Below are 57671 nucleotides of genomic sequence, written 5' to 3'. Positions count from 1 at the left end.
GCGAAGGCCGCCGGCGAAACCCAAAAGCAGCATGGCGCGGTCGCGCAGACCACGCAGCGTGCCGCGGTCGAGGGTCTCGAGCATGGCGATCAGATCCTCGGGCAGGATCGCTTCCTTCTGCCGGGGAGGGGAGGCGTGGGTGTTGCGAACGCCAGCCATCACCGTGGCGATATGCCGATCCTTGCGGTCCAGCGGCTGGCCGCGCTGGGCACAATTCCAGGAGAGCGACGAAAGCCGGCGCTCGATGGTTGAAACGGTGTTGGGCTTTCTGTCGCCAGTGGCCGTACCTGACGCGCAGGCGGCGATATAGAGCCCGACGACCTGAGGATCGGGCGGGAACATCTCGATGCCTTGGCGCCGGCACCAGCTCGAAAAATGCTTCCAGTCGGCTGCGTAGGCGCGGCGCGTGTTGGCCGAACTCGCCGCCTCGATATAATCGCGCGCGCGGCCGGCGAGCGCCTCAAGCTGCGCAGGCAGGCTGGGATTGGCAATGGCTGGAAGGGGAGGGGACGAGGCTAGGTCGGCATCGCCCATCTGCATGACGATATCGATGATATCGGGCAAAGCCGCGGCGCTTTGTGTGTGAAGCTTGTCCGAAATTCGTAGCATATTTCGGACATCTTGACAGTCACTTCGTCCGAAATCGGACCACAGATTTCGGACAAAGCCCCGGCATCAACCCGCCAATATCTCGATCTGCCGTCGCCGCTGCAAACGTCGCCTGTGAGAGGCGAGCCGCCTCTAAACTGGTCGTATATCCCGATTTATAATAAGAATGTAGTCAACTTCCATATTTTAGAGGGCACGCATGCTGCCACTCAACCGGCCTGATCACCACACAAAGTGAGGAAGAACCTGGTTAGGTGCAAAGCGACAATTGCCTCGACAGCGGGTCCCGGAAGGTTTATGCTGCCCAACCTTACCGCAATCCGAAATGGCGTCCGAAATGGCGATTGAGTACCTTCACGAGTGAAGGGATTCCCGCGGTCTTAGAGATGAGTTGTCGAATGGCGCGAAGTCGCACAGAATCGCGAAGTCGCACAGAATCGTGTGTTTGATACCGATCAGGATCGCGAGCTATTTCAGGCGCAGAGAGGTCTTGCGCCCGATGCACGAGTTGCTCCCGGTCCAACGGAAGTGAATGGGGTGGAACTGCTTTGTCGACCAAATTGTTGACGGAACGTCCGGCGCCCATTGTTGCTACATGTCTGGATTCTTGGGGCGTTTTGGATGATGCAATCCACCATCTCACTCCAAAGGGCAGTGGAATCTGGAACAATGTCGCTTTTGTACGCAGGACATCCTTCGCGCCCGATTGGCATATTGTCTTTAACTCTGCTTCTATTTTTGGGCTCCCTGTTGATATCGAGGCGAGTCCAAACAGGACAATTTTTGCAATCGGCGAACCGCCGACGAAAGCTCATCGCGCATTTCATGAAGGGCAGGGGAAAAATACCATCGTCCTGACGTCTGACGCAGAGCTGGCTGCTCGGCAGAATGCAGAGCGCCGATTCGTTTTGTCTCCACCTATCACTCGGTCTTGGTCTGTAACAAAGACATATGACCAACTTCTGGTCAGCGAAGTCGTGGACAAGCCGCTTCGGCTCTCATGGATTACCAGTAACATCGCCCTGCTTAAAGGGCATCGATATCGGCTGGCGTTTCTGGAACGGCTGAGAGAGGAGCTCGATTTTGACCTGTTCGGCCGAGGTTTTCGGCTGATTGGAGATAAATGGGACGCACTCGCACCGTACCGTTACAGTATAGCTTTCGAGAATACTCGTGCTGATTACTATTTTACAGAGAAGCTTATGGACTGCTTCGTTGCTGAAACAATGCCGATCTATTACGGCAGCCCGGCAATCACGAGGTTCTTCCCTTCCGACTCAATGGTTCTGATTGACCCAGAGGACAAGAACGTAATCCAAAAAATTCAAGAAATCATCGACTCGGACCTCTGGAAGGAGCGTCGCGGCGCAATACAAGAGGCGAAGCGGTTGGTTCTTGAGAAATACAATACGTTTGCTTATCTCGCGGGCTTCATCGAAAGCGTTCACGATAAACCCTTACCGCCGGAAGTTATACACATCGGTTCGCCTGCGGTCGATTTTGGGAGAGACGAATGAAGTACTCCAACGCTCGCTTCGCGTGCCCGGCGGTTGGTGGTCTGGCGAGATCGGTACGGAGCGCTCGGCGGAGAATGCCTACCTGCGCAGACGGGCCGGCACGGGCGCACGAGGTCATGCGCCCCCGGCTGCCGCTGATCAGACGAACTGGGGAAGGCCAGGAACGGAATTGAGGACCTCGTCCACGAGTTCGTCGCCGGCATGTTCCTTGGCGAAGGCGATCGTCTCGTTGGCGATGGCGGCGATCTTTAGAATGCTGAGACCCTCACTCATCAATTGCTGGCCGAGCCCCATGAGGCCGCCTCCGCCCTCTGGGTCGTTGCCATGATACTTCGCCACTAATTCCGAAGCTCCGGGAATGGCCGCGATCATGCGCGCAACGGGACCGTCGGCCGCGTGGCGTTGCAGGAAACCCAGCATTAACCCAACGGCCTTCTCTGCGAGAGCCGGGCCGATGCCGGCACCAGTGGCGATGCGCGATAAGAATTCTTCCATGGCAGGGTTCGTCTCTCTTTAATGAGGTTTACACGGGGCCGGTCCGGCGCCCAAAGCGCCCTTGGCCGAACCACAATTGAACTCCACAAAAATAGGCCGGCGGAAGTGCTATTGCAACTGCGCGTAAAACCGCCTCTGTCAACGCAAGCTGCGTCGGACGTGCGTATTTCGCAAAAACGGGACAGTCGTTCCGCTAAATCGCGGACAGCAGTTTCACTAATTCGCGGACAGCAGGATGGGGTCGGCGCTCGGTTGCCTGGTTGAAGTCATTTGCGATTGATTTCGCCGTTTTCGGCGCCGGTCAAGGGCGGCGGTGTTTTTTGCTTTCTCATGCTGTCGCCTTCGAGGGTGATGCGATGGGCGTTGTGGATGATCCGGTCGAGAATGGCGTCGGCTATTGTCGGCTCCGCGAATGCTTCTGATGCACCTTTCCTTGATCGCCTGGTCCGTTGCAGTCGGCGTTGAAGTTGATCGATCTGGTCGCTGGAAAGGTTTTCGCTTGGCCGCGGGCGTCACCATTTCTTTCCCACAAGATCCTTCAACGCGGCATTGTCGAGCATGGCGTCGGCCAGAAGCCGCTTCAGCCGCGTGTTCTCGTCCTCCAGAGCCTTCAGTCGCCGAGCCTCGCAGACATCCATCCCGCCGAAGCGGGCCTTCCAGTTGTAAATCGAGGCGTCGCTGACCCCGTGCTTGCGGCACAGATCGGCAACCGATACCCCGGCCTCATGTTCCTTCAAAATTCCGATGATCTGCTCTTCAGAGAAGCGGCTACGTTTCATGTCCTGGTCCTCTCGATGGGCCAGAACGAACTTCAAACCGGATTAGATAAGAGGGGCAAGGTCAAGGTCGATGACTCAACTGTTGTGTGGGGAGAGCTCTTACTTCTCATTCGCTCCAAATGCGGACGCGGCGCACGAGCTCGGAAGTTGAGATCCCATAGCGATCGTGAAGCGTCGGCAGCGCGCCAGCGTCGAGGAACTCGTCGGGCAGGGCGATCTGGCGAAAGACTGGGGTCACTCTCTCGCGCATCAGCAGCGCGGCAACGCCTTCGCCAAGGCCACCAATGATGGTGTGGTTCTCCGCCGCCACCACCAGCCGTCCCGAACGGCGCGCGGCAGCGAGTATCGCCTCCGTATCCAGAGGTTTGATCGTCGGAACGTGCAGAACGGCGCAGCCGATCCTGTCGGCTTCAAGCGCCTTCGCGGCCTCCAGCGCGCGCATGGTCATCAGGCCGCTGGAAATGAACAATACGTCCGCGCCCTCGCGCAGCATTCGCGCCTTGCCGATTTCAAATGTATAGTCGTCTTCGTCGAGCACGACAGGAACCTTACCGCGCGAAAGCCGCATGTAGACCGGCCCGTTGTAGTCCGCGATCGCCTCCGTGGCCTGTTCGATGTCGAGCGCGTCGCAAGGGTCGATGATCGTCAGGTTCGGCATCCCGCGGAAGATCGCGATGTCCTCCGTCGCCTGATGGCTGGGGCCGTAGCCGGTCGTCAGCCCCGGTAAGGCGCAGACGATCTTCACATTGAGTTTCTCCTCGGCGATCGCCATGCAGATGAAATCGTAGGCACGTCGCGATGCGAAGACGGCGTAGGTGGTGGCAAAGGGCGTAAAACCCTCCCGCGCCAAGCCGGCGGCGGCGCTCATCAGCACCTGCTCCGCCATGCCCATCTGATAGAAGCGGTCCGGATGCTCCTGTGCGAAGACATGGAGATCGGTGTATTTCGCGAGGTCCGCCGTCAGGCCAACTATCCCGGGCCGCTGGTGCGCCAGTCTGGCCAGTGTGTGCCCGAACGGCGCATTGCGTGTCGGTACGCCATCGGGCGCGATCGACGCGATCATCGCCGATGTGGTCTTGCGCTCACCGGCATTGGCGGCGTGGCGCGGCGCGAACTTTGACAACCTCAACGCGGACGTCCCTTTTCCAAAGCTTCGAGCGCTAACGTCCATTCGTGCGGTTCGACGCGGATGAAATGCGTGATGTCGCGGGTTTCCAGGAATGGCACACCCTTGGCCATGCGCGTATCGCAAACGATCACACGCGGACGAGGTTCCTTCAGGCCGCGCGCCATGTCGAAGGCCTTGCGGACCGCCTCGATGTCGTTGCCGTCGACGCGCTGCGCATGCCAGCCGAACGCCTCGAACTTGTCGGTCACCGGTTCGGAGGAGAGCATGGCCGTCGACGGACCATCGGCCTGCTGATTGTTGAAGTCGACAATGGCAATGAGATTGTCGAGCTTGTGGTGGGCGGCCGACATCGCGGCTTCCCAGGTCGAGCCCTCACCGAGCTCGCCGTCGGACAAAAGATTGTAGACGAAACTGTCGCTTCGCTTGCGCGTCAGCCCCATGCACATGCCAACGGCAATGCCAAGGCCGTGACCGAGCGAGCCGCCGGTGATCTCCATGCCGGGCGTGTATGGCGCCATGCCGGACATCGGCATACGGCTTTCATCGCTGCCATAGGTTTCGAGCTCTTCCTCCGGCAGCACGCCCGCTTCGATCAGAGCCGCGTAGAGCGCGATCGCATAGTGTCCGATCGACAGCAGGAAGCGGTCGCGTCCCTCCCACAACGTGTCCTCCGGCCGGTAACGAAGCGCATGGAAATAGGCGACGGCAAGCACGTCGGCGACACCCAGCGCCTGTCCGACATAACCTTGGCCCTGGACTTGACCCATCCGCACGGCGTGTCGGCGGATACGATAGGCTCGTTCGGCCAGGCTGACATTGCTGCCAGCGCGAGGCATCTCAAGCTCCGTTGTCCACTCAGCCATGGATTAGCATCCCACCGTTGACATCGATCACGGCGCCGGTGATGTAGCTGGCCAGATCGGAAGCCAGGAAGAGATAGGCGCCGGCTACGTCGCGCGCCTCGCCCAGCCGGCTGAGCGGGATTCCCTTGATGATGTCGGCGCGCATGGCGTTGGTCAGTTTGCCGCCGGTGATGTCGGTCTGGATCAGGCCCGGTGTGATGCAGTTGACGCGGATGCCTTCGGGACCGAATTCGCGCGCCATGGCCTTGGCAAGCCCCAGAACACCCGCCTTGGCAGCCGAATAGTGCGGGCCACCGAAGATGCCGCCGCCGCGCTGGGCCGAAACTGACGACATGCAGATGATCGAGCCGCCGCCATTTTCGCGCATGTTCGGGATGAATGCCTGGCTGAGATGGAGCACGCCGCGTAGGTTGACATCGAGGATGCGGTCCCAGTCAGCCGCGCTGATCTCCAGCGTCTTGACCGGCTGCGTGACGCCCGCATTGTTGCAGAGCACATCGATCCTGCCCAAGGTTTCTGTCACTTGCGCCGCCGCCCTCTTGCAGGCGTCGAGGTCCGCGACGTTGCACGCAAGGCCGATATGGTCGGGTCCAAGCGACGCAGCGGCGTCACGCGCTTGCCCGTCATCGAGGTCGAGTATTGCAACGCGAGCCCCGTGCTGTACCATCAGCGCTGCCGTGGAGCGGCCAATTCCCCGGGGGCCCGCGGCCCCCGAAATCACCACGGCCTTGCCCTTCAGCAACAAGTCGAACTCTCCTGCTATTTCTGTTTGCCGGCGATCTAAAGTCGGTAGAACCGGGCGGCGTTGTCATGGAACAGCGCGAGCCGCTCCTCGTGCGGGTGGGCGATCGTAATTTCCTTGAAGGCGTTCAAAATGGCGTCGAAGCTCGAGAACAGCTTGTCGACGGGGAAGTTCGTCGCGAACATCGAGCGGCCGACGCCGAAGGCTGCGATCGCCTCCTCGACATAAGGACGGATCGAGAACGTGGTCCAAGTCCAGTCGCCCATGCCGAGGCCCGAGATCCAGGCGACGTTCGGCGCTTGCGCTAACTGGTGCATGCCTTTTTTCCAGGCGCCAAAATGCTCGGCGCCGTCGACCTGCATGCCGATGTGATTGAGAATGATCTGCACGTCGGGAAAGTCGCGCGCCAGTTCGAGGAACTCGCTCATCTGCGGATAGTAGAGCTGCGGGTCGAAGCTCAGCCCGCGCTTCGCCAGCTCCCGGAAGCCGCGCCGCCATTCGGGCGTACGACTGACCTCCGGCCGCGCCAGATAGGTCTTGGCGGGGTCGGGATGATAATTCATCGGCTGCCGCATGCCGCGGAAGTTCGGATATTCCATGTGGCGGTCGAGGAGGTCGCCGACGTCGGGTTGGGACAGGTCGGCATAGCCGACGATGCCATGCGGAAAGCCTCGCTTGTTGGCGATCTCCTGCAGCCAGCGCGTTTCCCCAACCGGATCGCCGGGATCGAGAAGCAGCACTTCGGCTCCGGTGGAAAGGGCACGAGCGATCTGGACGATCTGGCCTTCGTGGAGGGACAATTTGCGGGCCGGCATTATCGATGATCGCTTCGCCGATCGCGGGGTCGATCAGCTGGAGCGCTCCGAGCGCAGTTTCGCGCGTGCGGCGACGGCTGATCTGCGACCAGCCCGACCTCGCATGCACAATGCCGATGTTTTCCGCGACCGGACAGCTCGGGCAACAGCGCCAGCTCCTGATGCACCACCGCGATGATCGCGCTGTTGTGGTCGGCCTTCGACGAGGCGAAGCCAATCTCGCCGGCTTCGCGTGAGGTCAGCCCTGTGACGATGCGGATGAGAGTGCTTTTGCCGGCGCCGTTGCCGCCCAGGAGCGCGTGGATTTCGTCGGCCCGGACCTGAAAACTCACACCCCGCAGGACACGGGTTGCGTCATAACTCTTCTCGATATTGGCAGCTTCGATCAGGGGCTTCTTGGTCAATACCTGTCCAACTCCCGGCACGTTGCCGGCGCTACCCAAGCTTTGGGTTGAACTCGGCTCCATCCTGTATCTCCTTCCGGGACCACTGTGCGACCGATTGACATTCGGCTCAATTTTCGTTTCTTAACATTCTGTGTAGCTGAGCTTAACCGACGAGGACGAGGTCAGACATCAAGTTCAATTCGATGACGCATTTCGAGGCAGTCGCGCGGCTCGGCGGCGTGGCAAAGGCCGCTCAGGAATTGCAGGTGACACCTTCGGCGGTTAGCCAGCAGCTGCGGCTGCTCGAACACCAACTCGGGGTGCGGCTTTTTCAGCGCGAAAAGCGCCATCTCTCGCTCACGATCGACGGTGAGTGGCTCTTCCAGACCACGACCCAGGCTTTCGAATCCATACGCGAGGTGCGTAATGCCATTGTGCGGCAGCGCGAAAGCTTCCAGCTTAGCCTGCGCGTCAGTCCTTCCTTCGGCGAGAAATGGCTGGCGCCGCGGTTGGCCGAGTTCAGCAAGGGCTATCCGAGCTGGAATTTGCGCGTCGACGCCACGCCCAATTTCTCGGATTTCGAAACGGAGGTCATCGATCTCGATCTTCGTTATGGCGACGGCGGCTGGGCCGGCCTTTATTCGGATTGCGTCGTCAACGATCTGATCCTGCCGATGTGCTCGCCTTCCTATCTTGCCGAACTGCGCGCGATCTCACCGGATCCGCGCGAGCAGCTTCGCCATGCGCGGTTGATCGACAGTGTGAAGGCCTATTTCCGGTGGGATTATTGGCTGCCGTGCAACGGTATCCAGGGCGCCCGCATGACGTATCCCTATCGTTTCGACCGTTCGTCAACGTCGGTTCAACTGGCGAAGGACGGTGCAGGTGTGGTCCTGGAAAGCACATCCATCGCATTCGAGGACCTGGTGTCGGGTTCTCTGGTTCCGGTCTCGATAGAGTTCGAGGTCATCGAGTTTCCGGGATACTGGCTGGTCTGTCCTTCGCGGCATATGAACCGGCGCGCGGTTCGCCTGTTTTCGGACTGGGTGTCACGCGTGGGTAAGCGCGACACCGATCTGGCTCGCCGGTTTCTGGCGGATAAGCAACTGCGCATATCGTTCGAGCGACGGCCTCATTTCGGGGCACGGGATGACAAAGCGGCGCCAATGGCGTGAACAGTTCGGCGTTCAAGACATGGCAAGACGAAGATTGACAGCACGTTGCGGTTGAGGAGCTGGCAAAACGCAGGCTGTGTGCAAGCGAATGGGTTGGCCCCGCTTTTCATTTTCCGCGTAGCCTGTGCCTGTGGCTGCCCGCGCCACAAGGCGTTGGTGCACAAATGTGGCATTAGGCACAATCAGCTCTTTGATGCCGCCTGCTATGTCGGCCTTGCCGGGCAGCGAACGGACTCCGGGCGTGCGCACGCCGTCATGCGGTTGAGAACGGCGCAGCCGATGGCGACCTCGGTCTGCTGAGCCGAAAAGGAGCGGGCTCGCAGGCGACGTACTTTTATCGCGATGCCCTCTTGTGGGCCGTGCCATAACACAGTTGATGATCATGCCTGACTACGAAGCGTCGGCCGCCGATAGTCTGGATACAGCGCTCGCTGTGCTCGATGAGGTATGTTATCGCCTGAGATCTGACCGCCTCATGCCAGCGGACAAAACGGGGCAGGGAGGGGGCTTTTCAGAGCCCGGACGCCTTGGTGAGATTGACGCGGAAACGATCGCGCCGGCGCTGATACTTTCGCGTCATCTCGGCCGAGGCGTGACCGAGCTGCTTTTGCACATAGCGTTCGTCGACCTCGGCCGAGGACGCGAGGCCGGCGCGCAGCGAATGGCCAGCAAACTTTTGACCGCGTTCGCCCTCCGACAGATCGCCACGCACGCCGGCGGCGAGCGCCGTGCGCTTGACCAGGCGTGCGACCTCCTGGTCGCTAAGCCGATCGGCGCCGACTCTTTTGCCTTGCCCTATTACCCTTCGGAACAAAGGGCCATGGCCGATCCGCGCCAGCTTCAGCCAGGTTTGCAGCGCGACCACCGGGCAGGTGGCGTCGGAGGAGCCGCGGCCAACCTCGACCTCGCGCCAACCGGTTTTGCCGCGCAGGGTCACCAGCACGCCCTTGTCAGGAAAAAACTCAATCCAGCCAGAAGAATCCTCGGTCTGGTCGCGACCAATGTCGAGGCCGACGATTTCGGATCGGCGAAGGCCGCCGGCGAAACCCAAAGCAGCATGGCGCGGTCGCGCAGACCACGCAGCGTGCCGCGGTCGAGGGTTTCCAGCATGGCGATCAGATCCTCGGGCAGGATCGCTTCCTTCTGCCGCGGAGGGGAGGCGTGGGTGTTGCGAATGCCAGCCATCACCGTGGCGATATGCCGATCCTTGCGGTCCAGCGGCTGGCCGCGCTGGGCAAAATTCCAGGAGAGCGACGAAAGGCGACGCTCGATCGTCGCCACAGAGTTTGGTTTTTTCTCCCCTGTTACCTTTCCGGACGCGCAGGCGGCGATGTAGAGTCCGACGGTCTGCGGATCAGGTGGGAGCACTTCCAGACCCTGCCGGCGCGCCCAGGCGCAAAAATGCTTCCAGTCGGCGGCGTAGGCGCGCCGCGTGTTGGCCGAACTGGCCGCCTCGACATAGTCGCGGGCGTGGCCGGCAAGCTCTTCCAGATAGCCGGGAAGGCTACCATGTCCCCGTGAGTGCATAGGCGGCAGGGGAGGGGAGGGGGATTTTTCGCCCTCCTGTGGATGCTGTCCCATCTCCATGACGACGTCGATGATGTCGGGCATGTCGTCATCGCCGGAAGCAGCCGATGATCTTGGAGCGTCGTCAGTCATGCTCATGCCGCTTCGATATCCGTTTGAGAGAAGTCTTTGCCGACGAAAAGCAGCGGTTCGTCCGCACGCTTTGCCAACGCGTAGGAAAGGCAATCGGCAAAATTCAGCGCCGCCGGGTGGCGGCCCTTGCCGTAGGTGAGCCAAGCCTGCGTTGCCACATCGACGAGATCGGCATCCACGGCGATGATGCCGGCCTCGATCTTGCGGAGCCACAGATCGATCTCGGCCAACGCATGCTCACCGCGCCGGCTGACCAGCACCATGCGCGCCTCGAGCACGCAGGTTGCCGGGACCAGACGGATTGGGTTGGTGACGAGCGCCTTCTCAAGCCTCAAGGCTTCTGGTTCGTTGCGCAGGATCGCGACGATGGCGGAGGTGTCGATCACCATCAGGTCGGAATGCCGTGCTCGTCATACCCGATGATCTCCTCGTCGCTGCGACTATCCAGTTCAGGCAATCGTGCCACTCTTTCTCGGATGGCGCGCAATTCTGCTAGCAGACGCTCCTGAGCGGTCTCTCCAAAGCCCAAGCGATGCAAGCGCTCGCTAAGGGCCTGATGAATGGCTGCCGTCTTACTGATACCCTGGCGGCGTGCGAGTTCATCGGCGAGAGCAACGGTGGCCGGATTTTTGATGTTCAGGGACACGAAAGACTCCAAAATTCTACCTTTCGGGTGTATTCTACCATGGCTCCGTAGGCTCGTAAACAACGAATGATAAGGCAACATTATCGTTCGTTTTATTGACAAGACAGGCGCAGCGCTTTTTGTCTATTTTTATTGCTAAAAGCGCCGCCATGATTCATCGTGCTTTCGATGATTCTGCGTCCCCAACCCTCTCCGCGCCACTACGCCTCTCGTTTTCGTCGGGTAGTCAGCGAAATGCGGTTCTCCCGCAGCCGATGTCGCCGTAAGAAATGTGGCGGCCAGAACCACCGAAATCAGTTTCTTCGTGTTGCCCAAGCCTCCTTGATGGGACGGCAATGCCTCCGGCTGCCCGTATCTAAAGGGCTTTCGTTTTGTCACCAGCCCGCAACGTTGACAAACCTACATCGCATATGGATCGGCCGCAGTCGCAGCAGCCAAGGCCGGCTTCCAAAAGGCGCGCGCCTCACCCATCCAAATCTCCTCCCTTTCCTTGAAATCGAGGTTGCACCCCCGAAACGCAATGCACGCATGCGAGACAAGATCCGACGCAATATCGAGCAGGAGAAATAGCTCGTTGTAGCGATTGGCGTTCCAAGCCCGCGGTTCGGCGTAAAGATGCGCAACGTGGTCATCGCGGAAAATACCCAAGGCGGCGGATGCGCGCCGACCACGAGGCGATGTCAGGCGGCGTGCAGTATCGTCGCAGCGTTGCAGAGCCGCCATGCAATCGCCCTCCCACGTCTTCGACATGCCGAGAGAATTTCCATCCCAGCCTGTCCACGCTCTTTCGACCAATTTGGCACGGCAACGTTTTTGCCTAAGCAGATGAAGGAACACCGGGATTGAAGCCAGGTCACTGCGGTTGAAGGCCGCCACCTCGGACTGCCCCTGACGGCCACGCGGTCTCTCAAACAGCTTGCAGAGCGACAGGACTAGAGCCATCTGAGTGCTGTTACGAAGCACATTGTAGCAATCGGCACCATCGAATGTTTGGCCGTGATAGTCAGCCATCACGATAGCGTTTCCGACCTCAAGCGTCGCCTTCGCCCAGATAGCGCTCCTTGTCTCACTTTCGAGGGCTTTCAGCACCAGGTCGAGCCGACACATGGCGTCGGCAACGGGCACCGGTGTGGCGCGCTTCGCTTTCCTCTTCTCTCTCCCAGCCACCTCGACCTCGATCACCTTTCGAACCTAGCTGAGCATGAACATCCGCAACGAATTCTTCAAAATATTCGGCGAGCGCGCTGAGCTCGCCCAATGCTAAGCCACAGAGTCCGAATGGGATGGAAATGTACTTCCCTGTCAAGGATGCCATAGGCTGCTGGGCCAGCCAGACGTGTCGTCTTGCACCTTCGTCGCGTCACGTGTCCAACATGTCCCACTCATTGCCGAGCACCCAACGCAACGCCGAGAGTTTGCCGTTGAGCATAATCGCGGCGAGAGGCATCCGGCGCCACGACTCGCCGTTTTGATCGATGCCGATAACGCATCGGCCAAAATTTCCGACGGTCTGTTTGAAGAGATCGCGAAAATCGGGGGGAAGCCAGCGTCCGGCGCATTTATGGCGACTTCTCGAGCACGCGTTCAAAGGCCTGGGCTGATATCCTTTCGAAGCACGCCATCATCCCTCAGCAACAGTTCGCTACACGACAGGCAAGAATGCCTCAGATATATCACCTTGGTGCGATGCGATGGACCTGCTCCACAGTGGGCGGTTTGACGGATTCTGCCTCGTCTCATCCGACAGCGACTTCACGCGGCTCGCGGCTCGCGGCCCGCATCCGCGAGCAGGGCGTCGATGTATTCGGTTTCGGTGAGCAGAAAACGCCCGAAAGCTTCCGGCAAGCCTGCCGACGATTTATCTATACCGACAACCTGTTGCCGTCCTCTCCGGCAAATGAGCCCGAGGCCTCACCAAGCACGAAGCCGTTTGCAACAACCTTCATCGGCCGTGCCAATCATCCGGGAGGTCATCGCACAGATGGAGAGCGAGGACGGCTGGGTTCTGCTCGGTGCAGTCGGCACCCAGCTTGCCAACCTTGCTTCTGATTTCGATCCGCGGACGTTCGGCTTCGAAAACTGAGCGATCTGGTGCGGAAAACGAATGCTTTTGACATTGAGCATCCGGAAGGCGGCAGCATACGAATACGCATCAGGCCGACAACAGAAAGCCGCCCCTCGACCACGAAGTCTCCGAGGCCGCGATCCAATGGTTGAAAGAGTGGGCGGGTGGTAACCCCGGGCGAAATACACGTTTGAAACCCGAGACGGGAAGAATTGCAAAGGGTCGTCCATCGTCACCACAAAGCAGGTCGGCGGCCTCGATCTGGTCTCCTCAATCAAGTCCGAGACCGGTTGCTGGTCGACGTCCACTCTTCTCAGGCGATCCTCGATCTGCACGAGAGCATCGGCCGCCCTGATCTGCACCTTCGAAACTGGCCGTTGTCCTCTCACGTCCGATCGTTTCCGCGGCGATGATTGCGAAAGCGGCTAAGGTGACGCCACGGGGTCCCCTCAATCTCATGGCCGAACTCGGCGTGCGCGAAATGACCGTGAGGGCGTTATTGAGGGTGGGGTATCCTATGAACAAGGGGAGCTCAAGGCGTCCACCTGTGATATCGTTCGAAAGGATTTAGGGGGTGAGCTATGGTGAAGAAACTTTCAGTTGCGCTGGAGCATTGCTACGGCATCAAAAAGCTTGAGGCGACGTTCGATTTCACGAAGACGAACGCCTACGCAGTATATGCGCCCAACGGCGCGATGAAGTCGTCGCTAGCCCACACCTTTCAGGATGTGGCGAAAGGTGCTCAATCGCGAGACCGCATTTTCCCGGGCCGAGTATCAACACGAAAAATTACCGACGAAACAGGTGCCGATGTCGCTGCAGAAAACATCCTCGTTGTGCTGCCCTATGACGTCGAAATGGGGCACACTGCACGGACCTCCACACTGCTCGTGAATCCAGCCCTTCGAAGAGAGTACGAAGCACTTCATCTGGAGATTGATGATGCGAAGGAGGCCTTTCTTAAAGCAATGAAAGAGCAGTCCGGTTCGAAAAGAGATCTCGAACAGGAGCTGTCACTTGCAATTACCAGTGAAGGGGGGAAGCTGTTCATCGCCCTGACACGACTTTCCGAAGAACTTGCCGCGCAAACCGACGCCCCTTTTGCGACGCTGAGCTACGATATCATTTTTGATGACAAGGTCATCGAGTTCCTGAACACAAAGGATTTCAAGAATACGATCGCGGCCTATATCACGAAATACAATGAGCTATTGGCGGCTTCGACGTATTTCAGAAAGGGAACATTCAATTACTACAACGCAAGCACAATCGCAAAGAGTCTAGCCGACAATGGCTTTTTCCGAGCAAAGCACAGCATTCGATTGAACGCGGATACGGTCATCGAGATCAAAGATGCCAAAGAACTTGAGGCGATCATAAAAGCGGAGAAGGACGCCATCTCCAACGATGCCGAACTGAAGAAGCAGTTCGCGGAAATCGGAAAGCTCTTGGAAAAGAATGCGGGTATGCGTGGATTTGAGGCGTACATAGCCGAGAATGATGGAATCCTGCCGAAGTTGGCCAACGCCGCTGCTTTCAAGCAGGAGGTCTGGAAATCGTACATACGCAGTCACTTCAATCTCTACACGGATCTTCTCGAGAAATATAAGGTCGCTCAGAAGCGAAAAGAGGAAATCGAAGCCCAGGCCGCAGCTGAGCGGACCCAATGGGAAAATGTGATTGATATCTTCAACGATCGATTTTTTGTGCCTTTCAAACTGGAAGCGCAGAATAAGATCGACGTGATGCTCGGCCAGCAGCCAGTGCTTAAGCTGGGCTTCACATTTGAGGACGGAAACGAGAGCGCACCCGTACTGCGCGATGCGTTGATCCAAGTCCTGAGCACTGGCGAGAAGAAAGCATTCTATATTCTCCAGATCATATTTGAGATTGAGGCAAGGAAAGCCGCTGGACAAGAAACGATTCTAGTTGTCGATGACATTGCAGACTCTTTTGATTATCGGAACAAATACGCGATAATACAGTATCTGAGAGAGATTGCTGATGGAGGGAATTTTTTTGAGATCCTGTTGACGCATAATTTCGACTTCTTCAGAACGGTCCATAGCCGCTTTGTGTCTTATGCTTATTGTCTAATGGTAGTGAAAACGAATACGGAGATTACTTTAACGCAGGCATCTGGAATAAAGAACATTTTCGTAAATGATTGGAAGCCGAATTTTGCAGCGGATGCCAAGAAGCGGGTCGCCTCAATCCCTTTTATGCGTAATCTTGTTGAATTCACCAAAGGTGACGCTGACCCAGATTTTATTAAGTTGACATCACTCCTGCACTGGAAGGCGGATTCGCGCACAATTACCGAGACTGATCTATTTGGTATTTACTCTGCACTGTTCGGTGTAATCGTTGCTCCCGTGAATGCGCAGGGCGTTGTCGTTGACTTGATACATCAGGAGGCTGCCAATTGTCTTGGGGCTGGGGATGGCCTGAACTTTGAGAACAAGATCGTTTTGTCGATTGCCATTCGACTCCTTGCCGAGGAATTCATGGCCACTCGCATAAATGATGCAGCGTACTTGGCTGGCATTGGTTCAAATCAGACGTCGGCTCTATTGAGGGAGTTCAGATCGCGCTTCGCGCAAGAGGGGCAGAATCTGAAGGTGATTGAGAAGGTCGTTTTAATGACCCCTGAGAACATTCATCTGAATTCATTCATGTACGAGCCGATTCTCGACATGTCGGACGAACATCTAAGGCGCCTGTACGGCGAGGTGCAGGCTCTCCAGTAGGCACGCTTCGCCTCTTTGGAATTGGGCGGAGCCAATCGGTTCAGTGCCTGTGCTGTGGTGGTATCGAGTCCCGCTGGGATTTAGCTGCGCGGCATGACGTAAGGCGCATCGAGAGGATAAGATTGGGAACGATGCGCTTCTTGCATGCGGCAGACATTCATCTAGACAGTCTGTCGATTTCGCTGAGAACTGTCTCCCCTGTTCACCCACCATGGCTACGTGATCGATGCTGCACGACGAATGGTTTTGGACGCACGGATTCATGATCTGACTCGTCAAGGTCTGGCCGCGTGACGACGCCCCAACACTTGGGGGAAGAGCTCTCACATTAAACCTCGGGGCACTGAAGTTAGGCCCCCGCTTTCGAGGTCATACTTTGCAATGAGGAGACGCCGATTCACGGGCATCGAGGCCCGTCCGTCAGGTTCTTGTGTAAGATTGAAAGGGTTCGTGGGACACAGCCCGCCTAACAATTGAGATCGCCATGGCGGCATTCGGCTCTTGCACTTTCCTAATTCATCCCTATCTTGGGGAAGATTAGAGACAGGAGAGGCGAATGGCTTCCGCACAAACATTGACGCTGAGTGAGGCAGGTTATGTGCTCAATCGCTCCGCTACCACTCTCAACAAGGCAGTCGATACCGGCGTCATCCGTGCCGGGCAACGCAAGGTAGGCAATGCGGTCCAGCGCGTGCTTGGACCTGCCGAGCTGCGGTTTCTGCGACTGGCCGATGAACTTGACCGGGATCTGACCCCGGCCGGCCGACGCCGTCTCTACGAGGCGCTTCGGAAACTGTCGGCCGACACGCATATGGTAAAGCTTGGCGAGCTTGATCTCGATCTGGCTCGCATCGATAGTGATCTAAAGCACCGTCTGGCGCGTCTCGACCATATCAGGCTTTGGGTTGATCGCGACAAGGAGCAGTCCGAGGCCTTTATTCGCGAGACGGACGTGCCTGCGCATCTTATTGCCGCTCTTGCGCGCGAGCAGACGGTCGATGAAATCCTGGTGGACTATCCGTCACTGAATAAGATGCAGGTCGAAGCTGCCATCGAATACGCCAAGGCCTATCCGAAGCGAGGACGACCTTACACGACACGAAGTTTGAAGCGCACTCTTGCCGATATGGCAGACCTCGGGGTGTTCGATGCTGATGGCGGTTCGGAAGAGGCGGCTCCCCGCAAAATTCCGTGACGCTATATCTGCTCGACGAAAATGTGCTGCGCGAGGCGGGGAGCCGAGGTAACGCAAATGTCCGTCGTTGGCTGGCAACGATCGACGATTCAAATCTGCGGTTGAGCGCCGCGACGCTGTTCGAGAAGCGCCGCGGCGCCGAAGCGCTCAAGCGCCGTGATCCAGAAAGGTCAGCGGCCCTCCTCGCGGGTATCAATTTGTTGGAGAAGTCGTTTTCGGACCGCGTCCTTCCAATAGATGGATCGATCGTTGCCGAATGGACGAGACTCCTCGGGGAAAAGAACAAAGATCGCTGGGACCTCGCCTTGGCCGCGACCGCTCGTGTTCATGGCCTCGTCCTCGTCACACGCAATGTGAAGGATTTCGCCGGCCGTGGTGTCCGCCTTCTGAATCCATTTAAGGATCCACCCGACGAATTTGACCCATGCGCCGCTGACTACGCCACCATTTTCATTGCACTGTGTTGATTGCCTCAATGTCCCTTCCCGATATCGACTTCTCCAGAATAAGAATTCATCGCGGCGCGCAATCGAACGCCTTTGAGGAACTCTGCTGCCAGCTTGCTAATGACGAGCCCGCTGATGGGCGTATCGCCTTTGACAGGAAGGGCCCGAGCGGGGATGGCGGTGTCGAGTGTTTCGCCACGCTCGCCGATGGCAGCGAGATCGGGTGGCAGGTCAAGTACTATACGTTGATGCCCAGCATGCTGACATCGCTCAGCAAGTCACTGGAAACCGCCCTCGTCAAACATCCGAAGATGACCCGTTTCATCGCATGCTTCCCGATCGACTTGTCTGACTCTCGACGCGATGGTGTCAAAACCAGCCTCTCGGCATGGGGTGATTGGTGCAGCGAGCACATCGCTGCGGCTGCGGCGGCCGCTCGGACGATCGAGATCGAGCGCTGGGATGCACACGAAATCAAGCGAAGGCTGATCGAAAGCAATCCCAAGTCGGCGGGTCGAATTGCTTTCTGGTTTGACGAGCAACTGCTCACCGCAGAATGGCTCTCGAAAAAGTTCGAACGGACAAAGGCTCTTCTCGGCAAGCGGTATAGTCCCGAGTCGCACATCGATTTGCCGATCCGAAAATCCATACTTGCGCTCGCTCATGACCCCTTATTGGCTGACGCGCTGCTATCTCTGGCCCAGCGCATCGATCGCACCTGGCGTGACGTGGGCATGCCGGCCGACGCGGAACTTGCACTGCAGCGCGCGCGGGACTTTGCCTGTGGGCTCGAGCTCGCTGCACGCGGCTACCCTAGGGCTGTTCCGGTCGACAAACTTCGTATCCTCGGTTCCCTAGCTTTGGAAGAGGTGCTGAGCTGGCACCAAAAGGTCGAGGGCGGCATTATCGACATTCGCCGTCTGGTCTCAAATCTCGCAGGCGCGGTCTCGGCGGCGCACCGTGAGCTCGCTCTTTCCTACTGGGACCTCATTCAAAACAAGAGCCTTCTCGTGCTGGGCGAGGGCGGTACCGGCAAATCCCACTTGCTTGCCGATGCCTGTGCCCACCAACTCGACGCTGGTCGGCCTGCGATCATGATTCCGAGCGGAAGTCTTGCCGACGGGGACCCATGGCAGCAAATCATGCGGTTCCTCGACGTCGCCCCGCACATGCAGGTCAGCCAATTCCTCGGCGCCATCAATGCCTTCGGCGAGGCCAGCGGCGCGCGCACCATTCTCGCGATCGACGCGCTGAACGAGCAAAACGGACAGGCCATATGGCCCACCGGTCTTCCAGGCTTTCTCCATGATCTGACAGAATTCCCGCATATCGCCGTTGTCCTGTCCTGCCGAACAACCTACGAAACGTCGGTCGTTCCCACAGACCTTTCGGAAACGACGCTTCCCAGGATCACGCATGGTGGTTTTTCCGCTGAGCAGGCTCTGGCCTATATCGCCCAGCGAGGCGTCAATCTCGCCGACGCCCCCAACCCTATTGAAGAACTCTCTACGCCCCTCTTCCTGCGCATCGTTTGCGATACGCTGGTTTCTAGCATTGGCGGAGCATCGACCACTGTGCCACGTGGTCTCTCCGCCATGTTCCGGCTCTATCTCAATGCGGTAGCTGAGAATGTGAACCAGGCGCTCGATATCGATCGCCGCCTCCAGCTCGTTCCCAAGGCTCTGGCCGCGCTTGCCGAGGAAATGGCCGCGACCGGACGAAGTGAACTGACGTGGATGCGTGCCAACGCGCTGCTCGCCAATATCTACAGACCCGCCGGCGGCAAACGGGACCTCTTGTTCCAATTGGAGAATGAGGGGTTGCTCACCGGGCAGCCCGGATACTCCGACGACGATCCTGACATCGTGCGGTTCACTTTCGAACGCCTCAGCGACTACGTAGTCGCCGAACACCTCATTGGGGCCGCGACGCAGGCAGAACCTGGATCGTTTGCAACCAAGGGGGCCGTCACGGATCCCAACGCCCCATACGGTCGCTTGCTGCAGGCGTCTGCGCCGATTTTCTGGGGTGTGGAAGAAGCTATGGCAGTCCTTCTCCCAGAGCGTGTAGGGGTTGAACTGCCCGATGTTGTCGGCGACGAAGCGTGGTCAGCTCACGACGCCTTCGAGAAAAGTCTCTTCACCCGCGCGCCAGGCAGCTTCAGCGATCGAACCTGGGCGCTGATCGATGAGGCCGGCGGAGACGCATTGCGCCTCGAGACGATGATTGCCTTGGCAACCGAGCCTGGCCACGCCAAAAATTTCCATCACACGCACCAAGTCTTGTTCGATATCCCAATGCCGGAGCGAGATGCTGTATGGTCGATCCACGTCGCATCCAGCACTCAGACTAACCACTTCATCTCCTGGGCGATGATCGATCGTCTCTCGCTTTCCGCTGAGCGCGCGAGGCTCACCGCCCTGTTGCTCACTTGGCATCTGACGACCAGCAGTCGCGCCATACGGGATACAGCCACCAAAGCCCTCGTTTCCATTCTGGCCGACCGTCCGGCCGTAGCCATCGAGATGTGGGAGCGCTTCGAGGATGCAAACGACCCCTATGTCGTCGAACGCCTGCTTGCAGCAATTTATGGAGCGGCGCTCCAGGGACGTTGGGACAAGACGCTGCTGGCCCGCCTCGCCATCCATCTTTTCACCGAACTGTTCGCGGCCGGAACACAGCCCGCGAACATCCTTGTGCGCGACCATGCCAGAGGCTTCATCAGATTTGCGCAGCACAATGGAGCGCTCCCCTCCGACATTGATCTAGGTAAGCTCGATGCCGCAGGGGGCACACCATGGCCACTCGAGCCTGTTTCCGATGAAACCATCGCCACATATACTGTAACCTACGAGGGTGGTTCCAAACACCGAGATGACATCACCTCCTCATGCATGGATGGCGACTTCGCGCGGTATCAGATCGATCGCGTCGTAAGTAAATGGAGTATGGCGCCACGCGGTGCAGAACATTTTCCGACTGTCCAAGAGCTTCGTGACCAATGGCTGGGTGAGTTCCTGAAGGACGCGACACCCGAAATGATCGACGCCCATGAAGCCTTGATCGAAGCGATCTCCGCAAAGGATAGCGCTAAACCGCATGATCGCGCCGCCGAGGCGAAGGTGGTTGAGGCCAGGCAGAGTTTTCGCATCGCCGCCGGCGAAACCGTTTACGAGGATTGGCGTGCGCGCGCCGAATACTGGCGCAAATTGGCTGCGTATCAGACGATGGCGCCCGCAAACGGACCCGCCATGTTCAATCTCGGCTGGGCGCGACGCTGGATCTGCAAAAGAGCGCATGACTTTGGCTGGTCCAAAGCGCTCCACGGCGAGTTCGATCGCGCTCAAGGCAGTGGTCGGATGACCCATTCCAAGGAACGCATCGGCAAAAAGTACCAATGGCTAGCGTTATACGAATTGCTCGCACGCCTGGAAGACCATGTCGCACCGCTTCCGTCTCTTTCTGATAGGAAGCGGAGCCCATGCGACCAGCGCAATATGGATCCGTCCATGCTCCGTTCGAGTACGTCAGACGATGGTTGGCGAGACTTCCATACGCCCGCGTTCTGGATTCCGACCGCGCCAAGGTTTGGGCCCGAAACACCTGAACAAGCGTTGGCTTGGCTGGACGCCGGCGACGATGTTATCGATGGCGCAGAGAATATCGAGGTCGCCGACCCTCGCACGGGCATCGCTTGGCTTGTCCTGCGCGGTTTCGAGCAGTGGCGATCGGGACAGCCTAATATCGAGGTGGAGGCGTGGAGACGCTTGGCGTGTCTCGTTGTCAAAAAGCAAAATCGGAAGCGTATCCTCGAACTTATCGCCACTTCCTTGATGACGGCCAACGATGCCGTTCCCTCCAGCGACATGGATCTTCGCGCCTATCTTGGCGAGTACCCTTGGGCGTGGAACAAGGAGGATGACGATTGGGTGAAGTCCTGGCAACCCGACTGGAATCCGGGAGTGAGAGGCATCGACGTCCTCCCCACGACAGCTGAATACACAGCCGAACGGGGCAACTACGATGAGAGCATTTCGGAAAATCTCACTATTCATCTCCCAGCCGTATGGCTGATGCGTGAACTGAACGCTCGCCTCTCAGACGGTCGCTCCATCGAATATCTCGCTGATGGCGAGGCCATTTTCATGGATCCGTCGATCAAAGGCAGTGGGCGAAGTGCAGCGCTCGTCCGCAAGGATGCCTTTCTTGATCTGCTCGCCAAGCAGGGGCTGACGCCAATTTGGGTGATCTCGGGCGAAAAGCGGGCCGATACACCCATGCATTCCTCTGGATTTGGCGGGTGCTATAGTTTCTCGACGCCTTACATCCTGACCGGCAGTAAGCTCACGGCACAAGAAAGGCTCGAAAAATGGGAGCAGCCATCCTCCGAACAGCGAAGGATATTCATGGGCGAGACCGATACGGAGTGACATCGCGTCAGCTGTCGCAGGATCGTATCTAAGCGGTAGTTCGTCGGGCAGACCAATTCACGATTGCGCGTGGTTTTCGAGGACGAAGCGGAGCGGACCAGTCCCGTCGCGGCAGCCCTTCAGCAAGGCGGGAGGTAATCACAAGCTTGCCTTCAGCTACCGCCGCGCTTTCGCGGGCAGTAGCTGAAGGCAAGCCTGCAGCGTGCCATCGTCAATACAGTAGTCGACCGGTCGCACGCCATCCAGGCTCCGTTGAGGCTGTCGTAGCCATAGCTCTGCGAGGTCGTCGCGCTTGTACTTGGCCCGCGCCGCCGCGCGAAGGGATGCAATGGCTTTGTCGCGTCGGTCTTCCCGCTTTGTCTGCTTGCGCACGTCCTCCTTCCACCGGTCGAGGGCATCGACGGCTCTCCAGAAATCGGCCTGAGATTGTCTCGCCATCACTGCCGGAGAAACCCCTCCCAAGATGTCCTGACTGGCCGACATCCAACTTGGTGCGCCATTGCCCATCACCGCCTCAACGGATCTCAAAAGGTTTGCTTCCCGATCGGCCGCTTCACGCTCAGCCTTCTCAGCGGCTTCCCTAGACCGGCGTTCTTCTCCTAGGCGGTAAGATTCCTGCCTGGCGTTCATCTCCGTAATCACAGGCAGGCCGAGATTATCGGTCATCAACGGTGGATGGCGGCTCATCCCCTCACGCAGGCGCTCAAATTTGCCCAAGTATTCAAGCCAGCCATCCTCGTCACCGAGTACGATTTCGGCAGCTATTACGCCGCTTGGCCCGGACAGCGAGAACCAAATGTCGAAGTCGAAACCATTGCGGAAATCCTCGCGCACCAAAGAGATGATCTTCGCTACAACGTCCCTGAGTTGGACGGCTCGTTTTTGCGGGCGTTCTTTCAGTTCTTTCGCCTGTCTAACGGATTCAAAAAGGCACTTTCCACCAGCTAGGTTGCCACGACGATCGGCCGTGATGATCAGTCCAGACTTGTGCATTGTCGCGAGGAAATCTCCAACGGCCTCCCATGGCGCCCTGACATTTTGAGCTGCTTGGCGCCGCATGCTGTCGGCAACGTCGTCGCTTACGAAGCCGAATCGCTCATCGATCCAGTCCCTGGCTTTGATGGCGGCGAACACATCCTTTCTGGTGAAGCCATTCTTTGCGGCAAGCCCATACTCAATCAGCGCAAACGATTTCCATTCTTCTTCGCGGACCAGGAAACCAATCGCAGACCCGTGAGCGGCGACGGCTAATCCAAGGCCATGCCCGCGAGCTCCTTCCTCCCAGGCACCGGTCTCTCGCTCGACTTGCGCAATGTCTGCCTCCGCGGCCAGCAGGTCCCGTGCCTGAGCTTCAACCTGTTCGAGACGCTTCCATTCGATCTCAGCGAGCTTCGACCGGGCCGCTGAAACCTTTGGATTGTGCAGCCACGCACGCGGAGCCTCGGAGAGGATCGCCTCGGCGAGCGTGTCAAGTGGCTTATCCCGGTAGCTGGAGAGATCGATCTCGATTGAGCCGACGTCCTCTGTGCGCAACCTCGCGAGTTTTTCAGGTCCGCATGCGTGGGTTACTCGGAACTCGACATGCAGGATCCGGTCGGCGCGTCGGCAGGCCACATCTGGGACGATCTCGCCATGCCGTTTTTCCAAAACCGCGCTGTCGAACACGAAGTCGCCCTCGTGTACGACGTCGAGAGAGTTCCTTCCGTCGCTCTCCCGCAAGCCTGGCAGCTTAAGCCGGAGCGCTGCTGCAAGAGTCTTCTTCGCAAATTTGTGCAAGGCGGTTTCGCCGGAGGACACACAGGTGCTGCCGTCGCGAGCGGCCGCATGCTGAAAGTGCCGCCGCCGCTCGCCCTTATGGGCGACCATCTGCCGGCCGCATCCCGGGCATATGGATCTACAGGAGAGTCCTGACACGGCATCGTCGATGTGGACTGGTTCGCCTGTATCGACAGATTCCGCTACTGTTCGCTTCCCCTCGGATGTGCAGGACATGAGTTCGAACAAGGTCGGAACGCGCACTTTCGTTACACCCTTGGCTGCATTGTCGCGGCGTCGATCCGGCGATGGATCAGCGATACAAGCGAAAGAAGGTCTTCCTGGTCGTCCTTCGAGATCGCCCAGTTTACCTTGGCTTCGTGCACTGCCGATTCCGAAACATGCCAAACGTGCCCCTTCAAAAGTTCGAGAACCCCTTCTGTTCGTCCTGCTCGCTTTTCGTCCGAAGAGCGTTGATGGCGAGTGTGGGCCGGTTGGTATGTCCGAACGCGATGAGACATTGGCGCCTAAGTACAATCAAGAATCTCAGTCCGGCAGCCACACGCAATCAGCCCATCTCTTTTCATATCGTCTTGCGAAGTCTTTCATCTCCCGCATGTTGGCCGCGGGTGTTTGACAGGCTCGGGCACAGGTTGACACGACATCCCTGTAAAGGGGGAGGGAGACCGATCGGACACCTTCATAGTTCAAGATCAAGTCGGGGATGCGGTCCGTGATACGCGCACCGCGGGGCGCAATAACAATGCTTGGCGGGCTCCCGTACGCATTGATCAGGACATATCTCCAGCTTGGATCGGCAGGTCCTTGAACGGGGACGATCTCGCAAGGGCAAGCATCACCGCCCCCGGAGATTTCCTGATAGATATCGTTTAGTGCCTGAGGCTTCCGGGCGATCAGGACGTATGGTCCTGCCGGTGTGTAGCTGCCCTGTTCCTCGTCATATTGTATTCCCAGGAGGCCCTCCAGGCCGAAGCGCGTCGATCGGTCAAGGGTGGTCTGCTCCGAGATAAACCACTGTAGCTGCCGTAGGGTAGTGCCGGCCGCTGCGGCAATTTCCTTCGGAGGGTTGGGCCAGCACGCTTCCCAGGACGACAGCCATGGACCGGCCTTCCAATCTCTGCCCTCGACGGGAATTGACGCTGACGGGCACATTGGCAGCGACAACCACTGCTCAATTCGATCTTCGAGGTCTCGATTACTCAATCCGCGAGGGCCGCGCCGGGAACTATGTTCGTGATCTTCTCGCGCATCGCGACACAAAGCGTCGATCGCTTCGATCAGAGACGGGGTACCAGGATAGTGCCTTCTCAACAACCACCGAGCGGCATCCTGTGCCGAGCGCAAAGACGCAGGTAGCGACTTGTCCTTGGCGTCTGCGATCTCAAGCTGAATGCCGACTCGCGCCATGTCCGCCACTAGCGCGGGATCGGCCTGTGCCAGATGGCGGTTCACGCGAAGGATATCCGGAAGCCCACGCAAGCCCTCAGCGTTCTTCCAGGCAGTCTGTAGCACCTCACAGAATGGTATTCGCTCGTTGATGGCAGAGAATGTCAACCAGCGGATAGGAAGGCCGGCGACGGTCAGCCCATAGATTGTCAGAGGGCTGAGCGCCTGCTGCTCCGCATCCTCGAGCCTTATGGAATCCCGTACGGCCACTGTGCCATGTTCCGGGTGATGGAAAAGAAACTTGGCGGTTGAGACGTAGAAATACTGCTCTCTTTTGGGCTGCTCTCCCGGAATACTCATGCCTCTCTCCGCCAAATAAAATTACTGCATGAGAGAATACGGTTCTGCGAACAGAGGCCAAGGTGTTTCACATTTCGGGGCCCTTGTTCCGTTGTTTTCTATCGCCACGAGCTATAGCACGGTGTGATCGGCAAACGCCGACACCGATGGCCGCCGGCGCGCAACCGCTATTTTTAAACTTCAAAAAGGTCTAGCGTATTATCGTCGCGTCGCCGCGAAAGGCCTTCGCCGAGGTGCATGCAAGCGTGCTTGATGCGACGTAGGCCAACAGCGGCCCCAACGTGCAACCATCCGCCGTTCCTCATGTGAATGCTGAGGATCGGCGCGCCACACGTAGGGCACGGATGGACATAGCTATTCGATCGCTTGTCGGCGGCGTCGCAAAAGACACGTGTCTCACGGACACGGGTCCAGCGACCACAACCGAGACGACGCGTATGTTCTCGGCGTTTGATCCACTGGCCAGACATTATAGACCTCCTCGATGTTCGACGTGGCTACCGGTCACCTCTTTGCGGACATAAAAACCGTTTGGTACCGCCTCCTGAACCAACGGGACGTGTGAGATCAGGCCCACGGTGCGATTTTGACCAACGAGATGTGTCAGCACCTGCAGAACGATATCCAGTGTGCCAGACTCATTCTCGGTATCGAGCGAGCCGAAACCTTCATCAATGAAAATCGTATCAAGGCGCACCTTGCCAGAGAGGCTATCGACCACGTCCGATAGGCCAAGCGCCAAAGCCAATGCCGCAATGAAAGTCTCACCACCCGACAGTGTCGATGGGGAGCGCGCTTTTCCGGTGTGCGTATCAAAAACGTTGATTCCGAGTCCACGACGGGCTCGGCCACCCGTTCCTTCGATCTCGCGTTGAAGCGTGTACCGACCGGACGTCATCGGTTCAAGACGTAGGTTCGCGGCGATCAGAACCTGGTCGAACATCGCACCGATCGCAAAGGTTTCAAGGTCAAGCCGTTGAGGATTTTCCGCATTGAACATGCGCGACAATTCACGCAATGGCGCCGATTCGGTTTCAAGCTTCTCGATTGCTTCAAGAGCTCTCGCGATAGACTGATGAAGTCTCGACAACTGATCAAGCTGGTGCGTCGCACCGGCAAGCTCGCTTGTCGCCGCACGCAGCGCCGCCTCGGCGATTTGAACACTTGCCTCTAGCAGCACCAAGTCAGGCCGCTCAACGCCTACAATCGCAGCCTGCGCAATATCCTGTTCGCGGCGGGCAACGCCGAGGGCGTGATTATGGTCCTCGATAAGCTTTGCATCCTCGTCGACCGATGCGATCCATATCTTGAAAGCCTCAAACGTCTCCACTGTGAGTCCGTGCTCACCCATACGCGTTTCGAAAGCAATGTGAGCCCGATCGCGTCGCGCGAGCGCTTCACCGCAACGTTCCTTCGCACCGATGAGAGCAGCTTCTGCAGTCAGTGTTTTTTCGCGCGCAGCACTCGCAGCTTTTTCTGCATTCTCGAGCGCTGTTTGGTGGGCCTGATGCAGGCGCCGAACATTTTCTTGTTCACGTCGCAGCGACTCACTCCCTCGAAGAGGCTCAGGAATGCCTGAGAGTGATTGGACCAGGCGATCGCTGGCGATTGCTTCTTCCTGCCGCGCTGTATCGCATGCCGTCCGATCCTCGTTGAGCAGCAACGTCTCTGCGGCGATCGTCTCTTCAAGTTTCATTAAAGTAGCTTCGGCAGCTGGGAAATCGACCGGAGGACCAAGGCTATTGATCTGGGTACTGAGATCCGAGAATTCGGACCGTAGTTCCGCAGTCGACTGCCCAGGCTTCTCCGCGTCCGCTAAGCGCTCCGAGCGTTCTATGGCGGTTGCTTCCGAGGACGAGAGCTGTCGTCCTTTGCCCGCTTCTTCGGCTTGGGCGCTCTCGAACTTCAATCGGGCCTCGCGGAACGCTTGATCGAGCCCGGCATGCTGCACGTCACCTGAAACAGGGAAAGGGTGCTCCGTTGAGCCACATACAGGGCAGGGCTCTCCAAGGGTCAGTTTCGCGGCTAGGTGGAGCGCCTGCGCTGCGGCGAGATCAGCCTCCGCTTTTTCGAAGGCAGCCCGAGCGAGTCCGATCCGCGACACAGCGACCTGATGGTCCACACGGTGACGTTCAACAATGGTCCGCGCGTCGCTGAGCCCCTTTTCGAGTGTTTCGAATGAAGCCGCCGCCCTGCCAAGAATTTCCAGCGCATCCCGTTTGACGATCTGCTGAAGGCGTTTGCCTTCGACCTCCCGCGCTTGCCTCAGCCGCAGTTCAGCATCGCGCCTTGATTCCATCAGTGTGGTGAGCGCCTTATCCTGGGACCCCAACTTCTGCGTCGCAACCACGGAAGCCCTGCGCGACGCCTGCGCCGTCTCCGTCAAAGCGGCCGAAGTCTCGATGATCTGGCGGTATCGATCGAGCGTCTCACCTTGGCGCGCAAGCGTCTCAATTTCGCCCTCCCGGGCCTTCTCGTTTGCCAGCGTCTCAGCCGTGGTCCGGGCGAGCGTCGCGGCAATCCGGGCACTTTCTACCGCTTTGACTTGCATGCCGTCGGCCTCGCTGAGTTCATTCTGCATCTCGCCAAGCTGACGATGGACGTCCGTCATCGCTTGGGCACGTCTGGCATTGGTCATGCGCTGGCGAACGAGCTCGATCGCCTCCTCACGACCCAACACTGCAGTTAAAGCCTCGGCAGAAGTCTTAGTGCGAACAAACAAAGCTTCACGCTGACGCCCTGCTTCAAGTTGCGAGCGCTCCTGGGCGAGAGCCGTCTGGGCCTCACTCTCCCTTTCGGTTTGCTGCACGATCGCTACTTCAGCGTCCATAACGCCGCTGCTCAAGAGTTCGACGCTGCCAAACCCATCTGCCTCTAATCGGCCGGCACAGAGCTGTCGATCGTCACGGATCTTGCGTTGAACGATGATCGTTTCGTCGAGCAGCTTCGCGGAAAGTTGCCGATAGAGCGATACATCGAAAAGCTCGCGTAAGATCGCCACGCGGTTCTCGGTCTTTGCCGTGAGGAACGTTTCGAACTTGCCCTGCGGCAAGAGAACGATTTGCCGAAACTGATCGGAACCATAGCCGAGAAGATTAACAACAGCGTCGCGCACAACCCCGGTCTTGCGTTCGGCGATCACTCGGCCGCAGTTTGCCTCTGATATGTCGTCGACTTGCAGTCCACTGGCATCGAAAAGCCAAGCTTCATGCGGATCGCGCGTATCGCCGGTGCCGCGCTGCTTAGGGCGCGTCTGATCGGGCCGGCGACGGATAACATATCGCCGATCACCGACATCGAAGACAAACTCGACCTCGGTCGACAATTCAAGATCCGCGTGATCGGAGCGAAACGAAGCTGGGTCTTGGTCGAACCTTGTCGCTTCGCCGAACAGCGCAAAATGCATGGCTGTGAAAATCGTGGATTTGCCCGATCCCGTTTGACCGTAGATGCCAAACAACCCAGCAGTCACCGCATCGCGGAAATCGACAACCTCCCGGCCGGCATAGGGCCCGAAGGCCTGCATCGTGAGCCTGATCGGCCTCATGTCGCGGCCTCTTTTTGCTCGAACTCGTGCAGAACAGAAGAGATCAGCGGAAGTTCGGCAGCGGACAGGCGCGCGCGGCGGACCTGCTGGAGAAAATCACCGATCACATCCATTGGTTGAGCAGCTTTCAAATCAATAGGTTCGGGAAGCGTCGCATGAATAGGACGTTCGTCGCGGGCGTAGGTGAGCTGGCAGGCGTGGGGATAAATCTCCCGCAGCCGCTTCATCGGATCGATGCGCGGCACTTCGTCCGCAAGGATCACTTTGATGATATCGTTCGATGGCGTTCCCGCGAGGAGATCGTCCAGGTGTCCTCGAAGTACCCGCGCAGACCTAAGGGGAACAAAGGGGATCATCGTGATTGCTACTGCGCGATAGGCATCGAGATCGACAAGGCACATGGACTTTTCATGGCCTGCCTCGTCAAAGCCGAAGGCGAGAGGAGAGCCCGAGTAGCGAATATGATCTGCGCCCGCGGTTTGCGGGCGATGGATGTGACCAAGAGCGACATAGTGCGCTCCATCAAATACGTCGGGTGGCACCGTCTCGATGCCGCCAACGCGAGCGAGGGGACGCTCGCCCTCGCTCGTTTGCGCGCCCGCGACGAAGGCGTGTGAGACAATGACCCAACGAGCACCATCCGGCAGATGACGCCTGGCAGACGCGATCTGCGCGCGGACTACATGTTCGGGCTGCCCGATCGACTCATCCAAGTAACATTCGCGCGCGGCATATTCGTAAGCGAAGGGCAGGGCAGAGAATGCAACCGGCCCGTGCTCATCGTTGATGACCAGCGGGATCTCATTGGCATGAAGCGGGCCGCGGATCAGCGCGCGCCGAACATCTGTCATAACGGCCATCGCGCCGATCCGGTCGCCTGAATCATGATTGCCCGCGATCATCACGAGCGCCGTTGTTGTTTCCTGTGCGATCCGTGTCACAAACTGATTGAACTGTCGCACGGCGGTGGCCGGCGGTGACGCCCTATCGAAAATGTCGCCAGCGATAATTAGTACGTTTGGTTTATGGGCGAGAACGGCGACGACGATCTGATCGAGTACTGCCTGATGATCGGCATCTAACCCGAGACCGTTGAATTGGCGACCTATATGCAGGTCAGCCGTATGAAGAATCTTCATCACTTTAGACCATATAATTATTAGACGTATGATTCTTAGATGGACTCTGCTCCGGGAGTCAAGCTAGATTTGCCAAGCGATGATATTCGACGATCTCAGACATTCGCAGCGCGAGCGCTTGATTTTTCTCGACCGCTGCTTGACGTGGCGAGGAATGGCCAATCGACGCGATCTCATCGAGCGCTTTGCGATCTCGCAGGCTCAAGCTGCGCTGGATTTCCGGCTCTATCTCCAGCGCGCAGGAGAGCACGGCCCGGTCTACGATCCCGTACGGCGCGCCTACTTTGTCACGCCCCAGCACCGGTCACTTGCGTCCGCGCCGATTGCAGAGGCTTTCCAGGACGTTTTCCTCGAGAAGGCAACGGGCCTATCGAACGTGCTGCCGCGGCCTGAGAGGCGCGCAGACGAAGACATCGTCGCGCAGCTATACCAAGCTTCATTAGCCAAAGAGGAGGTGTATATCCATTACACCTCGATGACCTCGGGCAAAGATGGTGGCCAGTGGATTGCACCCCGCCACTTCTTATCAGACGGCGAGAGCGTCTACGTCCGAGCCTTCAGCTATAAGCACCAAGAGTATCGAAACTATCTGCCTATCCGCATTGGCGACAGCGATCCTTTCGAGCGAAGATCCAGATGCGATCAGCTACCAGCCGATCTAGAATGGACGGCGCGCGCGCGCGTCTGGCTGAGACCCAAGTCAACATTGAGCGAACAACAGGCCGAGGCTGTCCGGCGTGAGTACGGATTCGACGGCGAATTGCTCAGCATCGAGACGCGGAAGGCGCTTGAATTTTTTGTTGCGCGTCGCTGGGGGCTCAATCTACCGGGAGCGCGTCTTGAATACGTTCGCACGGATTATGAGCCAATTGGCTCGGACGATGGAAATCTCCACACCGAGCGGTCTTCCTAGGGAAGCATGTGTCCGACAAGTTTGCCGGTTATGCTCCGCGCAACGGGCGATTTTAAGGCGCAAAGCCGACCTTGAGATAGCGAGTTCAGGCCTAATCCATGTTCGTGATTTGTGCTTCGAAAGTCGCATAAATGGCAGTGTGGAACTCAACGGCGGCTCATTGGTTTTTGCGGGTTCAGCTCGTGGAAAAGCTCCGTCGGCCTTCCGTGAATGCGGGTTTCCGCATCGCCTACCTCGATTTGGTCGATGACCGCCGGACAGGCGAGGCGGAGCCGTATCTCGCCCGAGAGCACATTCGCGCGCATGATTTCGACGAACGCGCCTATCTTTTCATCCGCAGTGAGAAACCTGCGTTTGACGGATGCAGTGGTGCTACGCTTGTGGAGCCCCGGGGCGTCTCTATGCGGCAATCCTTCATCGTGAGCCGATGCTATTGTGCAAGTTTCGCAGCACTGCGGGTGGCGATATCGCCCAAGACAGCATGAAGAAGCGTTCCAACTTCCTGTTCGGCGACCCCGGGTGCAATTCCTGATTCGGACAGTTGAACGAGAATTGCCTTGGCGGTGTTGCGCCAGAAGGCGTTCGCGTCCTTCCCGTTCTTGGATTCCAGGACCCGGGCGATCCCTTCGACCAACTTCCGCCGCCGATGCAGCGGAAACGCGCTTATGTTTGAATCACACATCAATCACCTCACCCCTTCAGTCGCGCGAATAAGCATTGGCGGGTGAGAAAATTTGGTTAACAGCGCTTTTGGACAATGGTCAGCAATGGAATAAAGCGTCTACCCAACAAGCCAAGAGGTGTGCCACGTGTTGATGATCGGCGCGTGCTGAACGGCATCTTCTGGGTGCTGCGCTCCGGTGCTCCATGGCGCGACCTGCCTCAGCGCTATGGCCCGCGCACCACCTGTTGCAACCGCTTCGTCCGATGGCGAAAAGCAGGTGTGTGGCTGCGCAGTAACGAGTCTACGGCCTAAGGTTTGCGGAGCCTCACGCCGGCGCGGCTGCCGTTCTCCGGGATGAACTCGACGCCGGCGGCCTAGAGGGCGATCCTGAACAGATCAATGGCCCTCTGGACCGTGATCGCCTCTGCCCGTGGGATGTAGAGCGGCCGAAGCCGTTCGCCTGTTTCCGGCGCTGTTTTGACAGGGCGCGCATTGGTCATTCGGCCCATCGCGGTTTTCTGCGGCCCGCCGTTTCGCCCGACATCAGGGAACGATATCGCGCCGCATGTATTAGAAACCCATGGACACTATGGAACCCCACGGCCACGGGATGGCGGCCGATATTTTGACATCGGAAGTTGCCAATGCCAGGCAGCGCATCCGCCGGACCGAGCTCGCGCTTCAACGCACTGAAGAAATGCTGGCCGAAAATCTCGCGCTGTGCAGCAGGATACGAACTGCGGTCGAGGCCGCAGACCGCTTGGTGAAGATCGATCCCCCCAGCTTTGAAGGACGTCGCGCGGGTTGAACTGGGCCGGCGTTTCATCGTCGCGACCTTGCGGCACCCTGCCGCAAGAGCCTGCCCTGTTGGCATCACAGCGTGAGCAAACATTGGACAGAAGCATTTCAACGGTCGCTATGTGCAACACCGACGCTAGATCGACACGATCTTCTGTTCAAACAGCGGGGATTTATGCTCGGCGGATCGAAGGGGGCACGGGGGTCTTCGCGCGAGCCAGTTAGCCGATCTCCCGCTCAGAAATTTCAGCCAAAATATTCCGACTTCCTGATGGAACCCGTTCGTTGCGGGCGAGTTACGGCTCATTGGGGACGGACTTCCCGAACATGACAACGAGCAACAAAGCAGACCATCAGTCTGTCTCCGGAGCGTTTCGGAAACTGATCCGTTCCGAAGGCTATCGTCATCACGTACAAACGTTCTTAAATCTGGAGGTCGAACCAGAACTGCCGCTAACCCTACAGTCATTACTTGCGGCTATTGATCGGGCCAAAGAGGGGCCGACGGAAGAAGTCCCTTAGCGGGCTGGCTGAGCGTCAGGTCAAAGAGTATAGAGGCTCGCTTCGTGGCTTGTCCCCCTGATTCCCACTCAGAAGTTATCAAACATTCTTCTTGATTTTTCTCGACAGAGGGTCATGAATGTTCCCTTGGGTTCTCGCTGAGGTGGGAGGCCTTGTATGAACGTTTGGACGAACTGCCGACCCGACAAAGTGACTGCCGAACACCTTGTTCACGAGCTGATCCTACAAGTCCGTCGCGGCCAAATCATCTCCGTCAAAGAGACTATCGCAGCGGTGCGCCGAGACGGGCCACATCTGGCGGAAACTGACTGCGAGCTGGTGGAGCTTATTGTCAATGTTGCCCCAGCCTTTGGGCTGTTCGTCGGGTTCGATCTTCGCGAATAACCGCCTCCTCAACAGGGCGGACCGTGGCGACACGGTCTCGATCAAAGCGGCACTACGCGAAGCTCGGGAGACTGCGCCTTATTTGGTGGCCTCCAACGAAGAACTAACCGAGGCGATCGTCGAGGCAGCAACTGCCATGGGCCTCTGCGTGGCTTTCGACGGTGGCGAGTAGCTGTCAGCCAACTTCAGCCGCTGTGGCATCGCAACGGAAGCGCGCCGTCCTGCGCCATTTCAATAGTCAGAGGTAATCCGTAATTACCTTCGCAACCTGCTCACTCTGCCTGTAGAACGGGAACTGGGCTGAGCAAAAGTATTTGCTGGAGGAACTTGATCGGGCCGACAAAGAGTGACCGCATGGCTCTCCACTGGTTCAACCCTCCGGTCCCGGTCAAGACCGAGCGTCCCGGGATCATCCACAATGTCAACAACGCCGAGACAGCCGGCGAGGAGCTGATGAAGTGGACCAAGCGTGGCCCTTGCTGGGACCTCGCGGTGCGCGTTTGCATGGCCGTGATTTTCGACGAGATGGAACCTGAGGAGGCCCGCAAGGCATTCCTGGCTGCTGCAAAAGAGGAGGGGACATTACTCCCCCCAATGACGACTAGCTAAATTGGATGCGGTATAAGGTTCTAGGTGTCTCTTACCAACACCGCCTTCGCGAAAGGAGCCCGCCGCCAAGCATGGAGATGAGAGGCGACGGACCCCCCCACAGCGGCTGCACATCCACGAAGTAATCCCGCTGCCGCCTCTAAACCCGCGAGGGCCTACATCGTTCCCTTAGCTGCAGCTAAAGCGGGGTTGGTCGGCGGGCTCTTCCCGCTCTAAGTTCCCTCTTATGGGTCCCCTCTGGTTCGCTCCCCCGGTCTACGTGAAGACGAAACGTCCGGGCATTCGCAATGGGGTCAGCCACGTCGAGGGAGCCGCCGAGGAACTCCTGGCATGGGACACAAAGGGCCCGAGGTGGACGAAGGCGGTCCAATCCTGCGTCGACGCGTTCCAGGGCAGCGCCTCCCCCCAAGAGGTCCGTGAAGCCTTCGAGGCGGCTGCCAAGGAGGCCAACGTGTATCTCTCCCCTGAGTAGGAGGTATCATGGCAACCCATTGGTTCGTCCCTCCGGTGTTCGTGAAGACTGAAACCGGTGTCAGGCATGGCTGCAACAATGCGAAGGAAGCCCTTGAGCAGCTCAAGACGTGGACCCGGCGAGGGCCTCGCTGGCATAAGGCGGTGACCCTCTGCCTGTCAGCCTTGGAGGGCGATTCGATTGACCCCCACATAATACGAAAGGCCTTTGAGGCTGCCGCTAAGGAGGCCAACGTGTATCTCTCCCCTGAGTAGGAGTTGTCGTGGCAACCCATTGGTTCTCCCCTCCGGTGTACGTCAAGACCGACCGACCTGGGGTCACCTACGGGTGCAACAACGTCGAGGGTGCCGCCGAGGAACTCATGAAGTGGACCAAGATGGGACCTAAGTGGAGGAAGGCTGTGCAACTGTGCGCCGACGCCCTTCAGGACCGTGTGACTCCGGAAGAGGTCCGTCAGGCTTTCGAGGCTGCTGCCAAGGAGGAGAGGGTGCTGCGTGAGTAGCAGGCCGGTGCCCATGGCTATGTTGGGAAGGACCCGTTAGGCTGTCTAATGCTGACCAAGTCCGCGCTGCTCGAAATAGACCCGGATACGAGAGCATTCACTCTGGTCGGCGCATTTATGGCCATTTTGCACTTCTTGAAACTGGCATCGGAGCTGCTCTGGGCGAGGTAGTTGGCGTCAATGGGGCACGTCGAGTAATCATCAATCGAAACATGGGGTTCGACGAGAAGATCAAAACCGTACGCACAGGGGACCGGAACCGGAATGTCAGGCTTCTAAAGCCGATGGCAGAAAGCGGATACGCTGTGGCGGCATTTGAGGGCCCGTTCCTGCTCTTGATTATTGCCTGTGAGCTGTGTGCGAAAATCGGGAATGGAAGGGCCGGAGGCAGGAAGCACGGCCTCAGGCCGAGGCGCTAACCAAGCGGGTCGGCAATGATCGCGAAAAGCTCAATACGGCCGCCAGCGAAACTAAAGAAGTAGTCGCGCGTTGGACGGCGGATAACGCTGTTTCGTCTCTGAGTATGGTTTAGGTCAGAGTGGTCAAGCCAACGTCGCGTAAGGCAATCAATGGGTCGAACGCTAGTCAAGCGAAGTCGCCCGCTCGTGACGAGGTCACTTTAGCGCCGCCCGCTTTCCGGCCGGTCCAACTCGCAACGCTCGTGGACACGGTCCCTGCCGGCGATCGTTGGATCCATGAAATGAAATACGACGGCTATCGTATTCTCGTTGCCGTCGGCGGAGGCGAGGCGCGAGCCTACACACGATCTGGTCTGGACTGGTCTAGCCGTTTTCCCTCGGTCCTCTCCGAGGCTCGCAAGCTCAAGGTGCGCTCCGCCCTGATTGACGGCGAGGCCGTGGTTGTCGATGCGGAAGGAAGATCTAACTTCCAGGCGCTTCAGAATGCATTGAAGGGTGCCCCGGCGACTATCGACTTTTATGCGTTCGATCTGCTGCAGCTCGACGGCGAAGATCTGACAAGGCTTCCTCTTCTTGAGCGCAAAGCAAAGCTGGAGGCGATCTTGCCTGCGAAAAATCCGGTCCTTCGTTACTCCGACCATATCCTCGGCCGCGGAGAAGAGCTGCTCGATCGCTTCTGCGCAGCCGGCCTTGAGGGCGTCATCTCAAAGCTCGCGGATTCGAGTTATGTGGCGGCCCGCGGCGCAAGCTGGCTGAAGATCAAATGCATCAGGCGGCAGGAATTTGTGATTGTCGGCTGGACGCCGTCCGACAAGGTCCGCGCGTTTCGGTCCTTGATCCTTGGCGTTCATGACCGCGGCAAGCTGCGTTACGCCGGGAAAGTCGGCACCGGCTTCGATACCGCTGAACTTCTTCGTCTCTTGAGGATCATGGCGCCGCTTGAGCAGAAGGCCGCGACCGTCGACGCACCACGCGCCGAAGTGCGCGGCGCACACTGGCTCCGTCCGAAACTGGTCGCTGAGATTGCCTTCACCGAAATGACAAATGAAGGGACGTTACGACATCCGAGCTATCTTGGTCTCCGTGAAGACAAGAAGCCGGAGGCGGTCGTGCTCGAGACGGAACGTCATGCAGCCGATCTCGCCGCGTCTGCGACAACCGCCATCGCGATAAGTAACCGTGACCGCGTCATCTATCCGGAGTCCAACATCACCAAGGGACAGCTCGCCGACCATTACGCAGCGGTCGCGGCGATCATGCTTCCTTGGGTTGGCAGCCGGCCGATCAGTCTCGTTCGATGCCCACAGGGCCGCGCGAAGAAGTGCTTCTTCCAGAAACACGACGCCGGCAGCTTTGGCGACAAAGTCCACCACGTCGGCATCACGGAGAAGGACGGGCACGAGGAACCATATCTCTATGTCGACGATGCCGACGGACTGATGACTTGCGTCCAGATGGGAACGATCGAGCTGCATGGATGGGGGGCTCGGATCGAGGATGTCGAAAAGGCCGACCGCCTCGTGTTCGACCTCGACCCCGATGAAGGCCTCGATTTTGAGGCCGTCCGCGCCGCTGCCTTTCAGTTTCGCGCTATCCTTAAATCGCTGGGACTTACGACTTTCCCGATGCTGACGGGAGGCAAAGGAGTGCACGTCATCGCCCCCCTCACCCCTGGCGCCGAGTGGCCAGAGGTGAAGGACTTTGCGTCTCGCCTGGCGCAGGCGGTCGCCCAGAGCGATCCGGCTCATTTCACGGCCGTGTTGTCAAAGGCGCGCCGCAAGGGTCGCATCTTTGTGGACTATCTACGCAATCAGCGCGGGGCGACCGCGATCATGCCCTACAGCGCAAGATCACGTCCGGGCGCTCCTGTCGCGGCACCGATCACCTGGGCGGAGATGAAGACAATAGATGCGCCCTCTCATTTCCACGTGGGCGATGCTCCTGAATTAAAGAAACGCGCAGCCTCCAAAGCTCTGGCGGGATGGGGTCGCGCTGACCAATCCTTGCCCAATCTGTAGCGTCCGACGCGGGAAGAGGCAGTAAAGCCCGGATTCAAAGGGCAACGCGGCGCTCATGGCCTTGCCTGATTGGAACCTGCGGAGATCGGCCTCGTTTGGCTGAAGCCATGGCAAAAATCGATCCGAGGACCGTCGCCAGTCTTTTGAGGGAATACGCGCAACGATCGTCCATGCGCGACGACAATCCCTATCGCACAAAGGCATACTTGCGCGCGGCAGACAGTCTGACGGCGCTGTCGCAGCCGCTTGATCGGATCATCGCCGCCGGCGCCCTCACCAAGATCCCGGGGATCGGTGACGCGATCGCAGACATCGTGACCAAGCTTTACCAAACCGGCACGCACCCCAGCCTTGAGAAGCTGCGCGAGGATGTTCCAGCGGGCGTGATGGAGCTGTTTGCCATACCCGGGCTTCGTCCCGATAAGATACTGAAGCTTCATCAGGCGCTCGGCGTGAACTCGCTGGCGGAGCTCGAGGCCGCAGCAAGAGAAGACCGCATACGCCCAATCAAAGGCCTCGGCGCCGCGCTTCAGACAAAGCTGCTGCAGAACCTGGCCATCGTGCGAAGCGGCGAAACGCAACTTCACCTGCACAAGGCCGCCGCCCTTCTCGAACATGCGGTCATATCGGTGAAGCAACAGCATCCAGAGTTTTCGCGCGTGGAAATTGCAGGCGACTTCCGGCGCGGTTGCGAGCTCGTTTCCGACTTCGCCCTGGTAGCGCAGGGCAGAAAGTCGACGACTGAAATCGAGGATACGACGCTCAGGCTTGTTGTCACGGACAGGAAGCACTTTGGCGCGAGCCTGCTCGAAGCAACCGGTTCGGCAGACCACCTCGAACAACTGAAGACGTTCGCGGCCGACAAGGGATTCACCCTAAACGCCGACGGGCTTCATCGCGGGAGAAAGCTGATCGCGTCAGCGACAGAAGAAGAAATCTACCAAGCTCTAGACTTGCAGTTTATCGAGCCTGAATTGCGCGAAGGCAGGGACGAGATTGAGCGAGCGGCAAAGCAGAAGCTACCCGCCCTCATTCGGGATGAAGATCTGCATGGCATCCTGCATTCTCACACGATCGCATCCGATGGCACCGAAACGCTTGAGGCAATGGCTGAAGCCACGCGCAGGCGCGGTTTCGAATACTATGGTGTCGCCGATCATTCGGAGTCCGCTCACTACGCAGGCGGCCTTTCGTTGCAGGAGATTGTTGAACAGCACCGCGAAGCTGACCGGCTGAACAAAGCATACAATGGAAAATTTCGCATACTGAAGGGCATCGAGGCGGACATCCTGGCGGATGGCTCGCTCGATTACCCGAATGATATCTTGGAGACGTTCGATTTCGTCGTCGCGAGCGTGCACAGCCGCTTCAAGTTGCCCAAGAAGGAACAGACGGAGCGTATCATTGAGGCGATCGGAAATCCTCGGACGACAATCATCGGGCACATGACCGGTCGCCAGCTGTTGCGCCGGCCCGGTTATGATCTCGACGTCGACAAAGTCCTCAAAGCGTGTGCGAAACACGGCGTCGCTGTCGAAATCAACGCACATCCTTGGCGACTCGACCTCGACTGGCGCTGGCATCAAAAGGCACTCGATCAGGGCTGCATCTTCAGCATCAATCCGGACGCTCATTCGATCCGCGAGCTCGACCACATGCATTGGGGTGTCGAGATGGCGCGCAAGGGCGGTGTTCCTGCGAAGCGGGTCCTGAACGCGATGCGTTTGACGGCTCTCCTTGCGCATCTCGCACGGCGCAGGCAAACGTCCTAACCTGCTTGTGCGCCCGGCCTATCAGTGCAGGAGTCCGTCCTTCTCAAAATCTTCCCAGCCGCGCAAACTGGAGTGCGAGTTCTCATCGTGGCCATAGCCAGCTGAAGCTGCAGTTTCGCGACCGCTTCTTTGAGCACGTTTCATAGCGGCCTTCCCCGCGGCTCGCCGCCTATTCTCTGCAGCTGTCGCTGCGTCCTGTTCGCGCCAGACCGTTACCAGGTCGCGGTCAAGCACATCCTCCACGTGCTGCGGGTCGAACACGTGAAAGGTGATGTTCCTTGCCCGCCCGCGGAGTTTCACCGTTTTCGTCCCGGCGCTCTGCAAGCGACCATCTTTCAGCCAGCGGTGCCGTTCGGCCGTCGAGATCGTCAGAATGTCCTCGATTTCACGGGGGATTACGGGCAGGTCTTCGATATTCTGCAGTGCTTTGGATACGATCCCGAATACCACCTGCACATCATTCTCGGCGCCCTCAGACAGGCGCAGGGTAAGCACGCGGGACTCGATATGGAGCAGTTTCCTGAAGTCCGTTGGAAGGCGGGCGCGTATTTCGAGAAAAATACCCCTCGCTCTGACGGACGATCCAAACGTTGCAGCCGGGGTTAAAGGCCACTCTCCAATCAGCTTCGCTGTTGCATTGATTTTACGGCGCGTGGACATGCCCCTTTATATAGGTCCCCGATAGTCGGCAGCGATGAGCCGATCGCAAAGCCAATATGAGTTCTAATCCGCCAGCGGTCTGAACCACGATGCCCAAAGGCGCAACCACGATTGTGAGCGGGGCCGTTTGCAACTTCGGCTAACAGGAAACGGCAGAGTTGATCTCGAAGTGCGATATCAGGCGCGTCGCCGCCTGGCGGCTTTTTGGGGGCCGTTTGCTGTCCGTCCGGTTATTGCCGAGGGACCAGTTAAAGCCGCCGTTCGGCTCACGACCTCTTCGCGGAATACAAGGCAAGTTCAGATCCCGCGGAAGCCGACATTGAACTGCCTCTCCGTTTACACGTTTGGCAAATGTTGCGAATGGAGGGAGTTGCATGTTTGAAGGTTTCTCGCTGGAGCAGATCAAACTTCCGGAAGCGACGCTCAGAGTGCGGGTTGGTGGAAGGGGCCACCGCTTCCTGATGCTGCACGGTCATCCTCGCACCCATGCCACTTGGGATCGCGTGGCGCCGATTTTGGCTGAGGAATACACCGTAATTTGCCCTGGTCTTCGGTGCTCGCCCTTGCGGTGTGTCGCAACACAATCAGCGCGTCCGGTTTGCCGTGAACAGATCTTGCTGATGCACCAGTTCGTCCGCGACGGGCTGACGGAGGCGGCGTGTGCCATTCGGGTGGATGGCCGAAAATAACCCCACCTCTGCATGACGCGAATTGTCCCAGCCCGGGTAGGCCGTTATCGGGTACAGGCAAATACCCTCGAATCGATGCTCCGACACCCATAGCGGCACGCACCTCGTCGCGGCATACATAGTGGAGCCAAGCCGGCCCGCCGGATCCCTCTGAGCCGGTCTCGGCAATGAACATCGGCTTACCGTACCGATGAGCAACCTCGAGCAACATTTCCGACAAAGCGCGGTACTCATGGTGTCCCATCGATATCGTCGGCCCGTTTATTTACCATTGATTGTGCGGCTAGAAATTCAGGCCCACGACATCGACAACATCTTCGCTCCCGCCCAACTCAGGTTCGACGCGGCCCAGCAACATGTCGTAAGCTTCGAACTGCCCCTGACGGGCGTTTTCGGCCCGACCCCGTTCGCTGCGGGTCCGGTCACGAGGAGCGATTTGGATAAGGGGCTCGGCCCAGACAAATCTGCAGGCGGGGTCGATCTCCCGCATTGCACGAACACCCGCGATGGCAGCCTTCACGAGATGCCGCTTGAACCATCCACGTTTGTTCGGCCCCACGCGGGAAATAGCCGACCTCAACAGCCCATGCGAAAAAGGAGATCTAGTTGATGGGACACAACAGAGGCGGTGTTCCGGCGATCGAACGCTGTACGCTCACGGCTTCTGCCGCGAACGAGGCATAGGCATCGATGAAATGCAGCGATCGCTGATCGACATGGTCTGGAGATCCGCAATGGAAGATGTCCCAGATAACCTGGACACCTGCCGATCGGGCCGCCTCGACCATTGGCGCCCAACTTGACCAGTCATAGGCGAAGCTTGCGGAACCGGAGCCTCCACCTGGTGCTCGTCCATACGCCCCACTTCGCTCATTCGAAGTCTTCTTTCAGCAGTCGGCTTCGAACTCGGCCGCCTTGTTAGGACCGGGAACCGCGTTGGCGAAATACCGCATCCAATGGGGCGCGCGCCATCTTCGTTGCTCAGTCCAGCTCGTCCTGGCGCGACCGGGTAATGCCGAACCGATTTGGTCGAGCCTTTGTTCCTGTGGTGGACTGTCCGGAGCTGGGTGGCGAAGGAGGAACAAGGAGGGCCGTGCCAAGTTCGGGGCGATATACCACCGCCGCCGATCGACTCGAGCGGCTGCTCAGCAACAAGAGAGGCACGGGATCACATGACCGTTCAGATTCGACTTTCCGAGATCGACCACGCCAGGCGCGAGGATCGTGGCGACGGCGCTTGGAGCATCGCACCGGACTTGGGCTATTTGCGCCTAGCAATCGTCAATGTCGTGTTCTTCGGCGCACCGGGCAGCGGAGATCGGAACTGGATGCTGATCGATACCGGGTTGCCGACGTCCCGCGGCAGCATTCTTGCGGTCGCGGAAAAGCGGTTTGGCACGAACGCACGGCCGGCCGCGATCATCCTGACCCACGGCCATTTCGACCATGTGGGAACGGTTCTAGACCTCGCGAATAGGTGGGACGTGCCTGTCTTCGCGCATCCACTCGAGCGCCCCTATCTGGACGGAACCGCGTCCTATCCGCCACCGGATCCGTGGGTCGGGGGTGGACTGATGGCGCTGCTTTCGCCGCTTTTTCCACGGGGGCCAATTGATCTTGGCAACCGTTTGGAACTCCTACCTGCCGACGGATCGATCCCCGGAATGCCCGGATGGCGATGGCTACACACACCCGGGCACGCGCCTGGGCATATCTCGCTCTGGCGCGAGGAGGACCGCTCGCTGATCGTAGGGGACGCTTTCATCACCACCGGTCAGGAGTCAGTCTATGAGGTCGCCGTTCAGGATCTTGAGATGCACGGTCCGCCGCGCTACTTCACGCCGGACTGGGATGCGGCGGAAAGATCCGTGAAGCACCTGGCTGCCCTGAACCCGCGGATGGTCATCAGTGGACACGGTGCGGCTGCTGCGGGAGTGGGCATGCGTCACGCTCTTGACAGCCTGGCTGAGCGGTTCAGGGTGTTCGCCGTCCCGCCGAAATTGAAATTTGTGCGCGAGCCGGCGGCAGTCCAAGGTAGCTGAGGCTAACCGAGCCGCCGTCGTTCTGAAGTATGGTCAAGTTGGGCAGACTCTATTTCTCGAGCCGGTAGAGTTACCCGTCGGGTCATGCCCCCTACCGTCGCCGACAAACTCTGACAAGCGGAACAAACCCGGAAGGCGCCGGGTTAGGGCGTTCGATCGGCGCAGGCGACAGCGGCCAAGCGCCCCGAAGTTCTGCGTCAGGAGAAGACGTCAGATGGAAAAGAGTACCCGAGGGGACGCGCCCTCTCCGCCGGCGAGCCGACCGGCAAGAAGTTGTTCGAGCCCACACGCGTCGGCATCCGCCGAGACTTGGCTTCGATTCGCTCAACCGTGGAGGAGACCAAATGGCAAATCTGGGAAGATTGGCGATCGCCATGCTTGGCGTTCTGGCATACCAAAATCGCGACAAGCTCTGTGAATTGATTCCGGGAGCGGGGTATCTTAACCCAAACGACCCGCAACGCAGAATTCTGGCTCAGATAACGAATGGTGTGTCGAGGGCTGACCTTGGTGAGATCCTCGACCGGTTCAGGGAGGTGGGGGCAGGATCGAAGGTCGACTCGTGGGTTGGCAGCGGGCCAAACCAACCGATCGAGCCAAGGGACGTCGAAGCGGCAATGGACGAAGGTACACTCACGTCCATTTTGATGCACACGGGTCTTTCGCGCGACGAGCTAATCAGAAGGATTGCGCGGGATCTACCCGAGACAGTCAACGAGATGACGCCGAATGGTGAATGGCCGCCTGAGCCGACACATGGCTTGGATAAGTCGACCCTGCTCGACAATGTATCCTAGGGAACACAGCCAGGAATGCAGCCGGCCCAAGGCGAGATCCAGGGTGGCAACTCTACACGGGGGGACGCTCCTGCGCGATCGCCTTCATCCGCTCGCGAACCAAGGGTCTGTTTCGAGCGCGCCGAACGCTCAACTGGCCGCCATCCTGAAAATGCGGCACCGCTGCATCGCGGCGCCCTCGCTCGCGTATATCGGTGAGCGGAAGAAGGCGCGTTCCTGGCTGGCCAGAGCGCTGGCGATCGATCCGGACGACTTCGTGACGCAGTACAACGCCGCTTGCATGTATTCCCTGCTCGGGGAAGTGGAGGAAGCGGTGCGGTACCTGGAAAGAGCCGTCGGAGGAAGCGTGAGTCAGAACGTATTGGAACGAATCCGTCACGAAGTCATTTCGACGCCATTCGCGATCACCCGCGGTTCGTGCAGCTTCTTAGTTCACTTGCCTTGTGACGCACAGCTGTACTTGCACAAGCTTCGGCCTGCCTAGCAGCCGCGTTCGGTTTGGGTGGCGGATTCAACTGATCGCAGCAACACACGCTCTTTTCTGAAAGATGGAGTGTGAGCCATGAAGCAGCGAAGTCGCATCTACTACTCGGCCGCTCAGCGCCTGAGATTTGGGTTCGATGGCAGGCGGGCGAGTCGATGAGCTCGATCGGACGACGATTCGATCGGGAGTCTTCATCGGTCCGTTCTTGCCGCCGCGCCTGGGCCTTGCACTGGCGGGCTGCCGGCCTTGCCTGTCGCCGGTGGTGTTTTCACCCACATTTTGCTGCCGCTGCTTGTGCTGCTCACCTGGCCGCTCGCCATGGGCAAGTATTTCGCCCCGGCATCGTCTCTGCGGGGTTTGCTTCGTCGGCAAAGGACATCGCCAGCTGGCCTCACAGCTGCGGTCGATCGCGGCCGAATCGGGATTGATGCTGGCCGACGCGCTGGCCGGCGGCCGCTTCACCCTGTTGATGCCTGCCGGCATTATTGCCGGGGCCGGCGACCGGTTGTTCGATGCGAAAGCCGAGGCTCTTAGACTACAATCGGAGATTCCTGGTTCCTTTGTCGATATCATCCCGCAGGCCGGCCACATGGTCCACCACACCGCACCGCTAGCTGTTCTCGCCATGGTGGACAGGGTCGCTGCCGCGGCCAGCAGTGAAGTAGGCCGGCACTGGCGCGATCCCGAAGAAGTGGAATGTGAATCGGCGTGCAAAATTGACCCCATAAGCCGGGGAATCGGCGTCCAATTTTGCCCCCCCCTGATGCTTTGATTTGCGACCATCAGCTCGTCGTGGCGAGCGGATGGTGTGGGGATGAAGTCGGTGGATACGATTGCCCGGGTTCGGCGCGCCTTCCATGTGCAGGGATGGTCGCTCAAGCGGATTTGCCGCGAGCTGCATGTGTCGCGGAACACCGTCCGCAAGATTCTTAGATCCGATGAGACATCGTTCTCCTACGAACGCGAGCGGCAGCCCAAGCCGAAGATCGGTCCGTGGCAGGATGAGCTTGACGGGTTTTTGAATGGCAACCGTGGCAAGGCGGCGCGCGAGCAACTGACACTGATCCGGATCTACGAAGAGCTTTGCAGCCTCGGCTACGAAGGAGGCTATGACGCCGTCCGCCGATACGCGAAGAGTTGGGCGAAGGCGCAGGGGTCGGCGATGGCGGACGCCTATGTGCCGCTATTCTTCGCGCCGGGCGAGGCCTACCAGTTCGACTGGAGCCACGAGATCGTCCTGATCAACGGCGTGACAGTGACCGTGAAGGTCGCCCATGTCCGGCTGTGCCACAGCCGCATGATGTTCGTCAGGGCCTATCCGCGGGAGACGCAGGAGATGGTGTTCGACGCCCACGACCGGGCCTTCGCCTTCTTCGGTGGCGCCTGCACGCGCGGCATCTACGACAACATGAAAACGGCGGTGGAAACGATCTTCGTTGGCAAGGACCGACAATACAATCGCCGCTTCATGCAGATGTGCAGCCACTATCTGGTGCAGCCGGTCGCCTGCACGCCGGCGTCGGGCTGGGAGAAAGGTCAGGTCGAGAACCAGGTCGGGCTGGTGCGCGAGCGCTTCTTCACGCCCAGGCTGCGCTTCAAGACCTATGAGGAGCTGAACGCCTGGCTGCATGACAAGTGCGTCGCCTACGCCAAGGCGCACCGTCACATTGAACAGCCCGAACGAACGATCTGGAACGTGTTCGAGGAGGAGCGCGGCAAGCTGGTCGAATACCGCGGCCCCTTCGACGGATTCCATACGGTGCCGGCCTCGGTGTCGAAGACCTGCACGGTTCGCTTCGACAACAACAAATACTCGGTGCTGTCGACCGCCGTCGGCCGCCCGGTCGAGATCCATGCCTATGCCGGCAAGATCGTCATCCGCCAGGACGGCGTGATCGTCGCCGAACATGCCCGCTCCTTCGGGCGCGGGGAGACGATCTACGATCCCTGGCATTATATGCCGGTCCTTGCCCGCAAGCCCGGTGCACTGCGCAACGGCGCGCCCTTCCAGGGCTGGGTTCTGCCCTCGGCGATGGAGCGTATCCGACGCAGATTGAAGGCGGCGCATGACGGCGATCGGCAGATGGTATCGATCCTGGCCACGGTGTTGATCGACGGCATCGATGCCGTGGAGGCTGCCTGCCAGCAAGCGCTCGATCAGAATGTCTGCTCCGCCGCCGTCATCATCAACATCCTGGCGCGGCGGCGCGATCCGGCGCCGGCCGTCACCATTCTCACCCCGGACGCTCTTCGCCTGCAACACGAGCCGCAAGCCGACTGCGCCCGCTACGACAGCCTCAGGAGGGCAAGCTGATGGAACGCACCCAGGTTTTGGAACTGATGAGGACGCTGAAGCTCTACGGGATGCGCGGCGCCTATGACGAGGTCATGGCGACAGGCATCAAGCGCCAGCACGAGCCGCCGAGGATCGTCGGCGATCTGCTGTCGGCCGAGATCGCCGAGAAGCAGGCCCGCTCCATCAAATACCAGCTCACTGTCGCCAAGCTGCCGATCGCCAAGGACATCGATGAGTTCGACTTCGACGGCACGCCGGTCAATGAGGTGCTGGTCCGGGACCTTGCCAACGGCACCTTCGTCGCCGACCAGCGCAACGCCGTGCTCATCGGCGGCACCGGGACCGGCAAGTCGCATCTGGCAATCGCCATTGCCCGCGCCCTGATCCGCAACGGCTCACGTGGCCGCTTCTTCAACGTCGTCGATCTCGTCAACCGGCTCGAGACCGAGCACCGCGGCGGCAAGCAGGGCCGTATCGCCGATTACCTCACCCGGCTCGACTTCGTCGTGCTCGATGAACTCGGCTATCTTCCGTTCGCGCAAGCCGGCGGGCAATTGCTCTTCCACCTGATCAGCAGGCTCTATGAACGGACCTCGATCATCGTCACCACCAACCTGGCGTTCGGCGAATGGCCCGCCGTCTTCGGCGACGCCAAGATGACGACAGCGCTGCTCGACCGTCTCACCCATCATTGCGAGATTATCGAGACCGGAAACGAGTCCTGGCGCTTCAAGAACCGCGCCTGATCACCCATCAGGTGCCAAGCGCAATCCGCGTTCGCCCGGGCTGCGCAACCCGGACCAGCGCCGCCCGGGCGAACGCTGACCGCCGCGCATTACATAGGGGGTCAAAATTGGACGCCGATCGGGGGTCAGTTTTGGAAGCCGTTTGACAGTGGAATCGCGATTTTCGGAAAAGATCATGCTCAAAAGCAATAGGTAGAACCCCGTCCCGACTCTATCGGGTGGCGAATCCGATGATTTACTTCACGGCGGCACGCACTTCAGCGAACCGCATCCTGTGCATCCATCCGCGCCGGTTCGGCTAACATCGACGTCGAGGTCCCGTATCTTGGGGATTTGGCCAGGGGAACGGCCCCAATTCCGTGTTCGGCTTCTGCCTCTCTTTGTGGCTGCCAGCATCTAGTCGTCTGCAAATCGAGGCCACGGACTGACAAGCACCCCCGCACTACAAGGAGCTGGCGGTCGGAGAACAAATGTAGACATGTCGCACCATCCTTGCGGGTACGGCTTGCGATGCATACTGACGGTCGAGGGCTTAATGTAACCAAATCAACGGCTCGGCGTTTCGGTCAGCGCCGTTGCAATGAGCGAAGCCATAACCTCTGTCACGAGCATAGACTGGCGATTTCATGAATCGCAATTTTCTGGTGATCGAACCTGAGGAAGGCATTGCCGTGCTCAAGGGGCTTGCCTCCTCGGCGCGGATCTCGATGCTGAAACTGCTGCATGAGAAGGGGCCGATGAATGTCAACGAAATCGCTGCCGTGCTGTCGCTTCCGCAGTCGACCGTCTCGACCAACATCCAGGTGCTGGAGGATGCGGGGCTGATCCGCACCGAGAGAGCGAAGAAAGGCAACCGGAAAATCTGCTATCCGACCGCCGAAAAAGTGCTCGTCGTGTTCAAGAGCGAATATCGTGCGGTCAAGAACGACGCGATCGAAGTGTCGATGCCGATCGGGCTTTATACCGGCTTCGAGGTTACCGCGCCCTGCGGCCTTTGTTCGCCGGACGGCATCATCGGTCTGCTCGATGTGCCGAACACTTTCCTCGATCCGGACCGCATGAAGGCCGGGCTGCTGTGGTTCACGCGCGGTTTTGTCGAATACCAGTTCCCCAACAATGCCAAGCTCGCCAATGCCGAGATCACCGAACTCGAAGTGGCGATAGAGCTGTCCTCGGAAGTGCCGGGCACCAGCGCCGATTGGCCCTCGGACATCACGCTGACGATCAATGGCGTCGATGTCGGCACATGGACGTCACCGGGAGATTTCGGCGACAAGCGCGGCGTCTTCACGCCCTCCTGGTGGAAGCTCAAAGGCTCGCAATACGGCAAGCTGAAGAACTGGCGAATTGCCAATGACGGCACCTATGTCGACGGCCTCAGGATTTCCGAAACCGGCCTTGTTGCACTCGATCTGAAGAGCCATCATTCAATCCGTATTCGTATCGGCGTTAAGGACGACGCCCAACGCCCCGGCGGGATCAATATTTTCGGCAAGGGCTTTGGAAATTACGATCAGGACATCCTGCTCAGGATCAAAACCGCGTGAATCGACTGGCCGCGTTGCTGCGCTCAGTTACAGTTCATTGCTAGGCTAGGCTTGCAGCTGGCACCGCCGTCCATGAGGCGACCGGCTTGCCTGACGTGTATAGATCCCTCGTCGCAAGCTTTGCCCACTGGCCGCGAATCCCCTGCTACCCTCAATCACCAGTACAAAGGGATCCGTCCCACCAACCAACAGCCAGAGCATCCTCCGTTCCGGCAAATGCCGGAACTTACCATCTAGGCAACTCTCGAAAGTATATGCCGATCCAGGTCACACTTAGCCAACCCGAACCGCCAGCGATGGTTCGTAGCCTCACGCCTGCTCTGGTAGAACAAGGTCAGTTGCCGGCCGTCGATCATCACCGTCGAATGGCCATTCTCGCCGGGCTCACCAGGGTCGAGAACGGGGCCAACGGAAACGTAGGGACCCTTGACGTCATCGGCGATGGCGAAGAAGACGCGCTGCCGGCTGCCGCGCGGACCTTCGGGGAGGAAGCAGGTGGCGTTGAGAAGCACACGACCGTCCGGCAGCTCGACGAGCTGCGCGCCTTCGATCCCCCATTCGTAATCGGGGTGCTCGCGCGCATTGTGATGTGGCACGTCGAGATGATCGAGTATCTTGCCGAGACGTTTCCATGGCCCGAACCAGGAATCGGATTGGCTGCGCGCCAGATAGACATCAGGCTGGGGCACCCTGGTGAATTTGGGCATGCCTGAATAGACGATATAGCGCTTGCCTCCGACGATTGCGGGGTGGGGATCGTAGATGCCGTCCTCATCGGTGTCGGGCAGCGACAATATCGCCGGATTGAGCACCACCCAATGAAAGCCGTCATTGGACACCGCGTGCTCGCAACGTCCGCCGGACTTCATGAATTCGGTCTGGATAAACATGTGGAAGACGCCGCACTCATGAATGACGCCGGGCGCCGCAATGCCAGATCCGGTTACCGGCAAAACGATCGCCTCGTGCTCTGTCCAGGGTCCATAAAGATCCGGCGCTGTGGCGTGGAGGATTTTCCAGCTCTCTGTTGTGACGGTGCCGCTGGAGCCGAAGACGTGCCAGAGCGTGCCGTCGAACACCGGACAAGGGTCCTTCAGATCATCCACAACCTGCGGGTGAAACAATGGAAAGACGTTGGTTTCAAAGTCGATCTTCATTCGCCAGCCATCCCTCGATTCGTCTCGGTCTCCATTCAAATGAACCACCGGCGCGACTCAGATGAATCGATTCCAAGCGTATTTATAGCTCCGCTGATGAACGGTTGTTGAACGATTGAAGGATTTGAACCGCTCTGTGGCAAAGGGCCACATTTGGGGAGCCCGACCTGACGCGAGGGGCTTCATCATGTGGATCGAATGGGGGCGGCCGGCTCGCCCCTTCTCTGTCGAGCCGTCGCAAGTGGAGCGGACGGCTGGTCTCGCCCGAGACAGTTTGGAGCTATGGAACAACTTATCGGGATGGAAGTTATATAGAAGGCTGCGAACTTCATGTCAAAGCTGCCTCGATTGACTTTTGTTAGTCGAGGCATTTTGTAACTATATCGAAGGATAATCTACATGGAAATGGCGGCGGGCCGGGCCAAAACACCAAAAAACCCTGTACAACCGTCTATTTTAATTTGCTTTTCACACCTCCGATGGAACTTCGTATATCAGAGACCACAACACGTTCTGACCCTGGCGTCAAAACAGCAACAGCTAATTTACTTCGAAGAGCCGATCTTCGATGAGAGGCGCCACCCTTCGATGCGGGTGCACAATATTACCCCCAAGATCAGAATAGTGACGCCGCTGATCCCAGTTGGTACTTCCGCGACCAGGGCGGACGCAATCCAGCGCAGGTTCGTCGATCAGATCCTCGCCTCCACGCCGCATGACCGATTGACGACCTGGTATTACACGCCCATGGCGCTACGCTTCAGCGATCATCTCGCCTGTGACGTCTGCGTCTACGACTGCATGGATGAACTCTCCGCGTTCAAAGACGCTCCCGCAGAGTTGACGCAGTTGGAAAAGGCGCTGTTGCAACGTGCCGATGTCGTCTTCACGGGCGGGCAGAGCCTCTACGAGGCCAAGCGCAGCTTGCATCGGGCGATCTTTCCCTTCCCGAGCAGCATCGACGTTACCCATTTCCATCAGGCTAGGGCGCCAGGTGAAGACCCGTTCGATCAGGCCGACATACCTCACCCGAGGGTGGGGTACTTCGGGGTCATCGACGAACGGCTCGACCTTGAACTTATCGCGCATGCGGCTACGGCAATGCCAGACGTGCATTTTGTCATGCTCGGCCCTGTCGTCAAGATCGATCGGGCGAGCCTTCCCACGGCAGGCAACCTGCATTGGCTGGGCGGCAAGTCCTATGCAGACCTGCCGAACTATCTCAGGCATTGGAGTGCCGGCTGGATGCCGTTCGCGCTCAACGAAGCGACCCGCTACATCAGCCCGACCAAGACTCCCGAGTTTCTTGCGGCAGGACTGCCGGTGTTGTCCACGGCGATCGTCGACGTTGTGCGTACCTACGGCGTCGAAGGCCTTGTCGAGATTGTCGAGGCGGAGGACATCGAGGCCAAGCTTCGCTCGATCCTGGCCCACCCCCGCGATTTCCTGGTGAAGAAGGCCGACGCCTACCTCGCCGACATGTCCTGGGAGAAGACCTGGAGCGCGATGGCTGCCCACATCGAGCGCGCCCATGCGATGAAGAGCGTCGTCCCATTCCTGAGGAGGGCGTGAGCGTGTTCGACTGGTTGATCGTAGGGGCCGGTTTCGCCGGCAGTGTGCTGGCCGAGCGTATCGCATCGCAACGGCAGGAAAGCGTCCTGATCATAGACCGACGAAATCACGTCGGCGGCAATGCCTATGACTGCTACGACGAGGCGGGAATACTAATTCACCGTTACGGGCCTCACATCTTTCACACCAACGCCCAATCGATCGTCGACTATCTGTCGCAGTTCACCCAATGGCGGTCTTACGAACACCGCGTGCTGTCCCTGGTCGACGGAAAGCTGCTGCCGATACCGATCAATCTCGACACCATAAACCGCCTTTACGGCCTTAAGCTGACATCCGAGCAGCTGCAGGAGTTCTTCGCTTCCCGGCGAGAGACGGTGGAGGAAGTCCGCACAGCCGAGGACGTCGTGGTGAGCACAGTAGGCAGAGAGCTCTACGAGAAATTCTTCCGCGGCTACACGAGGAAGCAGTGGGGTGTCGACCCTTCCCAGTTGAGCAAGTCAGTGACGGCGCGAGTCCCGACCCGGACCGATCGCGACGATCGGTATTTTGGCGACAGCTTCCAGAACATGCCGGCAGGCGGGTATACGCGCATGTTTCAGCGCATGCTGGATAGTCCCAAGATCAAGATCATGCTGCAGACCGACTACCGCGAAATTCGCGACAAGATCCCCTTCCAGCAGATGATCTATACCGGTCCGATCGACGAGTATTTCGACTGGAAGCTTGGTCGCTTGCCCTACCGTTCGCTGCGCTTTGAGCACACGACGCTTGATTGCGAGCAGTTTCAACCGGTCGCCGTCGTCAACTATCCGCAGACGGAAAAATACACACGGATCACCGAGTACAAGCATCTGACCGGACAGAAGAGTCCGAAGACCAGCCTCACCTACGAATACCCCACCGACGTCGGAGATCCTTATTACCCGGTGCCGCGGGCCGAAAACGAGGCTTTGTACAAACGATACGAAGCTTTGGCCGCGGCGTGCCCGGAGGTCTGGTTCGTCGGACGTCTTGCAACATATCGCTATTACAATATGGATCAGGTGGTCGGCCAGGCATTGGCTACGTTCGGGCGCATTCAGACACGCCTGCCAGCAAACGGGATGCTCGTCACGCCGACGCAGCGCGAGGCGGCCGAGTGAATGATGCGCCGGCCTGACCGGCGTCGGGCGACCCACGGCCAAAGAGACCAACGATGTTTCTCGGCTTCTCGGCGAACAGCTCTAGATATGCTGTGCTGTTGATGCAGCTGAAAAGCGCGCACTGTTCGTATCAGCGAGGCTATAGCGCGCTTGCTTGTTGTTCCTCAAACGCCGAGAACGATTGGCGCTGGCGCTCCAACTCGTCCGCAAGTGGCTTGCGAACAGTGCGCGAGCCGTCCGCATGAATGGTGGAGAACAAGCCGACTTCGGCGTGGCGCGAATTGTCCCAACCTGGGTAGGCCGTCACCGGGTACAGGCATATACCCTGAACAGGTGCACCGAGGCTCGTCGCATCGCGCACTTCGTCGCAAACGTAGTGAAGCCAGGCTGGCCGCCCTGAACCTTCGGCGCCGGTCTCGGCGATGAACATCGGCTTCTTGTATCGTTCGGCGACCTCGACCAGCAATTCCGAAAGTGCACGGTATTCGTGGTGCCCCATCGGTATCGTTGGGCCATTCAAGTACCATTGGTTGTGCGGATAGAAGTTGAGGCCGATGACGTCCACAACGTCCTCGCTGCCGCCCAACTCCGGTTCCACGCGCCCGATCAGCATGTCATACGCCTCGAATTGGCCCTGGCGAGCATTTTCGGCGCGCCGCCGCTCGGGGTGAGTACGGTCACGAGGAGCAATATGGATCAGCGGTTCAGCCCAGATGAACCTGCAGCCGGGTTCGGCCTCCCGCATGGCCCTCACGCCGGCGACCGCTGCCCTGACAAGGTGTCGTTTGAACCATCCACGCTTGTTCGGCCCGACGCGGGGGAAATAGCCGACCTCCACAGCCCATGCAAAAAACGAAATCTCGTTGATCGGGCACACCAGGGGAGCCACCCCGGTAGCGGAGCGATGAACCCGAACAGCTTCCGCGGCGAAACGGACGTAGGCCTTGATAAACCCCGGGCCACCTTGGTCGATATGGTCTGGCGAGCCATAGTGGAAGATATCCCAGATAATCTGCACCCCGGCCGCCTGGGCTGCTTCGATCGCCGACGTCCAACTCGACCAGTCGAAGACTCCGGGCGCTGTTTCAATCAGGTGCCAGCGCAAGCCGTCGCGGATCGTGCGAAGCCCAAGCTCGGCACAACGGCGATAGTCGGCATGTGCATGGATGTCATGTGAGGTCGCGCGGATCAGATCAAGACGGGCCCCGTCGGCGCGCCTGTGGGAGGAACACTCGAAACCAGCCATGAAAAAGCTGTCGAACCCGGAAGAGCCTGCCGTGGGCCGACGAGCGGTATCCTCGTTCATACCAACATCCTGTCGCCCAAGACGTGGGCAAGTAATCGCATTCGCAGTCCCCCATTGTCAGTTCCGGTGGCCTAGTCGAAACCGGTCGGCCACCACCACGTCGACGGCTCGGCGGCTGCGGTGTACACGTGTGCCTGGATTGGCGAATACAACCAAGCTCCAATCCCGTCTGCCGGGGGCCGCGGTCGCGTCGATTCGATCCGAAGTTATGCGGCCTGTTGCATCGCCCGTTCGTTGACGCCTGTTTCGCCTAGTCGGGTGAGCGCCTCATCGGTTGCTTTTTCTTCCTTGAGCGTCTGTTCGAGTAGCGGGACGGCGTCTTTCAAGCCAAGTAACCCGGCCCATGTGACAAGAGTCCCGTAGCGCGCTATTTCATAATGTTCGACGGACTGGGCTGCAGCCACGAGACCCGCGTCCAATGCCGGAGCCTCCTCGAATTCCTCCAAAATCTCCTGTCCTTCTTCGATGATGCCGTCGATCGCCGGGCACGTTTTCCCTTGGGCTCTCTTGCCAAAGGCGTCGAAAACTTGCTGCAGACGCTCGATCTGACCTTCCGTCTCGTCACGATGTTTTTCGAACGCCGCCTTCAACTCTTCGGACTCCGCGCCCTTTGCCATTTTCCGGAGCGCCGTCAGAATCTTGCGTTCGGCGTAGTAGATGTCTTTCAGACCATCATAGAAAAGGTCTTCCAAGCCCTTGGAGCTGCCCTGAGAGCTTTTTTTCGTCGCCATTGTCATCTCCTCTTTCATTTCTATCGACGCATGCATGGCTCTAACTGGACCAGTCTCTTGTTGTTCCTTCGGCGACGGCACACCGGCAGCCAACAGCGAGCGACGGTCGGGTTGACCGCTGATTTCAGTCCGCCGCGCCAGCAGCGGCTTGAGCATCTCGGCTGCGCTCCATTGCGGAAGTTCCGGAATGAGGATCGTCTGCCTGAAGGGTTTCCGCTGTCATCGAGTCCTTGCGGCCGCATTTTTCGCAACGGACCTTTGCCCGCACCTGATCAAGGTTCCCGATCTCTTCTCGGAGTTCGAGAGGGTTGGAGAAGCGCTTAAGGCGTTGGCGTCCCGGATCATTGCAAATTACATGGCCGGACTAGTGGACGAGGAAGAACTACTGTCGGCTTCCCGGCAGGCGCTTGGACGGCAAGTGCAGACCTGAGCGAATCCCCTGGCTAGAATTGGTCCGGAACCGTACAATAGCAAATCGTCAGCAATACAACATGGCCGCTGACGCTTGGGAGCGACTGTCGCACTCTTGGCCCAATACGAGGCATTGGTGTAATGGCGGAAGAACAAGGGCGGCTCGGCCCGAAATCTGAAATCGTCAGCGAGCTCGCGCGAGAGTCAGGCGTATCCGAACACCACATACGCGAGATAATGTCGCTGGTCGGCTTCGATCGCGGCTCAATCCTGAGGGAAGCTCGTCTCCTCAAAAAGAACAAGTAGGGCCGGCGGTTTTGCACGGCGTCGGCGGCATCTGGTCCACCGGAAATGCATTCTGGGCCGAAGCATCCTTCTGGTTGCCCGGCTTTGTCCTGTTGATGAGCGCTGCCGCGGCGCTGGCCGGCTTTACCGATTTTCTTGGAAATTCAAGGGTGCGGTCCATCAATGCAGCGTGGCACCATATGGTCGGCAATGTCGTGGCCGTGGTGCTGGCGCTGGCCAGCTTCATGCTGCGCCTAAGCGCCGGTGCCGCCGAGGGCGCCTTGCCCTGGGGCCTGGCGCTATCAACGATTGTCGTTCTGCTGCTCGTCTACACCGGCTGGAAAGGCGGAACGCTTGTCTACGAACACAGGGTAGGCGTCCATCCCGAAGAGGGTGAGGATCTCAACTCCCGCCCGGAATTATCCCGATAGGTTGACGAATGGCCGAACTGCGGGGAGCCGTCGTCGTGGTCGCCGGCGCCTCGAGCGGCATCGGCAGAGCGACTGCTCTGGGTTTGGCGCGCAAAGGCGCACGGCTAGTGCTGGTCTCAAGAAACGCGGATGCACTCGACAAGGTCGCCAAGGAGTGCGCCGGCTTGGGCGGTGAGGCGCTGACCTTTGCCACCGATATGGCGGACGATGCGGCCCGTGGAGAATGCGCAGCTTTGCCGTGTCGCGTTTCGGCAGGATCGACGTGTGGGTGAATTGCGCCGCAGTCCTGCTTTTCGGCCGCTTCGAGGAAATCCCGCCGCATGTGTGATCAGGACGTTTCTGGTGGATGGCGCCGGTACTGAACAAAGCTTGTGACCAGTCGGATGCGGTGAGTGGAAGAGCCCGCCGGCTTCCCCAGCCCCCTTGGGGTGCAACCTGTAGTGAATGGACTGGAAGACAATCTTGCCGTCCTGAATGACGGAACTGTCGGCGCCCTCAATGGCGTCGAACCTGGACGAAGTTGCCGACCAGATCAGCAGTGTATAGGGGCCGCGGACCTGTTTTGCGATGTAGTTGAACTCACCTTGAGGCAGCTGCTCGCGCAGGCGTTTGGACGACAGGCGGACGGCATCATGGCCTCTAAATTCGAATTCGCGGTCAAGGGGACCACGTCCACAGCATAGTTGCGCCTAAGATCCTCCTCGATGTCGCCAGCGGCGCGAAGCCTTAGATGGTCTTCGAAAACCCCCTCTGCGGACCGAGCACGTCATGTCTCCTTTGCAGTACCGGAAAGGCCGTGGACAGCCGTCTCGTCCTTCGCGATGCTGAACGGATGCGACCGCGGTTTGTTCCTGAGGCCAACATGCGCTGGAGCCGGATTGCCTTGCACCCCCGATCACAAACGAATGAGAACATTCAATCGGGGTCCTCATGGCTTCCGGCATCGACATTCTGGCATGCTGACCAGCGACGAGGTCGGCAATTGTCCAGGACTAGAGCGGCCGGCCAGGTGCGCATGCAGCGGTGCCGGGGGGACCTCACGCTCCAAGGCCGTCCTGGCCTTCGCCAGCGACAACCACAAGGCCTGCAAAAAAGCTTCATCTGCTTGCAGTGTTAATCCGACCTCCTTGCAATGTTCAACGATCCTGTCCTGAATCGACACTGCGGTTTCATACCGTTGGACAACCCTTGCCAGAACGTCCTGACAGGTGCCAATCGCCACCTCCCGAATGTGGTCAGCGACGGGAGAGAGGGCAGCACGGGTGACATCATGAGCAACGGGGCGTCCCGATCAGTCGGATGTATTCCGCCTCGGGCTGCCCATAAGAACGATCCGCCAACGCGCGTCTATAGCAATAGCTTCAGCCTTCAATTGAACAAGCAATCGTGCGGGGACCGGTCCTCACCCACGACCAGGGCTGATCCGGTCATACCGTCAAAGCCAATAAGGCCAACCTCGGCCTCGACCTCAGCCCGAAGCTTCGCCACCATTGACCCGAGACCGCTCTCGAAGAAATCGACGGTGTCAATCGGGACCGAGGCCTGCTCCAGGTGCGTCGTCAGTCCCAAGTGACGGCCTTCGAGGTGAGGCTGCAGCAATGTCAGATCCGGCGCGCTCAGGCGCCGCAACAGTTCGTTCTTGAACGAGGTTTCCATCTGCGCTGTCTCCCGATCGGGGCGGAAGCGCGATGGTCGCTCACAGCTGACGACGCCCTAACAATTGCCGACAGTCAGGGGAAAGTATACCTAAAAGGGCCGGGAGTCTCAAAAAGCTACTATGCTGACCAGAGAAGCTCGTCAGTTTGGCGATCATCAAGATGCTGCTAACAAGCAGTGTCCGCCTCTACCGGTCGAAGGTTGCCTTCGCAATCTGGTGTGCGCCTTTTGTCGAAGCATACGGCCCCAAACTGATTCATCCTCTGGGGAAGCCAAGCGGTATCGACGCTGCCTGAAAACTTACGCGCAAGCGCTCCACACTTTCGGGGCGGCGCTTTGTCGATCGCCCAGAGTAGCCAAGCACCCCTTCTTTATCCCATAGTATTCGTCTTCGCCTATTGCTCCGGAACGGCAGAGGTTTGCGGACGATTTCGTGCTGCTTCGGCAATTTCCGGGATGTATTTCGTCGCGGTGCAGCTTCGGTTCACATTGGCGCGTGCGTCGAATACCTCTTTCTCGGAGACCCGCTTGGCGAGCTCGATAGGCACATGAACTGCCAGAGGCACTTCCACCTCAGAGATTCCAAGCTCCCGTGCGATCTGCTGTTTCACTTCGTGCCTGCCAAGCGAAACGTCGACGCCGACATCCTCGGCATCTTCGGTTGTCGATGATGCGCCTTGCCCCGGAATTCTTGCTGCTCGGTCTGAGCAAATGACTGCACGGCAAAGAGTTGC

General features: G+C 58.8%; 49 protein-coding genes and 8 pseudogenes (2 of these 57 running past the window's edge). 31 read left to right on the top strand and 26 right to left on the bottom strand.

The annotated features are described in order from the left end of the window. Positions 1-609, bottom strand: the 5' portion of a protein-coding gene (locus tag NKH83_RS10705; RefSeq protein WP_352803901.1) for a site-specific integrase. Its footprint begins 516 nt before the window's first position; 609 of the gene's 1125 nt are visible here — the first part of the coding sequence; the start codon lies at positions 607-609; its stop codon lies off the left edge, out of view. A gap of 548 nt (positions 610-1157) precedes the next feature. Here NKH83_RS10705 and NKH83_RS10700 point away from each other — a divergent pair. Next, positions 1158-2126: a glycosyltransferase family 10 domain-containing protein gene (locus tag NKH83_RS10700; RefSeq protein WP_352493678.1), complete on the top strand. Its 969-nt coding sequence runs from the start codon at positions 1158-1160 to the stop codon at positions 2124-2126. A 138-nt stretch (positions 2127-2264) separates the two neighbouring features. On the opposite strand, the gene NKH83_RS10695 is transcribed toward NKH83_RS10700, so the two are convergent. From NKH83_RS10695 to NKH83_RS10660, 8 genes and pseudogenes are all read right to left on the bottom strand, one after another. Beyond that, entirely contained in the window at positions 2265-2621 is a 357-nt protein-coding gene (locus NKH83_RS10695; protein ID WP_352453730.1) for a hypothetical protein, read from the bottom strand. A gap of 266 nt (positions 2622-2887) precedes the next feature. Continuing rightward, positions 2888-3040 (bottom strand): annotated as a pseudogene (locus tag NKH83_RS10690) (ATP-binding protein); the annotation flags it as partial. 75 nt (positions 3041-3115) lie between these two features. Next, positions 3116-3400, bottom strand: a pseudogene (locus NKH83_RS10685) (transposase); the annotation flags it as partial. A 106-nt stretch (positions 3401-3506) separates the two neighbouring features. After that, positions 3507-4529, bottom strand: coding sequence for a transketolase family protein (locus NKH83_RS10680; protein WP_502895560.1), 1023 nt, complete (start codon positions 4527-4529; stop codon positions 3507-3509). Beyond that, positions 4526-5365, bottom strand: a complete 840-nt coding sequence (locus NKH83_RS10675; protein ID WP_352453734.1) for a transketolase — start codon at positions 5363-5365, stop codon at positions 4526-4528. The genes NKH83_RS10680 and NKH83_RS10675 overlap by 4 nt, the downstream gene beginning before the upstream one ends. A 19-nt stretch (positions 5366-5384) precedes the next feature. Continuing rightward, on the bottom strand, positions 5385-6137 hold the full coding sequence (locus NKH83_RS10670; protein WP_352453729.1) for an SDR family NAD(P)-dependent oxidoreductase: 753 nt from the start codon (positions 6135-6137) through the stop codon (positions 5385-5387). Between the two features lie 35 nt (positions 6138-6172). Then, entirely contained in the window at positions 6173-6913 is a 741-nt protein-coding gene (locus NKH83_RS10665; protein ID WP_352803955.1) for an amidohydrolase family protein, read from the bottom strand. 35 nt (positions 6914-6948) lie between these two features. Then, positions 6949-7353 (bottom strand): ATP-binding cassette domain-containing protein, encoded by a 405-nt coding sequence (locus NKH83_RS10660; RefSeq protein WP_352803894.1) that lies wholly within the window; start codon positions 7351-7353, stop codon positions 6949-6951. A gap of 185 nt (positions 7354-7538) precedes the next feature. Here NKH83_RS10660 and NKH83_RS10655 point away from each other — a divergent pair, with 185 nt between their 5' ends. After that, the gene (locus NKH83_RS10655) at positions 7539-8510 is read left to right on the top strand and encodes a LysR substrate-binding domain-containing protein (RefSeq protein WP_352803890.1); all 972 of its coding nucleotides are present in this window, start codon (positions 7539-7541) and stop codon (positions 8508-8510) included. A gap of 203 nt (positions 8511-8713) precedes the next feature. Here NKH83_RS10655 and NKH83_RS10650 read toward each other — a convergent pair. The 5 genes and pseudogenes from NKH83_RS10650 to NKH83_RS10630 form a co-directional block, all read right to left on the bottom strand. Beyond that, positions 8714-8839: pseudogene (locus NKH83_RS10650) on the bottom strand (IS5/IS1182 family transposase); the annotation flags it as partial. A gap of 182 nt (positions 8840-9021) precedes the next feature. Continuing rightward, positions 9022-10169, bottom strand: a pseudogene (locus NKH83_RS10645) (site-specific integrase). Positions 10170-10171: 2 nt separating this feature from the next. Then, positions 10172-10558, bottom strand: a complete 387-nt coding sequence (locus NKH83_RS10640; RefSeq protein ID WP_352803887.1) for a type II toxin-antitoxin system VapC family toxin — start codon at positions 10556-10558, stop codon at positions 10172-10174. Further along, positions 10558-10815 carry a type II toxin-antitoxin system VapB family antitoxin gene (locus NKH83_RS10635; protein WP_352803884.1) on the bottom strand — a complete coding sequence of 86 codons (258 nt, stop codon included), beginning with the start codon at positions 10813-10815 and terminating at the stop codon, positions 10558-10560. The genes NKH83_RS10640 and NKH83_RS10635 overlap by 1 nt, the downstream gene beginning before the upstream one ends. A gap of 399 nt (positions 10816-11214) precedes the next feature. Next, positions 11215-11997 carry an AbiU2 domain-containing protein gene (locus tag NKH83_RS10630; RefSeq protein WP_352803881.1) on the bottom strand — a complete coding sequence of 261 codons (783 nt, stop codon included), beginning with the start codon at positions 11995-11997 and terminating at the stop codon, positions 11215-11217. 286 nt (positions 11998-12283) lie between these two features. Between NKH83_RS10630 and NKH83_RS10625 the strand changes: the two are divergent. The 6 genes and pseudogenes from NKH83_RS10625 (at position 12284) to NKH83_RS10600 (ending at position 21701) form a co-directional block, all read left to right on the top strand. Further along, a pseudogene (locus NKH83_RS10625) lies at positions 12284-13032 on the top strand (NYN domain-containing protein). Between the two features lie 224 nt (positions 13033-13256). Further along, positions 13257-13401, top strand: a pseudogene (locus tag NKH83_RS10620) (helix-turn-helix domain-containing protein); the annotation flags it as partial. 60 nt (positions 13402-13461) lie between these two features. After that, positions 13462-15630, top strand: a complete 2169-nt coding sequence (locus tag NKH83_RS10615; RefSeq protein ID WP_352803878.1) for an AAA family ATPase — start codon at positions 13462-13464, stop codon at positions 15628-15630. A gap of 556 nt (positions 15631-16186) precedes the next feature. After that, on the top strand, positions 16187-16825 hold the full coding sequence (locus NKH83_RS10610; protein ID WP_352803876.1) for a DUF433 domain-containing protein: 639 nt from the start codon (positions 16187-16189) through the stop codon (positions 16823-16825). Then, complete coding sequence (locus NKH83_RS10605) at positions 16822-17292, top strand: type II toxin-antitoxin system VapC family toxin (protein WP_352803873.1); 471 nt, start codon at positions 16822-16824, stop codon at positions 17290-17292. Before NKH83_RS10610 ends, NKH83_RS10605 begins: the two co-directional genes overlap by 4 nt. 8 nt (positions 17293-17300) lie before the next feature. Beyond that, on the top strand, positions 17301-21701 hold the full coding sequence (locus NKH83_RS10600; protein ID WP_352803870.1) for an NACHT domain-containing protein: 4401 nt from the start codon (positions 17301-17303) through the stop codon (positions 21699-21701). A 156-nt stretch (positions 21702-21857) separates the two neighbouring features. Here the strand turns inward: NKH83_RS10600 and NKH83_RS10595 are convergent, their stop codons facing one another. The 4 genes from NKH83_RS10595 to NKH83_RS10580 form a co-directional block, all read right to left on the bottom strand. Further along, on the bottom strand, positions 21858-23567 hold the full coding sequence (locus tag NKH83_RS10595) for a hypothetical protein (RefSeq protein ID WP_352803867.1): 1710 nt from the start codon (positions 23565-23567) through the stop codon (positions 21858-21860). A gap of 435 nt (positions 23568-24002) precedes the next feature. Continuing rightward, positions 24003-25223 (bottom strand): hypothetical protein, encoded by a 1221-nt coding sequence (locus NKH83_RS10590; protein ID WP_352803863.1) that lies wholly within the window; start codon positions 25221-25223, stop codon positions 24003-24005. 469 nt (positions 25224-25692) lie between these two features. After that, complete coding sequence (locus NKH83_RS10585) at positions 25693-28770, bottom strand: AAA family ATPase (RefSeq protein WP_352803860.1); 3078 nt, start codon at positions 28768-28770, stop codon at positions 25693-25695. Further along, a complete protein-coding gene (locus NKH83_RS10580; protein WP_352803856.1) occupies positions 28767-29909 on the bottom strand; it encodes an exonuclease SbcCD subunit D in 1143 nt (380 codons plus the stop codon). Before NKH83_RS10580 ends, NKH83_RS10585 begins: the two co-directional genes overlap by 4 nt. A 79-nt stretch (positions 29910-29988) precedes the next feature. Here NKH83_RS10580 and NKH83_RS10575 point away from each other — a divergent pair, with 79 nt between their 5' ends. Further along, positions 29989-30822 carry a BrxR family transcriptional regulator gene (locus NKH83_RS10575; RefSeq protein WP_352803855.1) on the top strand — a complete coding sequence of 278 codons (834 nt, stop codon included), beginning with the start codon at positions 29989-29991 and terminating at the stop codon, positions 30820-30822. Positions 30823-31252: 430 nt separating this feature from the next. Here NKH83_RS10575 and NKH83_RS10570 read toward each other — a convergent pair whose 3' ends face one another. Further along, positions 31253-31504, bottom strand: a complete 252-nt coding sequence (locus NKH83_RS10570) for a DUF6074 family protein (RefSeq protein WP_352457909.1) — start codon at positions 31502-31504, stop codon at positions 31253-31255. Between the two features lie 75 nt (positions 31505-31579). Here NKH83_RS10570 and NKH83_RS10565 point away from each other — a divergent pair. The 9 genes and pseudogenes from NKH83_RS10565 to NKH83_RS10525 all read left to right on the top strand — a co-directional run. Beyond that, positions 31580-31777, top strand: a pseudogene (locus tag NKH83_RS10565) (transposase); the annotation flags it as partial. 289 nt (positions 31778-32066) lie between these two features. Next, positions 32067-32294, top strand: a complete 228-nt coding sequence (locus tag NKH83_RS10560) for a hypothetical protein (protein WP_352803851.1) — start codon at positions 32067-32069, stop codon at positions 32292-32294. 668 nt (positions 32295-32962) lie between these two features. After that, positions 32963-33190 carry a hypothetical protein gene (locus NKH83_RS10555; RefSeq protein WP_352492322.1) on the top strand — a complete coding sequence of 76 codons (228 nt, stop codon included), beginning with the start codon at positions 32963-32965 and terminating at the stop codon, positions 33188-33190. A 354-nt stretch (positions 33191-33544) separates the two neighbouring features. Further along, positions 33545-33799 carry a DUF982 domain-containing protein gene (locus NKH83_RS10550; protein ID WP_352484679.1) on the top strand — a complete coding sequence of 85 codons (255 nt, stop codon included), beginning with the start codon at positions 33545-33547 and terminating at the stop codon, positions 33797-33799. Positions 33800-34025: 226 nt separating this feature from the next. Continuing rightward, positions 34026-34271, top strand: a complete 246-nt coding sequence (locus tag NKH83_RS10545) for a DUF982 domain-containing protein (protein WP_352637617.1) — start codon at positions 34026-34028, stop codon at positions 34269-34271. Positions 34272-34279: 8 nt separating this feature from the next. Next, positions 34280-34525, top strand: coding sequence for a DUF982 domain-containing protein (locus tag NKH83_RS10540; RefSeq protein ID WP_352803847.1), 246 nt, complete (start codon positions 34280-34282; stop codon positions 34523-34525). An 8-nt stretch (positions 34526-34533) separates the two neighbouring features. Beyond that, a complete protein-coding gene (locus tag NKH83_RS10535; protein ID WP_352473716.1) occupies positions 34534-34773 on the top strand; it encodes a DUF982 domain-containing protein in 240 nt (79 codons plus the stop codon). Between the two features lie 538 nt (positions 34774-35311). Continuing rightward, positions 35312-37210 carry a DNA ligase D gene (gene ligD / locus NKH83_RS10530; protein ID WP_352803842.1) on the top strand — a complete coding sequence of 633 codons (1899 nt, stop codon included), beginning with the start codon at positions 35312-35314 and terminating at the stop codon, positions 37208-37210. Between the two features lie 107 nt (positions 37211-37317). Continuing rightward, complete coding sequence (locus tag NKH83_RS10525; protein WP_352803951.1) at positions 37318-38982, top strand: DNA polymerase/3'-5' exonuclease PolX; 1665 nt, start codon at positions 37318-37320, stop codon at positions 38980-38982. A 21-nt stretch (positions 38983-39003) separates the two neighbouring features. On the opposite strand, the gene NKH83_RS10520 is transcribed toward NKH83_RS10525, so the two are convergent. Beyond that, on the bottom strand, positions 39004-39642 hold the full coding sequence (locus NKH83_RS10520) for a hypothetical protein (protein ID WP_352803839.1): 639 nt from the start codon (positions 39640-39642) through the stop codon (positions 39004-39006). Between the two features lie 374 nt (positions 39643-40016). Here NKH83_RS10520 and NKH83_RS10515 point away from each other — a divergent pair, with 374 nt between their 5' ends. From NKH83_RS10515 to NKH83_RS10480, 8 genes and pseudogenes are all read left to right on the top strand, one after another. After that, on the top strand, positions 40017-40331 hold the full coding sequence (locus tag NKH83_RS10515) for an alpha/beta fold hydrolase (protein WP_352803836.1): 315 nt from the start codon (positions 40017-40019) through the stop codon (positions 40329-40331). Positions 40332-41503: 1172 nt separating this feature from the next. Further along, positions 41504-42373 carry an MBL fold metallo-hydrolase gene (locus tag NKH83_RS10510; protein ID WP_352706247.1) on the top strand — a complete coding sequence of 290 codons (870 nt, stop codon included), beginning with the start codon at positions 41504-41506 and terminating at the stop codon, positions 42371-42373. A 344-nt stretch (positions 42374-42717) separates the two neighbouring features. Next, positions 42718-43170, top strand: coding sequence for a YidB family protein (locus NKH83_RS10505; RefSeq protein WP_352803832.1), 453 nt, complete (start codon positions 42718-42720; stop codon positions 43168-43170). Positions 43171-43213: 43 nt separating this feature from the next. After that, positions 43214-43654 carry a TPR end-of-group domain-containing protein gene (locus tag NKH83_RS10500; protein ID WP_352803830.1) on the top strand — a complete coding sequence of 147 codons (441 nt, stop codon included), beginning with the start codon at positions 43214-43216 and terminating at the stop codon, positions 43652-43654. Between the two features lie 424 nt (positions 43655-44078). Further along, on the top strand, positions 44079-44426 hold the full coding sequence (locus tag NKH83_RS10495; protein WP_352803828.1) for an alpha/beta fold hydrolase: 348 nt from the start codon (positions 44079-44081) through the stop codon (positions 44424-44426). Positions 44427-44468: 42 nt separating this feature from the next. Continuing rightward, a pseudogene (gene istA, locus NKH83_RS10490) lies at positions 44469-46035 on the top strand (IS21 family transposase). Further along, complete coding sequence (gene istB, locus NKH83_RS10485; RefSeq protein WP_352803826.1) at positions 45968-46696, top strand: IS21-like element helper ATPase IstB; 729 nt, start codon at positions 45968-45970, stop codon at positions 46694-46696. The pseudogene istA and the gene istB overlap by 68 nt, the downstream one beginning before the upstream one ends. 626 nt (positions 46697-47322) lie before the next feature. Next, on the top strand, positions 47323-48243 hold the full coding sequence (locus NKH83_RS10480; RefSeq protein ID WP_352803823.1) for an ArsR/SmtB family transcription factor: 921 nt from the start codon (positions 47323-47325) through the stop codon (positions 48241-48243). Between the two features lie 233 nt (positions 48244-48476). On the opposite strand, the gene NKH83_RS10475 is transcribed toward NKH83_RS10480, so the two are convergent. After that, the gene (locus NKH83_RS10475) at positions 48477-49400 is read right to left on the bottom strand and encodes a glycoside hydrolase family protein (RefSeq protein WP_352473704.1); all 924 of its coding nucleotides are present in this window, start codon (positions 49398-49400) and stop codon (positions 48477-48479) included. A 399-nt stretch (positions 49401-49799) separates the two neighbouring features. Between NKH83_RS10475 and NKH83_RS10470 the strand changes: the two genes are divergently transcribed. Both NKH83_RS10470 and glf read left to right on the top strand, forming a co-directional pair. Further along, positions 49800-50972 carry a glycosyltransferase family protein gene (locus tag NKH83_RS10470; protein ID WP_352803820.1) on the top strand — a complete coding sequence of 391 codons (1173 nt, stop codon included), beginning with the start codon at positions 49800-49802 and terminating at the stop codon, positions 50970-50972. A gap of 2 nt (positions 50973-50974) precedes the next feature. Beyond that, positions 50975-52117 carry a UDP-galactopyranose mutase gene (glf, locus tag NKH83_RS10465; protein WP_352803818.1) on the top strand — a complete coding sequence of 381 codons (1143 nt, stop codon included), beginning with the start codon at positions 50975-50977 and terminating at the stop codon, positions 52115-52117. A 139-nt stretch (positions 52118-52256) separates the two neighbouring features. Here the strand turns inward: glf and NKH83_RS10460 are convergent, their stop codons facing one another. Next, positions 52257-53423, bottom strand: coding sequence for a glycoside hydrolase family 1 protein (locus tag NKH83_RS10460; protein ID WP_352803816.1), 1167 nt, complete (start codon positions 53421-53423; stop codon positions 52257-52259). 206 nt (positions 53424-53629) lie between these two features. Continuing rightward, complete coding sequence (locus tag NKH83_RS10455) at positions 53630-54154, bottom strand: YciE/YciF ferroxidase family protein (protein WP_023677856.1); 525 nt, start codon at positions 54152-54154, stop codon at positions 53630-53632. Positions 54155-54341: 187 nt separating this feature from the next. Between NKH83_RS10455 and NKH83_RS10450 the strand changes: the two genes are divergently transcribed. The 3 genes from NKH83_RS10450 to NKH83_RS10440 all read left to right on the top strand — a co-directional run bounded on the left by NKH83_RS10450 (position 54342) and on the right by NKH83_RS10440 (position 55553). Continuing rightward, on the top strand, positions 54342-54584 hold the full coding sequence (locus NKH83_RS10450) for a hypothetical protein (RefSeq protein WP_352473700.1): 243 nt from the start codon (positions 54342-54344) through the stop codon (positions 54582-54584). 298 nt (positions 54585-54882) lie between these two features. Beyond that, positions 54883-55281: a DUF2231 domain-containing protein gene (locus NKH83_RS10445; protein ID WP_352706236.1), complete on the top strand. Its 399-nt coding sequence runs from the start codon at positions 54883-54885 to the stop codon at positions 55279-55281. Between the two features lie 8 nt (positions 55282-55289). Then, positions 55290-55553, top strand: coding sequence for an SDR family NAD(P)-dependent oxidoreductase (locus tag NKH83_RS10440; RefSeq protein ID WP_352706234.1), 264 nt, complete (start codon positions 55290-55292; stop codon positions 55551-55553). Between the two features lie 1096 nt (positions 55554-56649). Here NKH83_RS10440 and NKH83_RS10435 read toward each other — a convergent pair. The 3 genes from NKH83_RS10435 to NKH83_RS10425 form a co-directional block, all read right to left on the bottom strand. Then, positions 56650-56937, bottom strand: a complete 288-nt coding sequence (locus tag NKH83_RS10435) for a hypothetical protein (RefSeq protein ID WP_352706232.1) — start codon at positions 56935-56937, stop codon at positions 56650-56652. A gap of 395 nt (positions 56938-57332) precedes the next feature. Continuing rightward, a complete protein-coding gene (locus NKH83_RS10430) occupies positions 57333-57548 on the bottom strand; it encodes a hypothetical protein (RefSeq protein ID WP_352803811.1) in 216 nt (71 codons plus the stop codon). After that, positions 57545-57671: the 3' portion of a hypothetical protein gene (locus NKH83_RS10425; protein WP_352803809.1), read on the bottom strand. Its footprint extends 44 nt past the window's final position; the window shows 127 of its 171 coding nt (coding positions 45-171); its start codon lies beyond the right edge, outside the window; the stop codon is at positions 57545-57547. Before NKH83_RS10425 ends, NKH83_RS10430 begins: the two co-directional genes overlap by 4 nt.

It is taken from the genome of Mesorhizobium sp. M0909 (assembly GCF_040319515.1).
In the GTDB taxonomy this organism is placed as follows: Bacteria; Pseudomonadota; Alphaproteobacteria; order Rhizobiales; family Rhizobiaceae; genus Mesorhizobium.
This window is presented reverse-complemented; position numbering and strand designations above follow the sequence as displayed.

Coding starts and splice junctions, on each gene's coding strand:
- NKH83_RS10695 (WP_352453730.1), bottom strand. CDS start 2,621: ATGGAAGAATTCTTATCGCGCATCGCCACTGGTGCCGGCATCGGCCCG.
- NKH83_RS10675 (WP_352453734.1), bottom strand. CDS start 5,365: ATGCCTCGCGCTGGCAGCAATGTCAGCCTGGCCGAACGAGCCTATCGT.
- NKH83_RS10655 (WP_352803890.1), top strand. CDS start 7,539: ATGACGCATTTCGAGGCAGTCGCGCGGCTCGGCGGCGTGGCAAAGGCC.
- NKH83_RS10640 (WP_352803887.1), bottom strand. CDS start 10,558: ATGGTGATCGACACCTCCGCCATCGTCGCGATCCTGCGCAACGAACCA.
- NKH83_RS10615 (WP_352803878.1), top strand. CDS start 13,462: ATGGTGAAGAAACTTTCAGTTGCGCTGGAGCATTGCTACGGCATCAAA.
- NKH83_RS10610 (WP_352803876.1), top strand. CDS start 16,187: ATGGCTTCCGCACAAACATTGACGCTGAGTGAGGCAGGTTATGTGCTC.
- NKH83_RS10600 (WP_352803870.1), top strand. CDS start 17,301: ATGTCCCTTCCCGATATCGACTTCTCCAGAATAAGAATTCATCGCGGC.
- NKH83_RS10595 (WP_352803867.1), bottom strand. CDS start 23,567: ATGGTCGCCCATAAGGGCGAGCGGCGGCGGCACTTTCAGCATGCGGCC.
- NKH83_RS10590 (WP_352803863.1), bottom strand. CDS start 25,223: ATGAGTATTCCGGGAGAGCAGCCCAAAAGAGAGCAGTATTTCTACGTC.
- NKH83_RS10585 (WP_352803860.1), bottom strand. CDS start 28,770: ATGAGGCCGATCAGGCTCACGATGCAGGCCTTCGGGCCCTATGCCGGC.
- NKH83_RS10580 (WP_352803856.1), bottom strand. CDS start 29,909: ATGAAGATTCTTCATACGGCTGACCTGCATATAGGTCGCCAATTCAAC.
- NKH83_RS10575 (WP_352803855.1), top strand. CDS start 29,989: ATGATATTCGACGATCTCAGACATTCGCAGCGCGAGCGCTTGATTTTT.
- NKH83_RS10570 (WP_352457909.1), bottom strand. CDS start 31,504: ATGTGTGATTCAAACATAAGCGCGTTTCCGCTGCATCGGCGGCGGAAG.
- NKH83_RS10560 (WP_352803851.1), top strand. CDS start 32,067: ATGGACACTATGGAACCCCACGGCCACGGGATGGCGGCCGATATTTTG.
- NKH83_RS10555 (WP_352492322.1), top strand. CDS start 32,963: ATGAACGTTTGGACGAACTGCCGACCCGACAAAGTGACTGCCGAACAC.
- NKH83_RS10550 (WP_352484679.1), top strand. CDS start 33,545: ATGGCTCTCCACTGGTTCAACCCTCCGGTCCCGGTCAAGACCGAGCGT.
- NKH83_RS10545 (WP_352637617.1), top strand. CDS start 34,026: ATGGGTCCCCTCTGGTTCGCTCCCCCGGTCTACGTGAAGACGAAACGT.
- NKH83_RS10540 (WP_352803847.1), top strand. CDS start 34,280: ATGGCAACCCATTGGTTCGTCCCTCCGGTGTTCGTGAAGACTGAAACC.
- NKH83_RS10525 (WP_352803951.1), top strand. CDS start 37,318: ATGGCAAAAATCGATCCGAGGACCGTCGCCAGTCTTTTGAGGGAATAC.
- NKH83_RS10520 (WP_352803839.1), bottom strand. CDS start 39,642: ATGTCCACGCGCCGTAAAATCAATGCAACAGCGAAGCTGATTGGAGAG.
- NKH83_RS10515 (WP_352803836.1), top strand. CDS start 40,017: ATGTTTGAAGGTTTCTCGCTGGAGCAGATCAAACTTCCGGAAGCGACG.
- NKH83_RS10510 (WP_352706247.1), top strand. CDS start 41,504: ATGACCGTTCAGATTCGACTTTCCGAGATCGACCACGCCAGGCGCGAG.
- NKH83_RS10505 (WP_352803832.1), top strand. CDS start 42,718: ATGGCAAATCTGGGAAGATTGGCGATCGCCATGCTTGGCGTTCTGGCA.
- istB (WP_352803826.1), top strand. CDS start 45,968: ATGGAACGCACCCAGGTTTTGGAACTGATGAGGACGCTGAAGCTCTAC.
- NKH83_RS10480 (WP_352803823.1), top strand. CDS start 47,323: ATGAATCGCAATTTTCTGGTGATCGAACCTGAGGAAGGCATTGCCGTG.
- NKH83_RS10475 (WP_352473704.1), bottom strand. CDS start 49,400: ATGAAGATCGACTTTGAAACCAACGTCTTTCCATTGTTTCACCCGCAG.
- NKH83_RS10470 (WP_352803820.1), top strand. CDS start 49,800: ATGGAAATGGCGGCGGGCCGGGCCAAAACACCAAAAAACCCTGTACAA.
- NKH83_RS10460 (WP_352803816.1), bottom strand. CDS start 53,423: ATGAACGAGGATACCGCTCGTCGGCCCACGGCAGGCTCTTCCGGGTTC.
- NKH83_RS10455 (WP_023677856.1), bottom strand. CDS start 54,154: ATGGCGACGAAAAAAAGCTCTCAGGGCAGCTCCAAGGGCTTGGAAGAC.
- NKH83_RS10450 (WP_352473700.1), top strand. CDS start 54,342: ATGAGGATCGTCTGCCTGAAGGGTTTCCGCTGTCATCGAGTCCTTGCG.
- NKH83_RS10440 (WP_352706234.1), top strand. CDS start 55,290: ATGGCCGAACTGCGGGGAGCCGTCGTCGTGGTCGCCGGCGCCTCGAGC.
- NKH83_RS10435 (WP_352706232.1), bottom strand. CDS start 56,937: ATGGAAACCTCGTTCAAGAACGAACTGTTGCGGCGCCTGAGCGCGCCG.